This window comes from Kitasatospora sp. NPDC032757, from assembly GCF_055579305.1.
This window is the reverse complement of sequence record NZ_JBVINN010000003.1, coordinates 128314-185984: the sequence shown is the minus strand read 5'-3', so window position 1 is coordinate 185984 and position 57671 is coordinate 128314. Positions and strand designations below refer to the sequence as shown.

Here is a 57671-nt window from a genome sequence, read left to right as displayed (position 1 = left end):
CGGCGGCGGCGATGTGCTTGGCCGCGTCGATCCGGTAGCCGTCGACGCCGAGCGAGGCCAGGTCGTTGAGGTAGCCGGCGATGGTCTGCTGGACGTAGGCGCTGCCGGTGTTGAGGTCGGAGAGGTTGACCAGCTCGCAGTTCTGCACGTTGGAGCGGTCGCCGTAGTTGCTGATCGCGGCGCGGCAGGAGTGGAAGTCCTGGTCCTGGTAGTACCCGGGGTAGTTGTACTTGGTGTAGTTCGTCCCGCCGGTGCCGGTGCCGGAGCCGGCCGACATGTGGTTGATCACCGAGTCGGCGACCACCTTGACGCCGGCCGCGTGGCAGGTGTCGACCATGCTCTTGAAGGACGCGCGGTCGCCGAGGCGCCCGGCTATCTTGTAGCTGACCGGCTGGTAGGAGGTCCACCACTGGCTGCCCTGGATGTGCTCCTGGGGTGGCGAGACCTCGACGAAGCCGTAGCCCTTCGGGCCGAGTGTGTCGGTGCAGGCCTTGGCAACGGAGTCGAAGCGCCACTCGAAGAGGGTCGCCGTGACGTCCTTGCCGTTGCCGGGCGGGGAGGCCTGGGCGGGGGCGGCGCCGAACGCCGCGGTGAGCGAGAGGGCGAGCGCCGCCGAGGCGGTGAGCGCGCCGGCCGTCCGGGCAGGCCGGCGGGTGGGGGCGGTGGTGACCACGATGTCTCCTGGGGGCTGGGGTGGGGGCAGCCTGGGGTACCGCTCGTGAAAGATTGCTGAAACTTTCTGGAAACTTGCAGCGCTGAACCTAGAGTCGTGGCCAGGGCCCGTCAAGGCCTTGGAAGCAACGTTTCTGCAGCTCCGGAAAGCTCGTATGCGACGCTCCCGCCTCCACCGCATGGACGGCCGCGGGTCGACGGCATGGACGGCCGGGGATCCCGCTGGACGATCGTGGACGAACAGTCACGTCGGACGAGCGGCCACGCCGGATGAGCGGCGCACGGGGGCCGGGCGGGGGCGGAACGAGCGGGGCGGGGAGTCCGAGCAGTGCGCGGCCGACGGGGCCCGGGGCTCACCCTGGTCGCCGCGCCGCGCACGCTGCCGCCTGCGGGCCTCTGGACGCGCTACGACGGCGGGCAGGGCGGCCGGCACTGCCCCGGTATGCGCGAGGGCTCTCACGGGCCGTCACGTCGCCCTGCGCCGCCCGCGGCGAGTCCGCCCGGGCGGCCGGGTGCAGCAGCTCCACCGGCGGCACCGGCACCGCCCGCAGGCGGTCGGGCTCCCGGGCGGCGCCCCGGGAGCGGCCCTACACCGCGTCCGGCCCGCGTTCGCCGGTGCGGACCCGGATGATCGACTCCACCGGCACGGCCCAGACCTTGCCGTCACCGATCTTGCCGGTACGGGCGGCGCGGACGATCTCCTCCATCACCCGCTCGGCGTCCTCGTCCTCCACCACCACCTCGATCCGGGCCTTGGGCACCAGGTCGATCCGGTACTCGGCGCCCCGGTAGACCTCGGTGTGGCCGTGCTGCCGGCCGTACCCGCTGGCCTCGGTGACGGTCAGTCCGTGCACACCGACGGCCTGCAGCGCGTTCTTTACCTCGTCCAGCTTGAACGGCTTGACGATCGCGGTGATCAGCTTCATGCGGAGGAGGCCCTGTCGGACGGGTGCGTGAGCACGGTGGTGGTGGCGTGGGCGGTCGTGCCGTGCCCCAGGACGCCGTGATCGTACGCGGTCTCGGCGTGCACGGCGAGGTCCAGGCCGGTGAGTTCGTGCTCCTCGCTGGCGCGGAAGCCCATCACCCGGTCGACGGCCCGCCCGATCCCGTACGTCGCGGCGAAGGCGTACGCCGCGACGGCGAGGATCGCCACCAGCTGCTTGCCGAGCTGCCCGAGGCCGCCGCCGTGCAGCAGGCCGGCCGGGCCGCCGGTCATCGCGGCGGTGGCGAACAGGCCGATCAGACCGGTGCCGATGACGCCGGCCACGAAGTGCACGCCCACCACGTCCAGCGAGTCGTCGAAGCCGAACCGGAACTTCCAGCTGACCGCGTACGAGCAGACCACACCGGCCGCGAGCCCGACGAGCAGCGCGCCGAGCAGGTCGACACTGCCGCACGACGGGGTGATCGCCACCAGGCCGGCCACCGCGCCCGAGGCGGCGCCCAGCGTGGTGGCGTGACCGTCCCGGCGCTTCTCCACCAGCAGCCAGCCGAGCAGCCCGGTGCAGCCCGCCGCCTGGGTGTTGAGCAGAGCGGACGCGGCCAGACCGTTGGCGCCGAGCGCCGAGCCCGCGTTGAAGCCGAACCAGCCGAACCAGAGCAGGCCCGCGCCGAGCAGTACCAGCGGCAGGCTGTGCGGGCGCATCGCCTCCTTCCGGAACCCGATCCGCGGGCCGAGCAGCAGCGCCAGAGCCAGGCCGCTGGCCCCGCAGTTGACCTCGACGACGGTGCCGCCGGCGAAGTCCAGCGCGCCGAGCTTCGACAGGATCCAGCCGTCGGGGGCGAACACCCAGTGCGCCACCGGGACGTAGACCAGCAGCGTCCAGACGGCGGTGAAGGCCACCCAGGAGCCGAACTTCGCCCGGTCCGCGATGGCGCCGCTGATCAGCGCGGCGGTGATGATCGCGAACGTCAGCTGGAAGGTGGCGAACAGCACGGTGGGCACGTGGCCGGTGAGCGAGGTGGGGGTGATCCCGGCCATCCCGAGGTGGTCCGGGGCGCCGATCAGGCCCCAGCCGCCGGCGTCCCGGCCGAACGCGAGCGAGTAGCCGGCCAGCAGCCAGACCACGGTGACCACGGCGATCGAGACGAAGCTCATCATGATCATGTTGAGCACGCTCTTGGTGCGGACCATGCCGCCGTAGAAGAGCGCCAGCCCGGGGGTCATCAGCAGGACGAGCGCGGTGCTGGCGAGCAGCCAGGCGGTGTCACCGGTGTCGAGGCCGGGCGACGAGTCAGCCAGGAACATAGGGGGTGCCTTCCCAAAGGCCTGCGTCAGGGTGGGGTTCGCAGGTCGCGGTTGGGAGAGTGTCGCGAGGACGGATTTCCGGTCGCGGACGGACACGTTTCACCGGTGTTTCGTGTTGCCCGGCGGTTGCTCCGCCGTTGCCGGGCGGTTTCCGAAAACTCACCTGCCCGGCCCACGGCACCGGCCCGGCCCGGCCCACTACACGGGCACCGGCACCGGCCCACGACACGGGGCCCGGCACCGGCCCACGACACGGGGCCCGGCAGCAGTCGCTGCCGGGCCCCGCACCTGTCTTACCTGGTTCCGCCGGCGCTACCGGCCCGGGTTCAGCTGGTCTGGATCGAGGTGTCGTCGATCACGAAGCTGGTCTGCAGCGAGGAGTCCTCGGTGCCGGCGAACTTCAGGGTGACCGTCTGGCCCGCGTAGGACGAGAGGTCGAAGGTCCGCAGCTGGTAGCCGGCGGCCGCGTCCACGTTGGAGTAGGTCTTCAGCGCGGTGCCGTTGACCGTGACGGTCAGCTTGTCGTACACCGTCGAGCCGGTCTCGGCCGTGTCGACGTGCAGGTAGAAGCTGAGCGACGCCTTGCAGCCGGCCGGGATGGTGACCGTCTGCGAGAGGTTGTCCGAGTGGGTCGAGCCGTAGCCGTTCAGCCAGGACTTCCAGGAGCCGGCGTGCGCGGCCTGCGAGGCGCTGTTGTCCACGACACCGCTGGTGGCGGTCCACGGGGCGGCGCTGCCGGTCTCGAAGCCGGCGTTGCCGAGCAGCTGGGCCGGGGTGCAGGTGCCGCCACCGCCGCCGGAGACGGTCCAGGTGAAGCTGGCGGAGCCGGTCTTGTTGGCGGAGTCCTTCGCGGTGACGGTCACGTTGTACGTGCCCGCGGCCGTCGCGGTGCCGGTGATCTTGCCGCTGGAGCTGATCGACAGGCCGGTCGGCAGACCGGTGGCCGAGAAGGTCAGCGGGGCGGTGCCGCCGGTGGCGGCGATCTGCAGGTTGACCGCGCCGTTCAGCGCGGTGCTCTGGTTGCCCGGGCTGGTGACGGTGACGCCACCCGGGTTCGGCGCGGTGCCCACGTTGACGCCCGCCCAGGCGGTGCTGACCGCGTTGAGCTCGGCGCTGCCCGCGCCGTACAGGTCGGTGGCCGCCTTCTCCGTCGCGATGCGCGCCGCGGCGTAGTTGGTGGTGGAGGTCATGTAGGTGGTCAGCGCGCGGTACCAGACCGCGGCCGCCTTGTCCCGGCCGATGCCGGTGACGGTGATGTTGCCCTGGGTCGGCGAGTTGTAGCTGACGCCGTTGATGACCTTCGCGCCGCTGCCCTCGGACAGCAGGTAGAAGAAGTGGTTGGCGACACCGGACGAGTAGTGGACGTCCTTGTTGCCGACGGTGGAGGACCAGTAGTCGGCCGAGCCGCCGTCCTTGGACGGCTTGTCCATGTAGCGCAGCGGGGTGCCGTCCCCGTTGATGTTGATCAGCTCCCCGATGAGGTAGTCGGGGTTGTCGGTCGGGATGTTGGCGTAGAACTCGACCATGGTGCCGAAGATGTCCGAGGTCGCCTCGTTGAGGCCGCCGGACTCACCCGAGTAGTTCAGGTTGGCGGTGGCCGCGGTCACGCCGTGGCTCATCTCGTGGCCCGCGACGTCGAGCTCGGTCAGCGGGTGGGTGTTGCTGTCACCGTCGCCGTACGTCATGCAGAAGCACGAGTCGTCCCAGAAGGCGTTCACGTAGTTGTTGCCGTAGTGGACGCGGCTGTAGGCGCCGACCCCGTCGTTGCGGATGCCGTTGCGGCCGAAGGTGTTCTTGTAGTAGTCCCACGTGGCCGCGACACCGAAGTGGGCGTCGACCGCGGCGGACTCGCTGTTGGCGACGGTGCCGTCACCCCAGCTGTCGCTGGACTTGCTGTACATGGTGCCGGTGCCCGAGGTCCCGTGGTTCAGGTTGGTGGTGTACATCCCACCGCGGGCGCCGTCCTTCATCTGGTACGACGAACCCGACTGGGTGGTACCGATGGTGACGTTGCCGACGAAGACGCCCTTGCCGGTGCCGGTCTGGATGCCCTCGAACTTCTGGATGACCTGACCGGAGGTGGCGTCGGTGACCACGTGCAGCTTGCTCGGGGTGCCGTCGGCCTCGGTGGAGGTGACGACCGTCTCCCAGGCGAGGCGCGGGTTGTTGTCGGCGGCCCAGACCACCAGGCGCGGCGCGGCGTCCAGCGAGGAGCCCGAGGCGGCGGCCAGCGCGGCGGACTGCGCGGCCGGCGCGGCCAGCTTCGGCGTGGTGCTCACACCGGTCAGCGCGGCGGTGCTGGCGCGGTCCACGCCCTTGGTCGCACCCGTGGCGGACTGGTGGACCACCAGGTCGCCGCCGAGGACGGGAAGGCCGTTGAGGGTGCGCTCGTACCGCAGGTGGCGGGTACCGTCCGCGTCCTGGGACACGTCCTTGGTGACCAGCTTCTCCTCGCTGCCCAGGCCCAGGGTCTGGGCGAGGGAGGTGGACTGCTGGCTCGCGGAGGCGATCAGCTGGGCGCGGCTCGCCTGCTGGGCGGCAACGGCTGCCGGAGCGTCCGGGGTGGCCGCCTGCGCAATGACCGGAATGCCGGTCACCAGCAGCGCGGTGGAGGCGGCCATGACAACCGCTGCCTTCCGGGCCTGGGTGTAACGGGACATGCGGACTCCTTTTCCGACCGGCGCGGGTTCGCGAACGGTGGAGAGAACCTGGCCGCAGGGTTGCGGCGCAGTGGGGGCCCCCGCCGCCGGGTTCGCGGCGCGGGTGCGGTTGCGGAGCAGTTGCCGAGCGAGTTCTTGGCAGGGGGACGCGCTGTTCGTGACCTGGGACAGCTGCACCGGGGGGTGGGGCCCCCTCGTCTGCAGCCGGAGGAATCGTGGCAGCAAACGAGTCGTTAATGACAGATGCATGCCACGGATTGGCCGATTAGCTACCGGGCCCGTTCATCCGCCAGGCGGGCATTCGTGTTACAGGCACACAAATTCTCGAAGACGGTTTTCATTACGATGGGAAGGTTCGATCACCCTCGGCGGCCACTGACCAGCACTCAGGGCACCTCGGACGTCCGGATGGTGGACGGCAGCGCCGCACGGGTGCGGCACGTCACCATTCAGGCCGTGCCAGGGTCGGATTTCGGCCATACCCGTCGGCGTCCGGTCCGGAACGCACCGGGCCCCGCTCCGCCGGCGGCGGAGCGGGGCCCTGCCGGGCGGCCCGTCAGTGCTGGACGAACACCGCCACGGTGCGGCCGGGCACGGTGAAGGTGCCGGTCGCGGCGTCGAATCCGGCCTGTCGGACCACCTGGTCCGCGCCGCCCGCCTGGACGGGGTGCAGCGCCTGCGCCGTCCCCTTCAGCGCGGCCACGGTCTGCCCCTGCGCGGCGGGCGTGGCGTTGAACACCACGGTGACGCCCTTCTCCGCGCCCGCCAGCCCGGTGCCGTCCAGGTGCAGCGTGATCACCCCGGGCGTCTCGCCGGCCGTGCCGGAGAGCGGGTAGGAGAGCCGCTGCTGCACGGCGGCGAGGGTGGGCAGCGAGAACAGCGGCGAGCCCTGCTTGATCTGCAGGAACTGCTGGTACTGCGCACTGGCCGCCCGGATGTCGGCGGCGCCCACCGTCAGCTTCGGGTCGGCCAGCAGGGACTTGGCGGCCGGCCACATCTCCTTGTTGTCCGCGGCCGGCGGCAGACCCCGGCCCCAGCCGTTGCCCTGCGCCGGGTCCCAGTGGATGGCGTTGAACCAGTCCCCGGAGTCGTAGGAGTTGGCATCCAGCGACTTGGAGCGCAGCAGGTCGCTGCCGGCCTGGGCGAAGCCCGGACCCTGGGTCAGCGCGGTCAGCGAGAGCGCCAGTGCCTGCATCCGGGCCCGGTCGGCGGGCGCGGTGCCGGCCGGCAGCTTGTACGCCAGCGCGTCGAACAGGTCGGCGTTGTCGTGCGCGTCCACGTACTCGACGGCCTCGCCGGGCTTGGCCGCGTAGCCGGTCGGGGCGCCGTTGTAGTCGACGCCCGCGCCGGTGACCGACTTACCGGAGCTGTCGGTGAAGCGGTAGCCGGCCAGGTTGCCGGTGAGCGCCACCTTCAGCTGGTCCATCTGCTTGAGCAGCCGGGCCTTCTGCTCCTCCGGGCTGCCGTTGGCGGGCGAGCCGTTCGGGTCGGTGAACAGCCCCGAGGCGAAGCCCTGCTGCGGGGCCGAGGAGAGCTGGAAGTTGCCGCCGCGCGCCGCGTCCCGGATCCGGTCGTCGAAGGTGGCGATGCCGGTGCCGGCCATGTTGAGCTGGGTGGCCTGCTCGAACCGGGCGTTGTCCGCGACGACACCGAAGTTCCAGCCCTCGCCGTAGAGGAAGACGTTCTTCCCGTCGACGCCGTCCGAGTCCGGGGTCATCTTCCGCAGCGCGGCCTGCACGTCCAGCATGGTGGACTTCGGGTCGAGGCCCATCAGGTCGAAGCGGAAGCCGTCCACCTTGTACTCGCGGGCCCAGGTGGTGACCGAGTCGACCACCAGGCGGTTCATCATGGCGTGCTCGGGCGCGGTGTCCGAGCAGCAACTGTCGGTCGTCACCTTGCCGTTGGCGTCGAGGCGCTGGTAGTAGCCGGGGACGACCCGGTCCAGCACCGAGTGCTCGGCCTGGCCGCTGGCCGCGGTGTGGTTGTAGACCACGTCCAGGACCACCCGCAGCCCGGCCGCGTGGATCGCCTGCACCATCTGCCGGAACTGCACGGTCCGCGCGGTGCCCCCGGGGTCGGTGGCGTACGAGCCCTCCGGCACGTTGTAGTGCAGCGGGTCGTAGCCCCAGTTGTAGGCGTCCTCGGCTGCCACGGCCGCCACGCACTCCTGCTGCTTCTCGCTGTCCGCCGCAAGGGACTTGAGGTCGCAGGCGGGCAGCTTCTGCTCGGCCCGGTTCTCCCGGATGGTGGCGATGTCGAAGGTCGGCAGCAGGTGGACGGTGGTCACGCCCGCCTTGGCCAGCTCGCGCAGGTGCTGCATGCCCGCCGACTGGGACTCGGTGAAGGCCAGGTAGGTACCGCGCTCGGCGGCCGGCACGGTGGTGTCCTCGACCGAGAAGTCCCGGACGTGCAGCTCCTGGATCTGCTGCTGCGCGGGCGGCACGGCCTTCGGGACGGTGTGGTTCTCCCAGCCCTGCGGCTTGAGCCCCTCGGCGGCGAGGTCGGCGACCAGGCTGCGCCTCGAGTCGGCGGAGAGGGCGACCGAGTACGGGTCGGTGACGGTGTTGACCACCAGCTTCTGGACGCTCGGCGCCCAGACCTTCACCTGGTACAGGTAGTACTTGCCGTCCAACTCGGCCTTGTCCCGGACGAGTTCCCAGACGCCGGTCTCGTCGTCCAGCTTCAGCGGCACCGTCTTCGGAGTTCCGCCGGCCGGGCCGTCGAAGAGCTGGACGGAGACCTCCTGCGCGGTCGGCGCCCAGACCGAGAGCGCCACCTTGCCGTTGTAGTACGCCGGGCCGAAGTCCACCCGGCCGGTGCGGCGCGCGTACAGGTCGTCGAGCACGCCGGGGGTCTGCACCCCGGTGGCGGCCAGGGCGGCGCCGCTGGGCATGTGCTCGGTGAAGAGCAGCTGGCTGCGGAGGGCCTGGGCGACCCGGCCGGTGTCCCGCGGGTCCACCGTGAAGGCGCGGTAGCCGGCCAGGTGCGGGAACTTGGCCTTCTGCGCGTCGGTGAGGCCGCCGGGGGCGGGCGTCAGCCGGATCCACTGGCCGGGCCTGCTCAGTACGCCCTTGTCGGCCGTGATGGCACCCTCGGGGTCGTACACCAGCTGGGCGCTGGTCCCCCCGGCCAGGGCGGCGTCGGCCGCACCGTAGGCGGCCGGGACGACCACCGTCCGGGCGTCGATCCACTGGGCCTTGGCCGAGCCGAGGTCCAGCTGCGAGGAGGCCGCGGCGTTCTGCGGCAGCAGGTAGCCCTCGCGGCCGCCGAGGATCCAGACCTCGCGGCCGTTGACGGCGAGGTCCAGCGACTGGTCGCCCGGCAGGTCCTTGTCGTTGCCCTTGTGCAGGATGTAGCTGAGGCTGGTCGCGCCGGGGGCCAGCGGCACCTCGAAGACGGCGCCGAAGGCGTCGCGGCGCACCGGCTGCAGCGGGTTGCCCCAGTCGGTGGGGTTGGCGGCGCCGGTCCAGTCGTGCAGGCCCCAGCCGTCGTAGTCGCCGTCGGCCCGGTTGTAGTGGATCACCGCGGTGTCGGCGGGCTGGGTGTTCACCGGTCCGGGGTTGGCCGTCCGGACGGCCTGGTCCCCCTCCTTGAGCCAGATCTCACCGCCCGCGCCGACATCGAGATGGCGGTCGGCGTCCACGTCCTTGACGCCGTCCTTCTCCACGATGAAGCCCACGTCGGAGGCGCCCGGCTTCAGCTTCACGTAGGCGAAGGCGCCGTACGCGTCCCGGCCGGTGAAGCCGTGCCCGGCCGGCCAGGGGGTCGCCTCGCCGTCCGCGAGGTCGCCCCAGGCGTAGAGGTTCCAGCCGTCGTAGTCGCCGTTCTTGCGCTGGTAGTGCACGACGGCGTACGGGCGGGCGGTGGCGCTGGGCACCGGCTTGGGTGCGGGGGCGCCGGTGGTGAAGCTGCCGGTGGCGGAGCGCAGGTGGCCGGACGAGTCCTGCACCACGGCCTTGTACCGGACCACCGTGCCGGGGGCGACGGTGCTCAGGTCCTGGGTGACCTGGAAGAGCCTGTGGCCGTCCGGGCCGGACCTGCCCGTGTCGGAGGTGCCGAGCACCTGCCAGGGCGCGTCGCCGACCTGTGCGGCGAAGGAGACCCGGTTGAAGCCGCCGCCGTCGACATCGGCGCCGATGGTGACGGAGCCGGACGAACCGTCGGCCGGGACCTTCACCCCGATCGCCGGCGCGGCCGCGACGGGGGCCGGCCGGCCGGCCGCCTTGAGGACGACGGACGACAGCGCCGGCACGGTGACGGTGACCCTGCGGTCCGCGCCGCTGGTCAGCCGCTCCCCCGCCGCCGGGTAGATCCGGTCGAAGCCCTGGCCCGCGGAGAAGGTGTCGAGGGTGACGGTCTTCGCCTCGGTCGCGTTGTTGACCGCGACCAGGTACTCGATCTGCTGCCCGGCGTCGATCCGGGAGAAGGCGTACACGCCCGCGCCGTCCGCGGCGTACCGCTCGATCTGGGCGCCGTCGGCGAGCGCCGGGTGGTCGCGCCGCAGCTTGGCCAGCCCGGCGATGCCCTGGTAGAGCTCGCCGCCCTGTCCGTAGCGGTCGGCGGAGCCGGCGGTGCCGCCGAGCACCCGGTCGCTGTTGTAGGAGGGGGTCTGCGAGGCGAAGAGGTCCTGCCGGGCGTCCTTGTCGCCGCCCGCGCCGGTGAAGCCCTGCTCGTCGCCGTAGTAGACGACGGGCTGGCCGCGGGTGAGGAACTGCAGCTCGTTGCCGAGGCGGTCCTTCTTCAGCAGGGTAGCCTCGTCGGCGCCCTGGTTGTCGCTGAGCAGGAAGGAGCCGAAGCGGCCCATGTCGTGGTTGCCGAGGAAGGTGGGCAGCTCGTAGGCGTCGGTGTCGGCGGTGGTGTAGCGGTAGTCCTGCCCGTACACGTCGGCGAGGCCGGAGGCCGGGCCGCCCTGCGAGACGTAGGAGCGGGCGGCGTTCTGGAACGGGAAGTCCAGCGTGGCCTGGAGCCTGCCCTTGGTGACGTACGGCGAGGTGACCGCCGGGTCGCCGGAGTAGACCTCGCCGAACATGAAGAACTTCTTGTTGCCCTGCTTGGCCGCGAAGTCCTTGAGCGCGGGCGCCCACTGCTGCCAGAAGGCCATGTTGACGTGCTTGACGGTGTCGATCCGGAAGCCGTCCACACCGGCGTCCTTGACCCACTGCTGGTAGACCTTCTCGAAGCCCTGCACCACCTTGGGGTTCTGGGTGTCGAGGTCGTCCAGGCCGGAGAAGTCGCCCTCGGTGGCGGACTCGCCGACGAAGGTCGAGTCGCCCCGGTTGTGGTAGAGCGCGGGGTCGTTGAGCCAGGCCGGGGTCTTGGCGGTGGCGTCGGCCGGCTTGCGGAAGACCGGGCTGTACGGGAACGAGTCCTTGGTCAGCTTCGGCCAGGCGGCGCCGGCGTCGGCCACCGCGGTCTCGTCGACCGGCCGGCCGTCGGCGTCCAGCACCGGGTAGGCGCCGGCGGACCGGTAGCCGTACTGCTGCTGCTGGTAGTCGATGACGTCGGCGGTGTGGTTGGTGATGACGTCGAAGAAGACCTTGATGCCCCGCTGGTGCGCCTTGGCTATCAGCTCCCTGAGCTGCTCGTTGGTGCCGAAGTGCGGGTCGACCTGGGTGAAGTCGGTGATCCAGTAGCCGTGGTAGCCGGCCGAGGCGTTCTCGCCCGTGCCCTGCACCGGCTTGTTCTTGAAGATCGGCGCCATCCAGATGGCGGTGGTGCCGAGGTTCTGGATGTAGTCGAGCCGCTGGATCAGGCCGGCGAGGTCGCCGCCGTGGTAGAAGCCCTTGTCGGCGGCGTCGAGGCCGTGGTCCAGCCGGCTGCCGACGATCCCACCGGTGTCGTTGGCGTGGTCCCCGTTGGCGAACCGGTCCGGCAGGACGAAGTAGAACTGCTCACGGGTGAGGTCGTGGCGGCCGGCGGTGGCGGCGAGCGCGGCGTCCGACGGCGGGGCGGGCGGGGCGGCGGCGAACACGGCCGGGGCGGTGCCGAGGGTGGCGGCGGTCAGCGAGGCGGCGAGCAGCACGGCCGTCCGGCCGGGTCTGCGGGTGGTGCCGCGGCGGCGCCGGGGCGGGACATCGGCCACTGAGGGCTCCCTGCGGGGGAAAGGGGTGATCGAGTTGCCAGGACGCTAGCGGGCTGCAATATGTTTCAGCAAGATGCAGAAACCGTTTCGTTCGGGGAAAATCCGCTCGCCGTACCGCACCCCGACCCCCCGATTGCGCCGGTCGATCCACCCGGCGTGACAATGGGACGTATGCCCGTCCCGCCGGTTAGCACCAGACCCAGCCTCACCCCCTACCCCGGTGGGAGAAACCCCCTAACCCTCAAGGGGGACAGCCGGTGAAGAATCCACTTCCAGAGGATGAGCAGACGGCTACGGGACGTCTGGCAGACTTCTCGGTCATGGGGGAACCAACCGAGATCCAGCAGCCCGGCGCCGAGCACGCCGACGCGGCCCACGGCGGCGGTTCCGAACCGGCCCCGGCCGGGCTCGGCCGGATGCCCGACGGAGCCACCCGCGCGGCCCAGACCCGCTCGGCGGCGCTTCGCAACCGCGTCCGCGAGCAGCGCCGCTCGCCGGCCCGGCCACGGATCTGGTTCGAGCTGGCGCTGATCGGGATCAGCTACTGGGTCTACTCCCTCGTGCGCAACGCGGTACCCGAGCAGGAGGCCACGGCCCAGAAGCACGCGAGCCTCATCTGGGACTTCGAGCAGAGCCTCGCAGTCGCGATCGAGCGCTCGGTGAACCACGCGGTCGACAAGGTCTCGTGGCTGATCGTCGGGATGAACTACTACTACGCGACGCTGCACTTCATCGTGACCATCGGCGTCCTGGTCTGGCTCTACCGCCGGCACCCGGGGCGCTACGTCGCGGCCCGCACGGTGCTCTTCGTCACCACCGGCATCGCGCTGGTGGGCTTCTACTTCTTCCCGCTGGCGCCGCCCCGGCTGATGACCGACGGCGGGTTCATCGACACCCTGAAGGTCCACAACACCTGGGGTTCGATGGCCTCCGGGCCGGCCACGCACGTCTCCAACCAGTACGCGGCGATGCCCTCGATGCACATCGGCTGGTCGATGTGGTGCGGTCTGGCGATCTTCTTCCTGGCCCGCCGGACATGGGTCCGGGTGCTCGGCCTGCTCTACCCGGCGGCCACCCTGCTGGTGATCATCTCCACCGCCAACCACTTCTGGATGGACGCGGTCGGCGGTGAGCTCTGCCTGCTGGTGGGCTTCCTCGCGGCCCGCTGGCTCTACTACGTCTGGCCGTACAAGCTGCCGAGGGTCCCGGCCCGGGAGACGGCGCAGGAGCCGATCACCGTCCCCGAGCAGTGGAGCTCCCCCGAGGTGAGCGCCGGGCGGCGCTGACCCCGCACCCCGCGTACGCGTCCCGTACGCCCCTCGTACGCCCGTCATACCGACGGAAGGGCCCGGTGAGCGATCACCGGGCCCTTCCGCACCCCCCGAGCGGCGGTCACCCGTACTGCGTGGCGAGCCGCCTCACCCGTAGAACAGCCGCTCCACCACCGCCCGGGCCCGCCGGGTGGTGCGCCGGTAGTCGTCCACCAGCTCGCCGCTGTGCCCGGCTCCGTAGCCCAGGTAGCGGGCCACCCCGGCCAGCTCCCGGGCGTCCGCGGGGAAGCTGTCCCCCGGCCGCCCGCGCACCAGCATCACCGCGGACCGCACCCGCGACGCCAGCACCCAGGCGGCGTCCAGCACCGCCGCGTCCTCCCCGCCGACCAGCCCGGCCTCGGCGGCGGCCGCCAGCGCGGCCCTGGTCCGCGTCGTCCGCAGGGCCGGCAGCTCGTGCCCGTGCTGGAGCTGGAGCAGCTGGACGGTCCACTCGACGTCGGCCAGCCCGCCCCGCCCGATCTTGGTGTGGGTGGTCGGGTCGGCCCCGCGCGGCAGCCGCTCGGCCTCGATCCGGGCCTTGATCCGGCGGATCTCCACCACGTCCCGCTCCGGCACGCCGGCCCCCGGGTACCGCAGAGGGTCGATCAGCTGCCGGAACCGCGTGCCCAGCTCCTCGTCCCCGGCCACCGGCTCGGCCCGCAGCAGCGCCTGGCTCTCCCAGGCGTGCGACCAGCGCCGGTAGTACGCCGCGTACGAGGCCAGGGTGCGCACCAGCGGGCCGTTGCGGCCCTCCGGGCGCAGGTCGGCGTCGACCTCCAGCGGCGGCTCGGTGGACGGCGCCGCCAGCAGCGCGCGCAGCTCGTGGCAGACCGCCTGGGCGGCCTTCGCGGCGTCGTGCTCCAGCGAGCCGAGCAGCGGCTCGTGGACGAAGAGCACGTCCGCGTCGGAGCCGTAGCCGAGCTCGTGCCCGCCGAACCGGCCCATGGCGATCACCGCGATCCGGGTCGGCAGGCCGCCGTTCCGGGCCTCCCAGCCGGCGATACAGGCCCGCAGCGCGCCCTGCATGGTGGCCGCGTTGAGCGCGGTGAGCGCCTCCCCGGCGGCCTCCAGGCCCTCGGCGGGATCGTCGCCGAGCCGGCCGAGCACGTCGGCGGCGGCCGTGCGGAACAGCTCGCGGCGCCGCACCGAGCGGGCCGCGGCGACCGCCGCGCCGGTGGTGTCGGCCCGGCCGACGGCGGCCAGTATCTCCTGCTCCAGCCCGGCCCGGCCGCGCGGCACCAGGCCCTGCGGGTCGCCCAGCATGGCCACCGCCTCGGGGGCGCGCAGCAGCAGGTCGGGGGCGAGCCGCCCGGCCGAGAGGACGCGGGCGAGCTGTTCGGCGGCGGCGCTCTCGTCGCGCAGCAGCCGCAGGTACCAGGGGGTGCGGCCGAGCGCGTCGGAGACCTGGCGGAAGTTGAGCAGCCCGGCGTCCGGGTCGGCGGAGTCGGCGAACCAGCCGAGCAGCACCGGCAGCAGCGTCCGCTGGATGGCGGCCTTGCGGCTGACGCCGGAGGCCAGCGCGGAGAGGTGGCGCAGCGCGGCGGCCGGGTCGGCGTAGCCGAGCGCCTCCAGCCGGGCCCGGGCTGCGTCCGGGGTGAGGCCGGCCGCACCGGCCGGCAGCTCGGCGACGGCGTCCAGCAGCGGCCGGTAGAACAGCTTCTCGTGCAGCCGGCGCACCTCGACGGCGTGCCGCTTCCACTCCCTCTGGAGGGCGGCGACCGGGTCGGCCCGGGTGTCGTCGTTGATCAGCGGGGCGAGCGAGCGGGCCAGCCGGCGCAGGTCCTCCGCGCCCTTGGGCATCAGGTGGGTGCGGCGGAGCCGGTGCAGCTGGATGCGGTGCTCCAGCGAGCGCAGGAAGCGGTAGGCGGTGTCGAGGGAGGCGGCGTCGGCCCGGCCGACGTAGCCGCCCCGGGAGAGCGCGGCGAGCGCCTCCAGGGTGTTACCGCTGCGCAGCGCCGGGTCGGTGCGGCCGTGCACCAGCTGGAGCAGCTGGACGGAGAACTCGACGTCGCGCAGCCCGCCGGGGCCCAGCTTGAGCTGGCGGTCCAGCTCGGTGGCCGGGATGGAGTCGATCACCCGGCGGCGCATCTGCTGGACGTCGGCGACGAAGTTCTCGCGGGCGGCGGCCTGCCAGACCATCGGTTCCAGCGCGGCCAGGTAGTCGGCGCCCAGCTCGGCGTCGCCGGCCACCGGGCGGGCCTTGAGCAGGGCCTGGAACTCCCAGGTCTTGGCCCACCGCTGGTAGTACGCCTGGTGGCTGGCCAGGGTTCGGACCAGCGGGCCGTTGCGGCCTTCCGGGCGCAGGTTGGCGTCCACCGGCCAGATGGTGCCCTCGCCGGTGGTGTCGCCGCAGAGCCGGGTGATCGCGGCGGCGAGCCGGGTGGCGGCCTTGAGCGCCTCGTGCTCGTCGACGCCCTCCTGCGGCTCGGCGACGAAGATCACGTCCACGTCGGAGACGTAGTTGAGCTCGCGCCCGCCGCACTTGCCCATGCCGATGACGGCGAGGCGGCAGGCCCGGGCGGCGTCCGGATCCTGCTGGGCGGCGACGTCCAGGGCGGTCTGCAGGGTGGCGCCGGCCAGGTCGGCGAGTTCGGCGGCGGTCTGCGCGAGGTCGGTGGTGCCGGTGAGGTCGCGCGCGGCGATGGCCAGCAGGCAGCGGCGGTAGGCGACCCGCAGCGCGTCCGCCCGGGCGGCGCCGTCGTCCCGGACGGCGCCGTCCCGGACGCCCTGCTGGAGGGCGCGCCGGAAGTCGTCCGGGCCGGGGTGCATGTCGCGCAGCTCGAACGTCACCAGGGCGTGCCAGTCGTGCGGGTGGCGGGCCAGGTGGTCGGCGAGCGCGGTGGACGCCCCGAGAACGCCCAGCAGCCGGTCGCGCAGCGGCTTCGAGGTGGTCAGGGTGTCGCGCAGGGTGTGCCGGTCCGGCGCGTCGGCGGCCTCCAGCAGGCGGGCCAGGCCGAGCAGGGCGAGGTCCGGGTCAGCGGTGGCGCCGAGCGCGTCCAGCAGCACCGGATCGTCGGCCAGCCCCTCCAGGCCGGGCCCGGCGAGCAGCCGGACGGCCTGCGCCGGATCGGTGAACCCGCGCCGGACCAGCCTGATCTCCGGCCGGCTGATCCGGCTCCCGGCCCGCTGCTCCTCCACCGCCATGGCCCCTCCATCCGCCCGCTCAGCAGGTTACGCGCCCCCGCGGCTCCGCGCCGGACGTGACCGCGGACCGGACCCACCCGGCCGCCGGTGGACCGACCGGAGGGGCCCGGCCGCCGGCGGGGACGTGTCGGCTTGCCCGCCCGTTCGCAGCCGTCCCGGCCAAACGACCGGGACGGCTGCCCGCCGGACAGTCACGCGGTGCGACTCGTGCACGCTACCCGGCACCCCGAGGGACGGGCTCGGTCATGCCCGCCGTCGGCCGAGCCGCATCGCTGCCGCACCCGCCGCGACGAACGCGGCCGCCAGGCCGAGCAGGATCGGCGTGTTCTGGGTGCCCGTCTCGGCGAGCTCGCCGTGGTGGTGCCCGGCCGAGTACTGCTCGTCCGCCGCACCCTGGTGCCCGGCCGAGCTCTGCTCGTCCGCCGCACCCTGGTGACCGGCCGCGTGCTCCCCACCCCCACCGTGCTGCCCGGCCTTCCCCCCATGCTCGCCACCGCCGTGGTGGGCCGTCTTGCTCGGCGTCCGCTCCTTCGCGACCAGGTTGACCTTGTTCACGTTCAGGTTGTGCGAGGCCTGGTGGTTGGCCTTGCCCTGCTTGTTGGACAGGTCGTTGTCCTGACTCTGGTGGTTGGACAGGTTGTTGGCCTGCGAGGCCGACTGGTTGTTCTGCGCCGAGTTCTGCGCGCTGTTCTGCGCGGAGTTGTTCGAGTTGCTGGCGGCGCTGTTGTTCGCGCTGTTGTTGAGGTTGTTCGTGACCACGTTCTGCACGTTGACGGTCACGTTGACGTCCTGGCCCTGGCCCTGGCCCTGAGCCTGACCCTGCTGGCCGCTCTGACCCTGCCCCTGGTCTTGACCGCCAGGACCACCCTGGCCCTCGTGGCCGCCGTGGTCGCCGTGACCCTCGTGACCGCCGTGGTCACCGTGCCCCTCGTGACCGCCGTGGTCACCGTGGTCATCGGGGGGGCAGACACAGTCGGAGGCACCGTGATCGCCGGGGTGGCCGTGCCCACCCTCGTCGCAGTGCTCGCGGGTACCGGCCGACAAACCCTTGGGGAGCACGAGCTTCGGCGGCTGAGCCATCGGCCGGCCGCGCTCGGGACTGCCCTCGCCCGGCTGAACCGAGTCCTCCTGCTCGGCGACGGCGTCAACGGAGTCCGCGTCGGCCGGCTCCGCGAGGTCCGGCGCCGGGCTGTCGGCCGCGGCGTCGCCGGTCTCGTTGTCGCTGTCGGCCCGGTGGGCCGGGCGGACCACCGGCGCGGAGTACACGGTGCTGCGACCGGTGAAGGTCCAGGCGCCGGCGGCCGAGCCGGTGTCCTCCTCCGCCAGGCGCAGGAGGCTGTTGACCCATTCGCCCCGGGCCCCTGCCGTTTCAGAGGCGGCGCCGTGGTCGACGAGGGGCGAAGCGTAGGCCGTGCCGCCGGTGCCCCACGCGAGGGCGGCCGAGGCGATTCCGGACAGAACCAGGGTGGTGATTCGAGTACGCATGACACTCCAGGATGATCCGCAAGACGGATCTTCTGAATACGCTCCCCCGTCACCCCGTCGCGGTTCGCACCGCTGCAGAGTAAGCACAATGGCCCAAGGAATTAGCGTGAGCGGGGGACGCCGTCCGGGCAGCCCGCCCCTCCTCGCGGCCCGCACCTGCCGACAGCGGCCCCCGGCTGCTCCGGGACGGCGCCGGCGCGGGAACCGGGCCCCGCCAAAGCAGAGTGGGCCTGCTCCGATCGGAGCAGGCCCACTCGACAGTTGATGAAGCGTCACAGCACCTGGAGGTTCTTCCGCAGCTCGAAGGGGGTGACCTCGGAGCGGTACTCCTCCCACTCCTGGCGCTTGTTGCGGAGGAAGAAGTCGAACACGTGCTCGCCGAGGGTCTCGGCGACCAGCTCGCTGCGCTGCATCAGGTCGATGGCCTCGCCGAGGTTCTGCGGCATCGGCTGGATGCCGAGGGCGCGGCGCTCGGAGTCGGTGAGCGCCCAGACGTCGTCGTCGGCGCCGGGCGGGAGTTCGAGGCCCTCCTCGATGCCCTTGAGGCCGGCGGCGAGGGTGACGGCGTAGGCGAGGTAGGGGTTGCAGCCGGTGTCGAGGGAGCGGACCTCGATCCGGGTGGAGCCCTGCTTGCCCGGCTTGTACATCGGGACGCGGATCAGCGCGGAGCGGTTGTTGTGGCCCCAGCAGATGTAGGACGGGGCCTCGCCGCCGGCGCCGGCGGTGCGCTGGGAGCCGCCCCAGATCCGCTTGTAGGAGTTCACCCACTGGTTGGTGACGGCGGCGGTCTCCGCGGCGTACTTCAGCAGGCCGGCGATGAAGGAGCGGCCCACCTTGGAGAGCTGGTACTCGGCGCCGGACTCGTGGAAGGCGTTGCGGTCGCCCTCGAAGAGCGACAGGTGGGTGTGCATCCCGGAGCCGGGGTGGTCGGAGAACGGCTTCGGCATGAAGGTCGCGTGCACGCCCTGCTCCAGCGCGACCTCCTTCATGACCAGGCGGAAGGTCATGATGTTGTCGGCGGTCGAGAGCGCGTCGGCGTAGCGCAGGTCGATCTCCTGCTGGCCGGGGGCGCCCTCGTGGTGGGAGAACTCCACCGAGATGCCCATCGACTCCAGCATGGTGATCGCCTGGCGGCGGAAGTCGTGGCCGACCCCGCGCGGGGTGTGGTCGAAGTAGCCGGACTGGTCGGCGGGGATCGGCGGGGTGCCGTCACCGGGCAGGTTCTTCAGCAGGAAGAACTCGATCTCGGGGTGGGTGTAGAAGGTGAAGCCCAGGTCGGACGCCTTCTCCAGGGTGCGCTTCAGCACGAACCGCGGGTCGGCGAAGGAGGGCGAGCCGTCGGGCATCAGGATGTCGCAGAACATCCGGGCCGTGCCGGGCGTCTCCGAGCGCCACGGCAGGATCTGGAAGGTGGTCGGGTCCGGCTTGGCGATCATGTCGGACTCGTAGACCCGGGCGAAGCCCTCGATCGCCGAGCCGTCGAAGCCGATGCCCTCTTCGAAGGCCTGCTCCAGCTCCGCCGGCGCCACCGCCACCGACTTCAGGAACCCGAGCACGTCGGTGAACCACAGCCGGACGAAACGGATGTCACGCTCTTCGAGCGTCCGAAGCACGAACTCCTGCTGCTTGCCCATGGGGACAGTCTCACCTCTGCTCTTTACGTTCGTGTTACGCCCGGAAACCACCCGAAAGCGACTGACCCCATCATGGCGGATCACCGGCTCCGAGGGCAGTGGCGACCCCCGCCCGAGACATTGCGTCAGATAGACGATTACACTCCGAAGCATGCCCAATCTGCGTCTCGCCCTGAGCCAGACCGACCCGTGGGTCGGTGACATCGCACGCAACGGCGATGAGGTGGTGCACTGGACCAAGCGGGCCGCCGAGGCCGGCGCCCAGCTGGTCGCGTTCCCCGAGATGGCCCTGACCGGGTACCCGGTCGAGGACCTCGCCCTGCGCCGTTCGTTCGTCGAGGCATCCCGGTCCGCGCTGGTCGAGCTCGCCGCCCGGCTGGCCGCCGAGGGGCTGGGTGAGCTGCCGGTGGTGGTCGGCTACCTCGGCCGCTCCGAGCACGCCTCGCCGCGGTTCGGCCGCCCGGCCGGGTCGCCGCAGAACTGCGCGGCCGTGCTCCACCGGGGCGAGGTGGTCACCCGGTTCGCCAAGCACCACCTGCCCAACTACGGCGTGTTCGACGAGTTCCGCTGGTTCGTCCCCGGCGACCAGCTGCCGGTGCTGCGGCTGCACGGGGTGGACGTCGCGCTGGCGATCTGCGAGGACATCTGGCAGGACGGCGGCCGGGTGACCGCCGCCCGCGAGGCCGAGGCCGGCCTGCTGCTGGTGATCAACGGCTCGCCGTACGAGCGCAACAAGGACGACGTCCGGCTGGAGCTGGTGCGGCGCCGCGCCGCCGAGGCGGGCTGCCCGCTGGCGTACGTCAACATGGTCGGCGCCCAGGACGAGCTGGTCTTCGACGGCGACTCGATCGTGGTCGGCGCCGACGGCGAGGTGCTGGGCCGCTCCCCGCAGTTCGAGGAGCACCTGCTCGTCCTCGACCTGGAGCTTCCGGCCGCGAGCAGCGACCACACCGACGGACTGCTGCTCAGCGACGGCCTGCACCTGGTCCGCACCGAGCTGGACGGCGAGCCGCTGCCGGCGCCCGCCGTCGGGGCATCCGCGGCCGAAGGCCGGGGGACGGTACGGGCCGAGGTCGCCCCCCGCCTCTCGGACGAGGCCGAGATCTGGGCCGCGCTCGTCTCCGGCACCCAGGCGTACGTGCGCAAGAACGGCTTCCGCTCGGTGCTGATCGGCCTCTCCGGCGGCATCGACTCGGCACTCGTGGCGGCCGTCGCGGTGGACGCGATCGGCGCCGAGAACGTGTACTGCGTCTCGATGCCGAGCCGGTACTCCTCGGAGCACTCGAAGGACGACGCGGCCGAGCTGGCCCGCCGTACCGGGCTGCACTTCCGGACGGTTTCGATCGCGCCGATGTTCGATGCCTACCTGGCGGCCACCGAGCTGACCGGCCTGGCCGAGGAGAACCTGCAGTCCCGGCTGCGCGGCACGCTGCTGATGGCGATCTCCAACCAGGAGGGGCACATCGTGCTCGCGCCCGGCAACAAGAGCGAGCTGGCGGTCGGCTACTCCACCCTGTACGGCGACTCGGTCGGCGCGTTCGGGCCGATCAAGGACGTCTACAAGTCGCTGATCTTCCGCCTCGCCCGCTGGCGCAACGAAGAGGCCGAGCGGCGCGGCGAGGTCCCGCCGATCCCCGAGAACACGATCAGCAAGCCGCCGTCCGCCGAGCTGCGGCCGGACCAGAAGGACACCGACTCGCTGCCCGACTACGACCTGCTGGACACCGTGCTCGACCTCTACGTCGAGGGTGACCAGGGCCGGGACGCGATCGTGGCGGCCGGCTTCGACCCGGCCGTGGTGGACCGGGTGGTCCGGCTGGTCGACACCGCCGAGTACAAGCGGCGGCAGTACCCGCCGGGCCCGAAGATCTCGGCCAAGGGCTTCGGCCGGGACCGCCGCCTCCCGATCACCAACCGCTGGCGCCGGGGCTGAGCGACCCCTAGTACCTGTAGGTGGCGGCCACCGCGAGGTGGTCGCTGCCGTCCCGGCCCAGGGTGCGGGAGTCGGTGGGCTGCAGGCCGCCCTTGCTCATGATCTGGTCGATCCGGGCCATCGGGAGGGACGCCGGCCAGCTGAAGCCGAAGCCGTCGCCGGCCGCGCCCTGGGCCGAGCGCATCTGCGAGGTGACCGGCGCCAGGCTTCGGTCGTTCATGGTGCCGTTGAGGTCGCCGAGCAGCAGCACCTTCTTCAGCTGCTCGGCCTGGATGGCGTCGCCGAGGGCCTGCGCGCTGGCGTCCCGCTGGTTGACGGTGAAGCCGCCCTCGGCCTTCAGCCGGACGGAGGGCAGGTGCGCGACGTACACCGCGACCGGGCCCTGCGGGGTGGCGACCTGGGCGCGGAAGGCCCGCGTCCAGCCCATCTTGATGTCCACCACCGAGACCCCGCTGATCGGGTACTTGGACCAGAGGCCGACGGTGCCCTCCACCGCGTGGTACGGGTAGGCGTCGGCCAGCCCGGTCTCGTAGCTGCGCAGCGCCCTGCCGGCCAGTTCCTGCAGGGCGACGACCTGCGCGCCGGACTCCTTCAGCAGCTTCACCGTGGCCTGCGGGTCGGCGTTGGCGGCGGCCACGTTGTGGCTGACCACCGTCCAGTCGCCGGTGCCGCCGCTCTTGTCACTGAGCAGACCGCCGAACATGTTGAACCAGATCACCACCGGCAGCAGCAGCGCGACCAGGGCGGTCGCGGAACGGCGCAGCAGGGCGGGCACCAGCAGCGCCGGGACGGCGAGGCCGAGCCAGGGCAGGAAGGTCTCCAGCAGGCTGCCGAGGTTGCCGGCTCCGTTGGGCACCTCGGAGTGGAAGGCCAGCAGGGCCGCGGTGAACAGGGCGAGGGCGGCGACGACCAGGCCGCGCCGCCAGGTGGTGCTGCCCCGGCCGTCCCGGCCCCAGCCGCGCAGGCCCAGGAAGCCCGCGCCGGTGGGGCCCGAGCCGCCGGAGCTCCCGGAGCCGGGGCCGACCGGGCCGCTGGGGCCGTCAGGGCGGTCGCCGGCACCGACCGGGCCGTCAGGGCGGTCGCCGGCACCGACCGGGCCGTCAGGGCGGTCGCCGGCACCGACCGGGCCGTCAGGGCGGTCGCCGACGCCGTCGGCGGTGGCCGGGCCGCTGCCCTCCGCCGCCGGTGCCCCCGTCCGGTCAGCCCTGTCCGCCTGCACCATGCCGTGGCTCCCGTCGTTCGTCCCGCCTGCCGGTCCGGCACCCGACGCCGCCGGTGGGCGGGCACGGTGCCGGACTGGTGCCGGTTTGATCGGATTCCCGGCTCAGCCTATGCCGGGACAGACGCGGGGCCGGTGGAGCGGGGTTCCGGCGTGGCCCGGTTTGGTGAGCCAGGCCACGCCGGGGGCCGTAAAGGGGGCCGCGAGCATCCGGACCGGACAGTTCCGGAACGAAGGGCTCCGGATTTGCCCGCTCCGGGACGAGGAGCTCCGGCACGAGGAGCTCCGGGACGAAGGGCTCCGGGAGCTGCCGGTCAGCCCCGGTCAGCCCCGGGCCGCCGGGCCGGCCAGGCCCTGGAGCAGGGCGTCGACCATCCGGGGGGCCAGTTCGGGGTCCTCCAGGTCGGAGTCGTCCCAGAGGATGCTGCGGTAGAGGATCGGGCCCAGCAGCAGGTCACCGAGCAGTTCCTCGTCGAGGTCGGAGCGGAGCTCGCCCTCGTCGATGCCGCGTTGGATCACCTCCCGCGCCAGCTGGCGCCGAGGCATGATCACCCGCTCGCGGTACGCGCTGTGCAGCTCCGGGAGGCCCTGCATCTGGCTGAGCGCGGCTTTGAGCACCCAGCGCGTGCGCTTGGCCAGGCCGCGCAACCGCATGTACTCGATCATCGAGACCAGGTCGTCCCGCGCGCTGCCGCCGGTGGGCTCGGGCACCGGGGTCTCCAGCCGGCTGACCATGTCGACCAGCAGGGCCTCCTTGTTGGGCCAGCGGCGGTAGATGGTGGCCTTGCCGACGCCGGCGGCGGTGGCGATGCCCTCGATGGTCAGCTCGGACAGGCTGGTGCCGGCCGCCATCAGCTCCTCCACCCCGGCGAAGATGGCCTGCTCGGCCGCCTCACTGCGCGGGCGGCCCCGTCGCGGGTTGGTGCAGTCCGGCTCGGCCGTGGTGTCCGTCTTCATCCCCGCTCTTCTCCCTGGGTCTTGCGGGCGCGAGGCGCCGTTCCCACTCCCGATTGTCGTCCGCCGGCCGGGCCGGTGGGGCCTGGGTGCGGACGACGGCCCTGCCCGTCCGGACGCGGCCGGCCGGGCAGGGCCCCTATTGTCGCGCAGCCCGGTCGCGCCTCGGTCGCGCCCAGCCGCAGGTCAGGCACCGGCGGCCGGGTCGGGCACCGTGGCCGGGTCAGGCGCCCGCGGCCTCGGTCTCGCGCGCCGGGCCGGCCGCCTTCTCCGGGGAGGGCGCGCCGCCCGGCGCACCGCTGGGGCCGCCCGCCGGGATCCGGCCGGGGAGCAGGAACCAGGCGAACAGGGCGCCCACCACGGTGATGCCGGCGGAGAGACCGGCCACCACGTGCATGGCGTTGATGAAGGAGTCGTTGGCCGGGCCGATCAGCGCGGCGCCCTGCGGGCCGAGCCGGTCGGCGACGGCCAGGGTGGCCTCCAGGGACTCCCCCGCCTTCTCGCGCAGCGCCTCGGTCGGCAGCTGGTCCAGCTTGTCGGCCATGCCGTCGCGGTAGACGGTGGAGAGCACCGCGCCGAGCACGGCGACCCCGAGCGAGCCGCCGACCTGCCGGAAGGTGTTGTTGACCGCCGAGCCCGCGCCGGCCTTCTCGCGCGGCAGGGAGCCCATGATCGCGACGGTCACCGGCGGCATGACGTGTGCCATACCGGCGCCCATCAGGAAACCGAGCACCACCAGGATCCAGATCGGGGTGGTCGCGTCCAGCATCAGGTAGCCGAGGAAGCCGACCGCGATCAGTGCCATGCCGCCGGCACAGGTGGCGCTGACACCGAAGCGGTCGACGACCAGCCGGGCGCGGGGCGCGAACATCAGCTGGGCGACGGCCAGCGGCAGCATCAGCAGGCCGGCCTGGAGCGCGCTGTAGCCGCGCACGCTCTGGGTGTAGAAGACGCCGAAGAAGGAGACGCCCATCAGCGCGAAGAAGACCACGCCGACGACGACCACGGAGGCGCTGAACACCTTGTTGCGGAACCAGCTGACGTCCAGCGCGGGGTGCGCGGTACGGCGCTCGAACCAGACGAAGGCGGCCAGTGCGGCCACGCCGACCAGGATCGGCACCCAGGCGCCGGGAGCGGTGAAGTCGGCCAGCTCGCCGCCCTTGATGATGCCGTAGATCAGCGCGACCAGGCCGATGATCGAGAGCAGCACGCCGACGGGGTCGAGCCGGCCCGGGTTCGGGTCCTTGGACTCGGGCACCAGCAGCACCATCGCGATCACCGAGACGATCACGATCGGCACGTTGACCAGGAAGACCGAGCCCCACCAGAAGTGCTCGATCAGCAGGCCGCCGGTGATCGGGCCGATGGCGATGGCCAGACCGACCGCGCCGGCCCAGATGCCGATCGCCTTGGGCTGCTCGGAGCGCTCGAAGACGTTCATGATGATGGCCAGCGTCGCGGGCATCGCCAGCGCGCCGCCGACGCCCATCAGGGCGCGGTAGCCGATGAGTTCACCGGGCGAGGCGGCCATCGCGGAGAGCAGCGAGGCTATGCCGAAGACGACCATGCCGGCCAGCAGGGAGCGCTTGCGGCCGAAGCGGTCGCCGAACAGGCCGGCCGTGAACAGCAGCCCGGCGAAGACCAGGGTGTACGAGTTGATCGACCATTCCAGGTCGCTCTGGCTGGCGCCGAGGCCGGTGGGCGCCGGGGAGGCGATGGTCTTCATCGCGACGTTGAGGATCGAGTTGTCGAGGACGACGACGAGCAGGGCGAGCACGAGGGTGCCCAGGATCGCCCAGCGCCGGCGGTGGATGGCTTCCGGCACGCGAGGTGGCGCGACTGCGGTGGTCATTGCGGTTCCCGTCCGTGGTGGCGTGACACTGGCGGGCAATTCCGAGCCGCAAGCGTCTCGTAACCCCCTGGGTCAGCGTAGCGCTATTTTCGATACGAGACGAGCCCGTTTCGTAAAGTGCGGGCAAAGGCCTCCTCCGGGGGCCGGGCGCCGTACGCCGGGGCCCGGTGTGCCGTACGCCGGGGGCCGGTGTGCCGTACGCCGGGGCCCGGTGTGCCGTACGCCGGGGCCCGGTGTGCCGTAGATCGCACCGCACCCGCGGCACGCCTCTTTGCGGCTGTGCCGGGGCGTGCAAGCATGGAGGTGATCCGGGGACGCCACACGGCGCCACGAGACGACAACCCTTCAGGAGCCTGTTCGATGAACGCTTCTTCGCCTTCGCCTGCCCAGAACCAGGCGTCGACCGCCACGCTCTACGGCGGGGTCACCAACCGCCGCGTCACCGTCCGCGACCTCGCCGCCGCCAAGCAGCGCGGGGAGAAGTGGTCGATGCTGACCGCCTACGACGCCCTCACCGCGGGCGTCTTCGACGAGGCCGGCACCCCCGTCCTGCTGGTCGGCGACTCGGCGGGCAACTGCCACCTCGGCTACGAGACCACCGTCCCGGTGACCATGGATCAGATGGTGATGCTCTCCGCCGCCGTCGTCCGCGGCACCAAGCGGGCCATGATCGTGGCCGACCTGCCGTTCGGCTCCTACCAGGAGTCCCCCGCGCAGGCCATGCACAACGCCGCCCGGCTGATGAAGGAGGCCGGGGTCGGCGCGGTCAAGCTGGAGGGCGGCGAGCGCAGCGCCCGCTCGATCGAGCTGCTGGTCGAGGCCGGCATCCCGGTGATGGCGCACATCGGCCTCACCCCGCAGTCCGTGCACGCCTTCGGCGGCTACCCCGTCCAGGGCCGCGGCGACGAGGCGGCGCACCAGCTGCTGCGCGACGCCAAGGCCGTCCAGCAGGCCGGCGCGTTCTCCGTCGTCCTGGAGGCCGTGCCCGCCGAGCTGGCCGCGCAGGTCACCGAGCAGCTGTCGATCCCGACCGTCGGCATCGGCGCGGGCGTGGACACCGACGCCCAGGTCCTGGTCTGGACGGACATGGCCGGCATGACGGCCGGCCGGGTGCCGAAGTTCGTCAAGCAGTACGCCAACCTGCGGGCCGTCCTCGGCGAGGCCGCCCGCGCGTTCGCCGACGACGTGCAGTCCGGCGCCTTCCCGGCCCCCGAGCACACCTTCCACTGACGGAGGGACAGGGCCCCGCTCTCCCCAGGTCCCCGGGGCCGGAGCGGGGCCCTTGGCCTGCCCCGCCCACCGCCGGCGGCGGCCGCTGTCGGCGGCGCGACAGCGGGATGACAGCGGGACGACACCGGGACGGCGGCGCCGGCCGGGCGGTGACAGCCCGCTGACAGCGGAGCCGGACAGCCTGGAGGCATGACAAGCATCGCCACCGCCCCGAACGACCGGGGGCCCGCCACGGGCAACGCCGTGGAGGTCCGCGGCATCGTCAAGCACTACGGCGCCACCAAGGCCCTCGACGGAGTCGACCTCACCGTCCGCGAGGGCACCGTGCTCGGCGTCCTCGGCCCCAACGGCGCCGGCAAGACGACCCTGGTCCGCGTCCTCTCCACCCTGATCAAGCCCGACGCCGGCACGGCCGTCGTCGGCGGCTACGACGTCCTGCGCCAGCCCAAGCAGCTGCGCCGCACCATCGGCCTCACCGGCCAGTACGCCTCCGTCGACGAGATGCTCTCCGGGTACGAGAACCTCTACCTGATCGGCCGGCTGCTCGACCTCTCCCGCCAGGACGCCAAGGCCCGCGCCGCCGAGCTGCTGGAGCGCTTCTCGCTCACCGAGGCCGCCAAGCGGGTCGCCAAGACCTACTCCGGCGGCATGCGCCGCCGCCTCGACCTGGCCGCCAGCATGATCGGCCGTCCCCGGGTGCTCTACCTGGACGAGCCCACCACCGGCCTGGACCCGCGCACCCGCAACGAGGTCTGGGACGAGGTGCAGCGGATGGTCGCCGAGGGCTCCACCGTGCTGCTCACCACCCAGTACATGGAGGAGGCCGAGCAGCTCGCCGACGAGCTGACCGTCATCGACAGGGGCCGGGTGATCGCCGCCGGAGGCGTGGCCGAACTCAAGGCCCAGGTCGGGGGGCAGACCCTGCAGGTCCGCGCGGCGCACCCGGCCGAACTGCCCGAGATGGCCCGCTGCCTCCAGGAGACCGGCAGGGCCGAGGCCACCTTCTCCGCCGACACCGGGCTGCTCTCGGTGCCGATCACCGGCGAGGACCAGCTCACCACCGTGATCGGGGTGCTCGGCACCCGGGGCTTCGCCATAGCCGGGATCGACACCAAGGTCCCCAGCCTGGACGAGGTCTTCCTCGCGATCACCGGCAAGCCCGCGACCGCCACGGCGCCCGCGGCGACCACCCCCAGCCTCGCCAAGGAGCCCGTCGCATGACCACCGCAACCGTCTCCCCCGCCCGGGTGGAGGACACCCGGATCGGCCTGGCCGGAAACCTGCGCCACGTCGGTGCGCTGACCCGCCGCAACCTTATGCGGATCAAGGCGGACCCGGAGTCGATGTTCGACGCCGTGCTGATGCCGATCATCTTCACCGTGCTCTTCGTCTACGTCTTCGGCGGCGCGATCGCCGGCGGCCAGGACGCCTACAAGCAGTACATGATCCCCGGCCTGCTCGGGCAGACCGGCCTCACCCTGGCGATGGCCGTCGGCACCGGGCTGAACAGCGACTTCCAGACCGGGGTGATGGACCGCTTCCGCACCCTGCCGATCGGCCGGTCCTCCGTCCTGCTCTCCAAGATCGCCGCGGAGACCTTCCGGGCGTTGGTCTCCTTCACCATCCTGATCGGCTTCGCGCTGATCCTCGGCTTCGAGGTGAAGACCGGACCGCTGGAGCTGCTGGCCGCAATCGGTCTCTCGCTGGTGTTCGGCATGTCGATCGTCTGGATCTCGATGCTGCTCGGCATGGCGATGAAGAGCGCCCAGGCCGTCCAGGGGGTCTCCATGCTCGTCCTGATGCCGATGCAGTTCGGCAGCTCGATCTTCGCCGAGCCCAGCACCATGCCGGGCTGGCTGCAGTCCTTCACCAAGGTGAACCCGCTCTCGGCGCTGGCCGACGCCTGCCGGGCGCTGCTCAACGGTGAGGGTGCGGTGGCCCACCCGGTGCTCATCGTGCTGGGCTGGTCGGTGGGCGTCACCGCGGTCTTCGCGCCGCTCGCGGTGGCCCGGTTCCGCAAGCGGACCTGAGGCCGCGCGCCGTGGACGGGCCGGCCGTCCGGCCCCGGGGGGACGGCCCCCGGGACCGGACGGCCGGCCCTTCGGTTCACCCCGGGGCCGGCCCTCAGCCCTCGGGAGGGCCGGCCGGCCCCGGTCAGCCGATCAGGTCGTCCAGCAGGACCTTGGTCTGCTGCGAGGTCAGGCCCTCGCCCGCGGCCAGGGCGCTCTCGTACGCGGCGTCACCCAACAGGCTCCGCAGGGCGGCGGCCGCGCGAGCGCGTTCCATCCGGTCCAGGTAACCGCCCTTCGGGCCGTTCAACCCGGTGTGTGCGCCGAGCAGCCGGGCGGCCGCCCGGGCCCGCTCCAGGTCCCCGTCGCGCTCGGCGAACGCACGCAGCACCCCGGCCACGGCCGGGACCACCATGACCGTCATCTGCTCCGCGAACCCGGATGCCGCCTCCATCGCGCCGAGCAGCCGCCGGCCTTCGCGGAGCAGGACAAGCCCCTCGTCCGGCTCGCCGGCGCGGGCCAGGACCCAGCCCCGGGCGGTGGTCAGCAGCCCGCTGACCACCCCGGGGGCGAAGCCGCCGACCCTGGTGCTGTCGAGCTTGTCCAGTTCGGCCAGCGCCTGGTCGTACTCGCCCCGCTGGGCGTGGACGCCGCAGAGCGTCAGACGGCCGAACAGCAGCGCGCCGGTGGTGGCCTGGTTCGCCCCGGGAGCGTCGATCCCGGCGATCGCGTCCCGGACGATCCGCTCGCCCTCCGCCATGTCCCGCTCCAGCACGGCACCGCCGAGGCTCACCCGCAGGATCGGCACCTCCTGCGGCGCGCCCAGCTCCTCGGCCAGCTCGATCGCCCGCTCGTACGCGGCGGCGGCCTCGTCGGCCATGCCCCGGTTGGCCAGCGACTCGCCGCGGGCCGCCAGCGCCTGGGAGATCCCCCAGAGGTTGCCGGCCTGGGTGTACAGCTCCAGGGACTTCTCTCCGTCCCGGGCACCCTGCTCCTCGCCACCGGGCCAGTCGTTCATCATCTTGGCCCGGATCTGCAGGATGAACGCCAGGTCGTTCGGCCCGCCGTGCTCCTCGCAGCCGCGGACCGCGTCGTCCACCAGGTCCTTCAGCAGATCCAGGCGGCCGGCCAGGAAGGCCCCGAACACCCGCATCAGCGCCGGGAAGCGGTAGGACTGCGGCAGGTCCGGGCTGTACGCGTCGAGCAGCCGCTGCGCGGTGGCGGTCGCCACCGGGTCGCCGAGGACCTCCAGGCTGCCCTCGAAGAGCCCGGCCAGGCGGTACAGGACGATCAGCCGGCGGGATTCCTCGATGACCCCCTCGGGCATCGGCAGGCCGTACGCGAGCACGTTCCGCTCCACCGGCACCGGTGCCGGTCCGTCCGGATCGAACGGGTCCGGGCCGAGCGCGGCCACCGCCTCGTACCAGTCACGGGCCTCCAGGCTGAAGCCGCGCAGCGACCAGTACCAGCTCATGCCGAGGGAGATCACGAGCGCCTGCTCCTCGTCCCGCAGGTCGACCGCGCGGCGCAGAGCCGCCCGGATGTTGTCCTGCTCGCGCGCCAGCACCCCCAGCCAGTGCAGCTGCTGCGGGCCGTGGACGCTCAGGTCGGCGGTGCTGACCAGCTCGCGGAAGTGCGCCAGGTGACGGCTCTCGGTGGCGCCGCGTTCGGCGGCCGACTCGGCCAGCCGCTCGGTCGCGTACTCGTGAATGGTCTCCAGCATCCGGTAGCGCGGCAGCCCCTCGCCGTCGAGGTCGGCCACCAGCAGGGACTTGTCGACCAGCGACAGCAGCTGGTCGGCGACCTCCTCGCGGGGCACCTCGACGTCGTCCGCGCATATCGCCTCGGCGTCCTCCAGCGTCCAGCCGCCGGCGAAGACCGAGAGCCGGCGCAGCACCGCCCGTTCGCGCTTGCCGAGGAGGTCCCAGCTCCAGTCGACCACCGCGCGCAGGGTCTGCTGGCGCGGCAGCAGGGTACGGCTGCCGCCGGTGAGCAACGCGAACCGGCCGTCCAGGCGGTCCGCGATCTGGCGGGCGGTCATCACCCGCAGCCGGGCGGCGGCCAGTTCGATGGCGAGTGGCAGGCCGTCCAGGCGCCGGCAGATCTCGGCGCACGCCTCCGGGTCGCTCTGCGGGTCGAAGCCGGAGCGGGCGGCGGCGGCCCGCTCGGCGAGCAGGCGCAGCGCCACCGGGTCGGGCAGCGGCTCGACCGGCAGGACGGTCTCTCCGGGCACGCCGAGCGGCTCGCGGCTGGTGGCGAGAACGGTGAGGCCGGGGCACTCGGCGAGCAGCCGGTCGACGAGATCGGCGGCGGCCTGGATCAGGTGCTCGCAGTTGTCCAGGACCAGCAGCATCTGGCGGTGGCCGCAGTGCTCGACCAGTCGGCGCACCGGGTCCTCGGCGCGCTTCTCCAGCACCTCGGCGACCATGCTGCCGCTGTGCAGCACGATCTCGCGCAGGCCGAGCGCGGAGACCACGGCGGCCGGGACGGCGGCCGGGCTCTCCAGCGGGGCGAGTTCGGCCAGCCAGACGCCGTCCGGCCAGCGCCCGGCGCCCTGTTCGGCGCGGCCGGCCTCGACCGAGAGCCTGGTCTTGCCGGAGCCGCCGGGGCCGGTCAGGGTGACCAGCCGGCTGCCGGTCAGGGCTCCGCGCAGGGCGGCCAGATCGTCCTCCCGGCCGACGAAGCTGGTCAGCCGGCCGCGCAGGTTGCCCGTACTGCGGGGCAGTGGGGCCGGCGGCGGCGCCTGCTCGCGCACCGAAGGCCCGACCGGCTCCACGGGTGCCAGCAACTCGGCGTAGAGGGACTGGAGTTGGCGACCAGGGTCGACGCCCAGCTCGTCCGCCAGGACCCGTCTGGTCCGCTCGTAGTGGCGCAGCGCCTCGGCGGTGCGCCCGCTCTCGCGCAGCGCCTGGACCATCAGGTACTGCAACGGCTCGTCCAGCGGCTGCTGTTCGCAGAGCTCGGCGAGTTCGGCGACCAGCTCGGCGGCCCGGCCGAGGCCGAGGTCGGCGGTGATCCGGTGGCGGCGGGCCTCGTCCCGCTGGACCTCCAGCCGGGTGGCGGGGCCGCTGCGGTCGGGCAGGTCGGCGAGGGCCGGGCCGCGCCAGAGCGCCAGGGAGGCCCTCAACTTCTCGGCGGCCAGAGCGTGGTCGGCCTCCTCCAGCGCCCGGCGGCCCTCGCCGGCCAGCCGCTGGAACTCGCCGAGGTCGGTGCGCGGCTCGGTCAGCCAGTAGCCGGCCGGGCCGGAGCCGACCCGGTCGCGGCCGAGGGTGCGGCGCAGCCGGCCGACCAGGGTCTGCAGGGCGGCGGAGGAGTCCTGCGGCGGCTCGGTGTCCCACACCTCGTCCACCAGGAGGTCGGCCGGCACCGGCCGCCCCTGCCGCAGGACCAGCGCGGCGAGCAGCGCCCGCAGCCGGGCCCCGCCGAGCGGGACGGGGGTGCCGTCGTCGTGGTGGGCCGTGGTGGTTCCGAGGATGCCGTAGTGCACCCGCCCATTCTGGTCGATGGCCGCCGCCGGCACGCACAATTGTCCGGGCCGCCGCCGGTGGCCGGTGCGAGTGTCCGGTGCCGGGGGCTCCGCGGTCCGCCGTCGGGGCTCACTGTCCGCTGCCGGGGCTCCCCTGTCCGGCACCGGGGCACGGAACCGGGACCGGGTCGTCGTACGTTCACCCGGGACGGCTTGTCCGCCGACGGACCCGCCCGGCATGATCGGTCCCTGCCCCATCCCGGACACCCACACCCGAGACACCCCCCAGACACCCGGAGCACCCACACCATGACCTTCGCCGCAACGCAGCGCTCGCGCAGCGAGGACCGCCGGATCAGCCCGGTGTTCTGGGTGCTGCTCGCGATACTCGCCACGTCCGGCTGGGCGGTGTACGCGGGGTACGGCAACGCCTCGTTCGGGGTGTTCCTGTTCGTGGTGGCGGGCTGGATGGTCTCGCTCTGCCTGCACGAGTACGCGCACGCGCGCACCGCGCTGCACGGCGGCGACCTCACCGTCGGCGCCAAGGGCTACCTGACGCTCAACCCGCTCAGGTACACCAACATCCTGCTCAGCTTCGTGCTGCCGGTCGTGTTCGTGATCCTCGGCGGCATCGGCCTGCCCGGCGGCTCGGTCTGGATCGAGCGCCACCGGATCGAGGGCAGGCTCAAGCACAGCCTGATCTCGGCGGCCGGCCCGCTGGTCAACCTGGCCTGCGCGGCGCTGCTGCTGATCCCGATCGGCGCGGGCTGGCTGGACGACCCGTCGGTGCACGCCCAGTGGCACGGCTACGAGCTGACCGTCTCGCCGTTCTCCGGCGCGCTGGGCTTCCTCGGGCTGCTCCAGCTGAGCGCGGCCCTGCTGAACCTGCTCCCGGTGCCCGGCCTGGACGGCTACGGGATCATCGAGCCGTGGCTGTCGTACCGGACCAGGCGCGCGGTCGAGCCGTTCGCCCCGTACGGAATGCTGGCGGTCTTCGCACTGCTCTGGCAGCCCGAGGTGAACCGGTTCTTCTTCGACGCCGTGTACGGCCTGATGGGCCTGTTCGGCGCGGACGCGGACTACGCGACGCTCGGCCGGTACCTGTTCTCGTTCTGGAAGAACTAGGGAGCCGGAAGGCCCGGAGGCCCGGAAGGGCTAGGCGTGCTGGCCGGCCCGCTCGGCGGCGGCCTTCGCGAGCTTCTCGCGGCGCAGGTTCAGCCAGAGGACGTTGCTGGCGACGCCCGCCATCGGGATCCAGATCAGGCCCCACCAGAAGCCCTGGGTCAGCGAGACCACACCGGCGGCCAGCGCGAGGACGACGACGATCGAGGCGAAGAGGGACGTGCGGGGCATGGCGGGGGCTCCTAGCGCGGACTGACGGTCGGCCCCCATTGTCGCCGACCTCACCCCCGGACCTGGTCCAGGGGTGAGACCGGCGGCCGGCACGTCCCGCGGCGCCGGTCCGGGTGCCGGCTCCGGTACCGGCCCGGGTGCCGGCTCAGACGTCGGTGATCCGCAGGCCCGCGTGGGCCTTGTACCGCCGGTTGACCGAGATCAGGTTGGCGACCAGCGACTCCACCTGGTGGGCGTTGCGCAGCCGGCCCGCGAAGATGCCGCGCATCCCCGGGATCCGGCCGGCCAGCGCCTGCACGATGTCGGTGGCGGCGCGCTCCTCGCCGAGCACCATCACGTCGGTGTCGATCTGCTCGACGGTCTCGTCCTGGAGCAGCACCGCCGAAAGGTGGTGGAAGGCGGCGGTGACCCGGGAGTCCGGCAGCAGCGCGGCGGCCTGCTGGGCGGCGCTGCCCTCCTCCGGCACCAGCGCGTACGCGCCCTGCTTGTCGAAGCCGAGCGGGTTGACGCAGTCCACCACGATCTTTCCGGCCAGCTCCTCGCGCAGGGCGGAGAGGGTGGCGGCGTGCCCGTCCCAGGGGACGGCGACGATCACGATGTCGCTCTCCCGCGCGGTGGTCGCGTTGTCGGCGCCGCGCACGCCGAGGCCGAGTCCGGCCGCCGAGGCCTCGGCGCGGGAGGCGTCGCGCGAGCCGATGATCACCTGCTGGCCGGCCTTGGCGAGCCGCAGGGCGAGCCCCCGCCCCTGGTCGCCGGTGCCGCCGAGGACACCGACCACCAGCTGCGAGACGTCCGGCAGCTCGTGGGCCGGGTTTGTCGCTGAATCGAGGGAAGTCATGGGCCGATCCTGCCAAATGCCGGGCCCGCCGCGACATTCTGTGCCGCGTGGACGCGATGAGAGTTTCGGCACTCCGGGATCGGCTGGCCGGTACGGGCTGGCTGGAGGCGGTCGGTGGCTTCGCCGGCTCGTTGCGGCATGCGGTGGGCCGGCGCGGTGCGGACGGGCTGCTGCTGGTCGGCACCGAGGCGTACGAGCCCTGGCACCTGGCCGCGCACCTGGAGGACGAGGCCGCCTGGTCGGACGTCCCCCGGCTGGCGCCGACCCTGCTTCGGCACCGGGTGCCCGCCGGGGCCCCGGCCCACCTGGCGCACGGCCTGCGGCGGCTGGCCGGGGCCGGGCGCGGGGCGACCGTGCTGGTGGTGGCCCCGGCGGCGGCCGGCGAGGGACTGCTGGAGCGGGTGCAGGACGCCCGCCGCGGCGGGGCGACGGTGCTCGCCCTGGACGGCACCGCCGGGCCGGGCGGCCTGGCGGGCCTGGCACACGAGCGGCTGACCGTCGGTACGGCCGAGGAGGAGCCGTTCGACCTCGCCCAGCACCTGGTCAGCGCGGCCGCCGGGGAGCCCTCGGCCCGCCGGTCGGTGCTCGGCCACCTGGCCGACCTCGCCGGGCGGCTCACCGCGGGGCCGGCCGTCAACCGCTGGTAAGGGCCCCGCCCGCACCGGCGGAGCGGGCGGCGGCCGAGCAGGCGGAGGCGGAGCGAGCTGAGGCGGCCGCAGCAGTGGGACAAACGGAGGCGATCACTCGAAGTAAGTAGCGCTTAGCTGCTTGGCCTATTACTCTTTCCTTCATCGGATCATCGGTCGGAGGGGTGGCCATGCTGGAGATCACGACGGAGAACGTCGTTCGCTGCTGGGTGGACGGGTGGGTCGTGTCACGGCTCGCGGCGCCGCCCGTCGTCGAGCCGTGGGGGTACACCGTGGACGTCGGCGTCACCGGCCACGTCACCCGGCACGTCCTCGACGCCACCGGGGACGCCGTACGGGAGGCCGACGTCCGCAAGGTCGCCGGCGACGCCCGCGCCGAGGGGACGTGGCTCAAGATCTTCGCGGCGCCGGCCCTCGTCGCCCCCTGGCTCGGCCCCGACTGGTGGATCGACGACGAACCCGGCTACCTGATGACCGTCCCGCTGGCCCCGGCCCCCGCCCACCGGCTGACCGCCCCGGACGGCTACCGCCTGCGCACCTGGACCCGGGGCGGCGTGGTCCGCACCCTCGTCACCGACGCCGGCGGCGCGCTGGCGGCCCGCGGGCAGACCGTCCCGCTCGGCGCGACCGCCGTCGTCGACCAGGTCGAGACCTCCGTCGAACACCGCCGCCGGGGCCTCGGCAGCCTGGTGATGCGGACGCTCGCCACCGCGGCGTTCGACCAGGGCGCCCAGACCGGCATCCTCGCCGGCACCCCGGACGGCCACGCCCTCTACACCTCGCTCGGCTGGGAGGTCCTCGCCCCGCTCACCAGCGCGAAGTACCTCGGCCCCCAGGGCGGCTGACGACGAAGCACCTCCGCCCCGAGGGCCGCTGACGCCTACTCGGCCCGGCCGTCCGTCGGCCTGTCGCTCCAGCGCGGGTCGTTCTTCCACTCGCGGTTGCGCTCGTCGGCGAGCTGGAGCGCGTGCGCCGCCTCCTCGCGGCTGGCGTAGGGGCCGAGGCGGTCCTTGGCGGGGCACTCGGGGCCCTCCTCCACCTTGGCGTGCTTGATGCAGTAGAACCACTCGCCGGGCTTGCCGGTCGGCTTGCGGTGGAATCCCAGGGGCATGGCGGTCACTCCCGTTCGGCGGGGCAGGTCGCTACGGATCATTCCCAGGAGGGGGCCCCTCCGCACGCCCCCGGGCGGGTCAGGGGCGGCGGATAGACTCGCAGCCATGGCTCTCGTACCCGGCATCCAGTCCCCCACCCGCAAGGTCCCGGCGCACATCGCGCGCCCCGAGTACGTCGGGCGGCCGGCGCCGGCGCCGTACACCGGGCCCGAGGTGCAGAGCGCCGAGACGATCGAGAAGATGCGGATCGCGAGCCGGATCGCCGCGCAGGCGATGGAGGAGGCCGCGAAGCTGATCGCGCCCGGGGTCACCACGGACGCGCTGGACGCCGTCGCCCACGCGTACATGTGCGACCACGGCGCCTACCCGTCCGACCTCGGCTACCGGGGCTTCCCGAAGTCGATCTGCACCTCGATCAACGAGGTGATCTGCCACGGCATCCCGGACTCGACCGTGCTGCAGGACGGCGACATCGTCAACATCGACGCCACCGCCTACATCCACGGGGTGCACGGCGACCTCAACGCCACCTACCTCTGCGGCGACGTGGACGAGGAGTCGCGGCTGCTGGTCGAGCGGACGCGCGAGTCGCTCAACCGGGCCATCAAGGCGGTCAAGCCCGGCCGCCAGATCAACGTGATCGGCCGGGTCATCGAGTCCTACGCGAAGCGCTTCGACTACGGCGTGGTGCGGGACTTCACCGGGCACGGCATCAACACGTCGTTCCACTCCGGCCTGATCATCCCGCACTACGACAGCGAGCGGGCCACCGAGGTGATCAAGCCGGGGATGACCTTCACCATCGAGCCGATGCTGACCCTGGGCACCTACGACTACGAGGTCTGGGCGGACGGCTGGACCGTCGTCACCAAGGACCGCAAGCGCACCGCGCAGTTCGAGCACACCCTGGTCGTCACGGCGGACGGCGCCGAGATCCTCACCCTGCCGTAACCACCCGGGGTGGGCGCGTCAGCCGATCAGCCACTGCTCCTCGGCGACCGCGCCCACCTCGGTGCAGGCGTCGGTCAGCACGTCCAGGACGCGCAGCGGGTCCGGCAGGGGCTGCTCGGGCCCGCGCAGCCAGCGCACCTCGGAGCCGTCCGGCAGCGCGGCCGGCGGCAGCAGGGTGTACGAGCCGCGGCAGTGCCAGCGCAGGCCGGGGTGCTCGGACATGGTGTCCGGGGTGGAGTCGAGGGCGCTCGGCCACCACTCGTCCTCGTCCACCGGGGTGCCCCGGGTGGCGGTGAAGAACAGGTAGCGGTCCTCGCCGACGGCGGCCACCGGGCCCTCGACGCCCAGCGCGGTGAGCCGCTCCAGGGCCAGCCGGCCGGCCTCGGCGGGCACGTCCAGCACGTCGTGGGCGCGGCCGGTGGCGGTGATGAAGTTGGCCTGGGGATCCCGGGAGAGCCAGCGGCCCACCTGCTCCGGGTCGGTGGTCGCCTGGGTCTGCCAGGCGAAGGAGACCGGGTGCTGTGCGGGGGCCGGGCAGGCGACCCGGTCACAGGAACACCGGTAGCCGGCCGGATGTGCGGCGGGCGCGAGCGGGAATCCGGCGCGCACGGCGCCCAGCAGCTGGTCCAGTCTGGCGGCGGGGCCGTCCACGTCGGCCGGCCGCACCCGCTGACGGTCACGCTTCTGCCACCAGGTCGTCCACCTGCTGCCGGCTTCCATCGGGCCCCTCTCCGCGCACTGCCGTGCCTGGTGTGACACAGCATTCGACGTACCACTCCGACGCAACGCACAGCGCCCCCCGCTTGCTTCCCGGGGTGGTGCTCGGCCCTGCCGTCCGCGCCCTGCCGGCCGGAGCCGGGGTTGCCGGACGGCCGACGCCCGGGTCACGGTACGGAGTCACGGCAGCACGGACGCTGCGGCTCGGTGGCCCGGCGGGCACACCGACGTGCGCCTTGCCCGGCCCGTACGGGGCCCGCTGACCCGGGTGAACCCCGAGGGCGTAACAGGAAGGATAAGGGTGCGCGGGGCCTCCGGATGACCGGGGGCGGTGCCTCTCCGGTCACACTCCCGGCACCTGCGCGTCACAAGCCCTCCCCCGGACCACCCCGGGCGGCCGTTCACCTGCGGGCCCCCGCGAAGCCGCCCGCCGGCCACCTGCGCCGGGGTGAGACCCTGGTGTGGTGAAGAGCGCGGACACCGAATTCGTCGGCGGCCCCCTGGACGGCCGGATCCTGCCGATCCCGCTGGGGCCCATGTACGGCGTGCCCAAGACCTACAAGGTGCCGGTCCCCGCGCACGGCGAGACGCCCGCGCGCACACTGGTGTACATCCGGGCCAAGCAGCAGCGGGGCGCCCGCTGGTACTGGCGCTACGAGTACGACGAGGCGGCCAGCGCCCGCGCCTCCGGGTGACGGCCGCTCCCCTCGGGAGCCCGACCCAGGGAGGACGGCGATGGCGAGGACCGTACGGCACCACCCCAGGACGAAGTCCCGCGCGGTGATGCACCACAACCGGCAGGTGGCCGCCGTCACCGCCGGACTGCTGGTGGTGGTCAGCGTCTACAGCGCGGCGATCGGACCGAACGGCTGGCTCTGGTTCGGCTGGGCGGTGCTGCTGCTCGCGTGCGTGGCACTGTTCGCCGTCCGCCCCTGAGCAGCAGCACCGTCAGCCCCCGGCCCCCCTGAGCCGTCACGCGTCCTCGGCGAGGATCAGGTACAGCTTCTTGCGGGCCTCGTTCAGCACCGCCAGGCCCTTGGCGCGCTGCGCCTCCGTGCCCGTCGTCATGACCTGCCGGATCGCGTGGTCGACCGCGCCGAGCGCCTGGCCGACCTCCTGGACGGCCTCCCAGTCGACCTCCCGGCCGGCCTCCGCCCACGGTTCGGCGGCCCCCGCCTCGGCCTCGGCCCGGCCCGCCTCGGTGAGCGACACCAGCCGCTTGCCGCCGACCTCCTCCGCGGTGATCAGGCCCTCCTCCTCCAGCAGCTGGAGGTTGGGGTAGATCGAGCCCGGGCTCGGCCGCCAGGCCCCGCCCGTCCGCTCGGCGATCTCCGCGATCATCTCGTAGCCGTGCATCGGCCGCTCCTTGAGCAGCGCCAGCAGCGACGCCCGCACGTCCCCGCGCCGGGCCCGCCCGCCGCGCCGGCCGCGCGGACCGTGCCCGCGGCCCCCGTGCCCGCCGAAGCCGCCGAACGGGCCGCCCATCGGGCGTCCGGGCCCGAACGGCGGCGGGCCGAAGGGGCCGAACGCACTCCGGCCCTCGAAGCCCTCCCCGGGCATCCCCCCGAACTCCGGGCCCGGCCCCCGGCGCCTGCCGCCGAGCGGGCCCTCCTCACGAAATCGTCGTCCTGAGCGCATGGCGCCCACCTCCACATGATCGGCCTGTCGGTCGTTCGGACAGTCGAGTAACTGTCTCGATAACTCGACGATATATCGGTGACTGTCGCTCGTCAACGGTTTCCGACACGTCGGCCGACGACCCGTGCGGCGCAGGCCCAGCCGCTACGGTGGCGGGCATGGCCGGTGAACGAGACCTTGCGACCCTGCTGCGCGGGATGCGCCCGCAGCTCAACCCGGGGCGGTACGTCTACTGCACGCTGCCCGCGAAGGTGCCCGCCGGGATGCGGCCGGTGGTGACCGTCGCCGAGCCCGAGGGGGTCACGGTGGTGGTGTCGCAGGAGGAGGCGGACGCGCTCGGCCTGCGCTACGACTACGTGGTGGCCTGGATCACGCTGCAGATCCACTCGGCACTGGAGGCCGTCGGCCTGACCGCCGCCGTGGCGGGGCGGCTGGCCGAGGAGGGGATCAGCTGCAACGTGGTGGCCGGCTTCCACCACGACCACCTGTTCGTCGGCGTCGAGGACGCCGACCGGGCGGTCCGGGCGCTGGAGGAGCTGTCGGCCCGGCCCGCCTGAGCTCACCTGGGCCCGCCGGGTGGCCCGGCCCCGGCGACCCGGCCCCGGTACGTCCGGACCTGCCGGGCCTCCCGGGCCTCCCGGGCCTCCCGGGCCTCCCGGGCCTCCCGGGCGGGTGCGGCCGAGTGGCCGCCCCCGGGGGCCGCTCCGACACTGGGAAGGGCTGAGCGCCCGACCGGCCGTTCAGCCCCCACCGGAAGGGAGACGGCCACCATGGCCATCTGCGGCACCTGCGGCAACGACTACTGGCTCGCCTTCGAGATCAAGACCATCACCGGCGACGTGTACACCTTCGACAGCTTCGAGTGCGCGATGGAGAAGCTCGCGCCGCGCTGCGAGCAGTGCCAGGTCCGGATCGTGGGCCACGGCGTGGAGGTGGCGGGCCGGTTCTTCTGCTGCGCCAACTGCGCCCGCGTCAACGGCGGCCTAGGCGAGCAGATCCGCGACGCGGTCGGCGCCCACCCGGCCTGAACCGCGGGCGGACGGAGAAAGGCCCGCCGGCCCGCTGAACGGACCGGCGGGCCTTCACACGCCTGAGGACGGACGAGCAGGCCTGTACGCCGGGTTCTGTCTCCCGGGTTGCTTGCGCGGCCCGGGGAGGCGGCCATCCATCTAGGGCTGCCGTTGCCGACAGCCTCGTGCGGTCTACCCGCGGACTCGGGCGAGCAGCCCTCAAGCATCCGCGCACGGCGCCCGAGGGCGCCGATCTTGACCTTGCTCCAGGTGGGGTTTACCGAGCCGTCCGGGTCACCCCGGTCGCTGGTGGTCTCTTACACCACCGTTTCACCCTTACCCGCTGCCTTGCCACCCCTCGCGGGGCGCAGAGCGGCGGGCGGTCTGTTTTCTGTGGCACTGTCCCGCGGGTCACCCCGGGTGGGCGTTACCCACCACCCTGCTCTGTGGAGCCCGGACGTTCCTCGGCGGGCCCTGAGGACCCGTCGCGACCGCCCGGCCGGCTCGTCCGCCGTAGTGGTCATGGTAGCCGCTCGGGCGGGGCCTCCCGTACGCCGGGCCTGACGGCGGGCGGTTCGCCGCCGAGGCGGGCTGCCACCCGGGCGGCGGTGCCGGTGGCCCAGGTGGTGGTGGTGACCAGGCCGAGGACGAGGATGGCGACGCCGAGGCCGGTCACGATCCACCAGCCGGCGTGGCTGGCCGGGGCGAAGCCGGTGGCGAGCGGGCCGATCACGGCCGAGGTGACCACGGTGCCGATCACCGCGACGCCGAGCGACTGGCCGACCTGCCGGCTGGTCGAGGCCACCGCCGCCGCCACGCCCGCCTGGGCGCGCGGCATGCCGGAGACGGCGGCGTTGGTGATCGGAGCGTTCACCATGCCGAAGCCGAAGCCGAACAGCGCGTAGGCGACCAGCAGCAGGGACGCCGGGGAGTCCGCGGTCAGCCGGGTGAGCAGCACGCCGCTGGCGGCGAGCCCGAGGCCGGCCGCGACCAGCGGGCCGCGCGGTCCCCGGCCTCCGACGATGCGGCCGGAGAGCGGCGCGCAGACCAGCATCATCCCGGCCATCGGCAGCGTCCACAGGCCCGCCTCGACCGGGCTGTAGTGGCGGACGTCCTGGAGGTAGAGGGTGTTGAGGAAGAGGAAGCCCCCGAGCGCGGCGAAGGCGCAGACGGCGGTGACGGTGGCGCCGGTGAAGGGCGCGCTGCGGAAGAACCGCGGGTCGACGAGCGATTCGGGGACCCTCCGCTCCCAGAGCGGGAAGGCCACCAGCGCGGCGAGCGCGGTCGCAGCGAGCGCCAGGATCAGCGGGGACGTCCAGCCGTGCTCGGGGCCCTCGATGATCGCGGCGGTGCCGCAGCCGAGCAGCATCACCATCAGCAGCTGGCCGACCGGGTCCAGCCGGCGGGCCCGCGGCGCGCGCGACTCGGGGACGTACCGGGCGGTCAGCAGGCAGGCGAGCAGGCCGACCGGGACGTTGATCAGGAAGATCGACTGCCAGCCGGCGCCGTCCACCAGGAAGCCGCCGAGCAGGGGGCCGAGCGCCATCGAGATCCCGACCACGCCGCCCCAGATGCCGATCGCCCGGGCCCGTTCCCTCGGTTCGGTGAAGGTGTTGGCGATGATCGACATCGCCACCGGGTTGAGCATCGAGCCGCCGACGGCCTGCACCGCGCGGAACACCACCAGCCAGGCCAGGCTCGGCGCCAGGCTGCAGAGCAGCGAACCGAGCACGAAGAGCAGCAGGCCGGTCTGGAACACCCGGCGCCGGCCGAAGCGGTCGGCCACCGAGCCGCACAGCATCAGCAGGGAGGCCAGCACCAGGGTGTAGGCGTCGATGATCCACTGCAGCCCGGAGGCAGGGGCGTCGAGGTCCTTCTGGATCGCCGGGAGGGCGATGTTCACCACGGTGTTGTCGAGCCCGACGATGAACAGGCTCAGACAGCAGATCGCCAGCACCAGCAGCCGACGGCGCCGGCCGGGAACGGCGGACGGCTGCTCGGCGGACCGCGGACGGGGGGAGGTCTGTTCGGTCACGGGACGATCCTCCCACCGGGCCGGGATCAGACGGCGGCGAAGCGGACCGTCCGGGTGGCCGGGTCGGCCACCGTCAGCCGGACCACGACCTGCTCGCCGAGCGGCAGGCCGCGGCCGGCACCAGGCGCGCCGCCCGCGCCGTCGGGGCGGTCGCAGCGGGCCCGGACGGCGGGCTCGCGCAGCTGGACGGTGCCGCGGGTCGGCCGCTGCTCGTCCACGTCGATGACCAGCGCCGGGAAGTCCTCCCCCTCCCGGCCCGCCAGCAGTTCCGCCTCCACCAGGTCCACGCAGGCCCGCTCCACCTCGGCCGAGCGGCGGTCCCCGCCCGCCATCAGGGGCGGGACGGCGGGCAGTGCCTCCCGGGCCCAGTCCGGCACCGTCTCACCGGCGGCGACGGCCGCGCAGATCTCCTGGGCGAACCGGTCGCCCAGCCGGCGCAGCGGCGCCGTGCAGTGCGCGTACGGCGCGGCCAGCGCGGCGTGCACCGGGTCGGCCGGGGCCGGCAGGCCCTGCGTGGCGTCGAAGGCCCGGTAGCCGGCTCCGCGCAGCAGACCGGTGCACTCGTTGAGGAAGGCCGCGTCCAACGGGGCGTCCGGGTCGAGCGAGCGGATCAGTTCCGGGTACGGCAGGCCGTCCGGCCAGTCCACGTCCAGCGCGCGGGCGGTGCGGCGCAGCCGCGCGTACGCCTCGGGCGGGGCGGCGGGCAGGGTGCGCAGCAGGCCGACGCCGGCATCCAGCATCAGTTCGGCCGCGGCCATGCCGGTGAGCAACGAGATCTGGGCGTTCCAGCCGTCGGCGGGGGTCGGTGCGCGGTAGCCGAGGACGTAGCCGTGCAGGGTCTCCTCGATCTCCTGCTCGGGGACGGGCAGGCTGATCCCGCCGCGGGTGCGCTCCTGCTCCTCGCGCAGCCGGCCGACGGTGGCGAGCAGGGCGAGCTGTTCGTCGGCGCCGCCGCCGTCGACGGCGCGCTGGACGGCGGCGTAGTCCAGCCTGCGGTGCGAGCGGACGAGGGCGCGGCGCAGGTCGGCGAGGACGACGGCGCCCTCGGCGTCCAGGTCGAGCTGCCAGAGCAGGGCCGGGCGGGTCTCCCCCGGCAGCAGGCTGGCCGCGTCCTCGGAGAGCCGGGCCGGGTGCAGCGGGACGCGGTGGTCCGGGAAGTAGAGGGTCTGGACGCGGCGGCGGGCCTCGGAGTCGATCAGCCCGCCTGGCCGGACGAAGGCCGCCACGTCGGCGATCGCGTAGTGCACCCGGTAGCCGCCGCCCGGGCGGTGGGCCAGGTGCATGGCCTGGTCGAGGTCCCGGGATCCGGGCGGGTCGACGGTGAACAGCGGCAGCTCGGTCGCGTCGCACTCCGGCAGCCGTGGCGTGCGGGCCGCCTCCTCCGCCTCGGCGAGGACGGGGTCGGGCCACTCGGTGTGGATCTCCAGACGGGCACGCAACTCGGCCAGTTCGGCGTTGATCCGGGCGGAGTCGGCGGCCTTGACGCGCAGTTTTCGGCGTGGCATGGAGGCAGCGTAGGGCGAATCGGGTGATTCCGGGCGGATCCGGGGGCGGGCGCGCCGGTACCCGGGCCTGCTTCCCAGGAGTGGGGTCAGCGGCCGGGCGGGGACGGCCCGGAGCAGCCGCCGGGCGGGCGGGCGCCCCCTGCGGCGGCCGCCGGGCGTTCGCAGGACGGACCGGGCACCCGGTCCGGGGGCGGTTTTGCGTAGGGTGGCGGGGATCGTCCGCCACAAACTGTTGAGGAGTCCGCTGTGCTGGTGCTGTTGCCGCCCTCGGAGGGCAAGGCCGCGTCCGCCGACGGGGTGCCGGTGGCGCTCGACGGCCTGTCGCTGCCCGGGCTGACGGCGGCGCGGGCGCAGGTCCTGGAGACCCTGGTCGGGCTCTGCCGGGGCGACGAGGACGCGGCCGCCGAGGTGCTCGGGCTGAGCCCGGGCCTGCGCGGCGAGATCGCGCGCAATGCCGCGCTGCCGACGGCGGGCGCGCTGCCGGCCGGCGAGGTGTACACCGGGGTGCTGTTCGACAACCTCGGGCTGGCCCGGCTGGACGAGGCCGCCTACGACCGGGCCGCGCGTTCGCTGCTGGTGTTCTCGGGGCTCTGGGGCGCGGTGCGGATCGGCGACCGGATCCCGCCCTACCGCTGCTCGATGGGCGTGAAACTCCCCGGCCTGGGGGCGCTCGGGGCGTACTGGCGGGGCACCATGGCGTCCGTGCTGCCGGAGGTGGCGGACGGCCTGGTGCTGGACCTGCGCAGCTCGGCGTACGCGGCGGCGTGGAAGCCGGCGGGCGAAGTGGCATCCCGGACGGCGACCGTGCGGGTGCTCCAGGAGCGCAACGGCAAGCGCACCGTGGTGAGCCACTTCAACAAGGCGACCAAGGGCCGGCTGGTGCGCGACCTGCTGGTGGCTAGTGCGGAGCCGAAGACGCCCGGCGAGCTGGTGGACGCCCTGCTGGGGCTGGACCACAAGGTGGAGGTCGCGGCCGAGGGCACCGCCCGCAAGCCGTGGCAGCTGGACGTGGTGGTCACTGAGATCCACTGATCCGCGGCGCGGTGGGGACTCCCCGGGGTATCAACGGGCATCCAAGGCGTTCAACGACGTCAACGACGTAACGTCATCGCCAGATGATCGATTCCAAGAGGTTCAGCGGTCATTGGCGGTCGGCGCGGATACGGCGCGGCATGCGGTGGAGCGATGACCTCGGGCTACTGGCAGGTCTGAGCAGGGTGAATTCGCCGAGACCCACCGCCGACGCGGACGGTCACGTGTTCCGGGTGGACCGCACCTCGCTGCGCTTCCCCCACGTCGAACCGCTCAAGGCCTTCCTCGCCGAGGCCGGCTTCGAGGTGCAGGCCCAGTACGGCGACCCCGGCCACGGGCCGATCGACGCGAACAGCCGCCAGATCGTCACCACCGCCCGCCGCCGCACCTGAGCCACACGTTGCCGGGTGCGTCCGGACCGTTCCGGACGCACCCGGATCCACAAGCCGCAGTCGGCTGATCGCAGCTGCGATCAACTGCGATCAGCCGCGATCAGCGCTCGGCCGCCAGCACCAGCGTGTCCTGGCGTACCTGCCGGGCGACCGGGTGCGGGGCTTCCACCAGGCGGCCGGGGCCGGCCGGAGCAGCCCCGGCAACGGTGAACTCGAAGTCCTGGTGCACCTTGCCGTCCACGGGCACCGGCAACTGCACGCGCCCGGCCGCGACCCGGCGGCGTATCCCGCTGCGGCTGAGCCCGAGGCCGAGCATCAGCAGCCGCTCCAGCCGGACCGGCGCGGGCAGTTCGAAGGCCACCCGGACCATGAGCGGACCCGGCCCGTCGAGCGCCGGGCTGGGCGTGTCGGTCTCCAGCGCCCAGGTACCGGCCCAGTCCAGGTGGTAGCCGTTCTTCATGGCGAGCGACGCGCTCATCGCCAACTCACGGACCATCGCCGGTGAGTTGGCCTCGTACGCCTCCCGCCGGGCGGGCTTGAGCGCCGAGACGTGCACGCGCTCGTGGACCGGCGCCTTCGAGGTCCGGTCACAGCCGTCGCAGCTCAGCAGCAGCCAGACGTCGAGCAGCTTGCCGTTCGCGTTGACCCGGATCTTGCCGGAGGGGTGGTGCCGCGTGCTGGAGCAGTCCGGGCAGCGGCGGACGATGGTGGGCAGGCCGGACTGGCGCACGGCCCACTGGGCCTTGCGGTCGATATGCATGATTATGAGTTGCTTTCATGGCTGAGCGGGAGCTCTCGCGGCCCAGGGCCGCGGCTCCCAGCATCTGGAAAATGCACACGCGGGCGCGATCGACCGCGACGGCAGCCGGGTACTCAGGCTCCGAGGTCGTGCGCGCGACTCGTTCAGTTGTCGGTACGTGGCATCTCACAGGTCCATGCGGGCAATAGTGATCCAGCCCGCTGCCTGCGGCAACCGGTTTTCCCACCGGGCTAGATGATCTGGCGATTGTCGGCTTTGGCCGGAAACCGGACGGCGCAGGACTGGATCATCAGCGGCGCGGGAGTCCCGGCCGCCCGACTCAATGCCCGCCGTCATGGGGGCACGACCGACCCGGACGGCATGCCCGTCCGGATGGCGACCATGGCGTGGGGCGAGGTCCGCAGGCAGGCGAGACGGCTACTGCCCGGGAGTCACTTTCGCCGCCTTCCGCTGTGGCGCTGTTCGCTTGTCTGGGACAAGCCCGCCGAAGAGATGAATCGGGTCGTGACTGGCGAATAGGGCCAGTTTTCAGGGATCGCCTGCACTCGGAGAGGAGGGAGTCCGACGTCAGTGTGTGAGGACAGAGTTGGACTCCCTCGCGACCACCCTCTACGTCAAGACCGACGATCTTCTGAAGCATTCCCCGCAACTCGCCCCGTGGCGGCCGGCTGTGGGTATCGCGCCGCGGCTCAGTGACGCGGAGCTGGTGACCTTGGCGATGACGCAGGTGGTGCTCGGCTTCACCTCCGGGGCGCGGTGGCTGCGGCATGCCCGCGCCCATCTGCGGCACCCGTTCCCGTACCTGCCCCAGCAACCCGGCGACAACAGGCGGCCGCGCAAGGCCGGCGAGCTCATCCGGCGCGTCACCCGCGTGCTGGCGGTCGACACCACGTCGTGGACCGACGACGTATGGGTCGTCGACTCCACGCCGGTCGCATGCGGACGCTCCCGTGAAACCGTCAAACCCTCCGACCTGGCCGGGTGGGTGCAGTACGGGTACTGCGCCAGCCACTCGCGCTTCCTCTGGGGACTACGGCTGCACCTGGTGTGCACCGGCAAGAACCAGGGTGAGTGGGTGGGCAACCTCCACGACCGCTTCCTGTTCGCCCTGCTCGCCGAAACCGGAAGGCGGATCGGTGAAGCCCTGGGCATGCGCATCCACGAGTTCGACATGGGCCGAGGGGGAACCCGATCATCTCGGTCGTCCCCCGTGACGACAACCCCAACGGAGCTCGCGTCAAGATGCTTAGGCCGCGCCGGATTTATGCGAGCTCCGCCCTCGAACGGCTCTACGCCGACCACCTCACCGATCTCGCGCTCCGGGCAGCCGGCCTCGGGCTCCCCATCGACCCGAGCGACTACCTGTTCGTCAACCTCTGGGTCACCGAGGACGCCGAACTCCGCGCGGCGGCGAACCGGCAGCACTACACGGAAGGTTGAAAGGTCGTCACCGATGCGCTCTGATGCGGCCTGCGGGTCATTCCTGCGTGCGGAGGTCGTGAGTTCGAGCTCTGACCAGGTAGACGGTCGGCGCGGCCGACCGCCCCCGCTACGTCCTACTTCTCCTCCGGCTCCCAGGCGCGGAGCAGGTCGAGCAGCCCTGCGTCTCCGTCAACGTGCAAGGAATCGGCCTGGATACGGTCGTACAAGTAGAGGACCAGCTCACTGGCCGTGCCATGGATGGAGGCGCCGGCTGCGTCCGAGTCCACGCCGGTCGCGGCAGTGGGCGCGGGGATGCGGGTGGAGCGTGCGCCGTCGCCGTCGACCGTGAGGCGCCAGGAGCGGCCCTCGGCGGCGTGGAAGTCGAAGGCCGTGGGCTTGTGCGGCCAAGCACTCGGCGTTCCGCAGACGGTGAACAGGAACTCCTCCACACCGTCGAGTACCACCTCGACCGGCAGCGGCTGCGGGGCGCCCCAGGCGAGCTGGGCGTCGTACGTGTGCACCGCGGTCTCCTGGACCCGGTGCCGGGCGACACCGCCGGAGGTTGGCGGTGACTGCGACGCAGGCCACCACGTCCAGCAACCGCTCTCTGGTCCGGCCTCGCGCAGGGCGCTCAGCAGAAGCTGCGTCGACGCGGCCAGCCAGGCCAGCAGGGCCTCACGCTCCTGCGGCACTACCAGAGCGGCGCGCGCAGCGGCGGCCTCGGCCGGGGGAGCGTCGGCAGGCCCCGCGCCGACGATGGCGGCCCAGAAACGGTCTCCCCCACCCAGGTGCTTCACCAGATCGAACAGCGTCCACCCGGGGCAGGTCGGCACCTGTGCGTCGAGACTGGGCGCGGCGGCGACCGCGGCGCGGAATGCGGTCGACCGTTCGTCGATCAGTCGCAGCAGGTCAGGGAACTCAAGATTCTTTTCCACGCCGGATGTCTATCACCGTGCCCCGGTGATCGGACAGCGATTTTTCCACCGGTCGCCGCCGGTTGGCCATTGCGGACGTCGTCCTCGCCTCCCACCGCTCGGGTGACAAGCTGCGCACTACTGCGAAGACGCTGGTGGTGGCGTTACGCCCGGCGTCGTGCCTGTGGGTGCCCTGGCCTCGCCGCGCGGCCGGGCACCTCGGCGACGTGACGTCCACCCGGTGCGCGCGGTCATGCTTCCGCTCGATGTGACGGACGCGGAGGTCACGACGGCGGGGATTACCGGTCGGGCCGGGAGTTCATGTCGCGCCAGGAGAACCGGCCGGGCCGGGTCCGGCGGGTCCAGCGCCGCCTGGGCGCCGGCGGGGGCCGGGGACACCGGCGACCCGGCCACCCGGCGCCCCGAGCTACCACCGCAAGGCATCGCTGTTGCCATGGGACAAACGTCACGAACCGGGAAGACAGTCATTTCAGCCATGCGAACCGTTGATGGCCAGGGGAGCCCCCGCCGGCGGTCAGCGCAGGTGCCCGGTGTCGTTGAGCAGCCGCAGCGAGGCGTTGCCGTCCGCGTAGTACTGGACGGCGCAGAGCGCGGCGGCGGACAGCTCCATCCGGTAGAGCGAGTCCGGCGGGGCGCCGAGCGCGAGCCGGACCAGCGTCTTGATCGGGCTGACGTGCGAGACGACCAGCACGGTCTTGCCCGGGTGGCGGGCCAGGATCTTGTCGCGGGCGACCCCGGCCCGGTGGGTGAGGGTGGTGAAGCTCTCGCTGCTGCCGGTCGGCTTGGCCTTGGGCGAGCCGAGCCAGGCGTTGAGGTCGTCCGGGTAGCGCTGCTGGACCTCGGCGAAGGTGAGTCCCTCCCACTCGCCGAAGTCGACCTCGCGCAGCCCGTCCTCGTACCGGACGTCCAGGCCCAGGCGGCCGGCGACGATCTCCGCGGTCTCCCGGGTGCGGCGCATCGGGGAGCTGACCACGGCCTGGACGGAGCCGCGGGCGGCCAGCGCCTCCGCTGCCCGCTCGGCCTGCCAGCGGCCCTTCTCGGAGAGCTCCGGGTCGCTGCCGCCACTGCCGGAGAAACGCTTCTCCGGAGTGAGGTGGGTCTCGCCGTGGCGGAGCAGGACGAAGGTGGTCGGCGTGCCGAGGTCGGCGGCGGCCGCCCAGCCGGCCTTCGGCGCGGCCTTCTCCAGCGGCGGCTCGGCGGCCGGCTCCACGACGACGGGCGACGCGGACTTCAGCGGCCTGGGCTCCCACTGGCGGCCGGCCTTGCCCGCGTCCATCGCCTCGTTGGCGAGCCGGTCGGCGTCCTTGTTCCTCTCGCGCGGGATCCAGGTGTACTTGACCTGGCCGCGCGGGAGCACGCCGCGTGCCTCGGCGGCGAGCGGCTGCATGTCGGGGTGCTTGATCTTCCAGCGCCCGGACATCTGCTCGACCACCAGCTTGGAGTCCATCCGGACGTCCACCGAGGCGTCCGGGTCGATCTCCCGGGCCGCCTTCAGGCCGGCGATCAGGCCCTTGTACTCGGCCACGTTGTTGGTGGCGTGGCCGATGAACTCGGCGGCCTCGGCGATGATCCGGCCGGTGTCACCGTCCCGGACCACCGCGCCGTAGCCGGCCGGCCCCGGGTTGCCCCGGGAGCCGCCGTCCGCCTCGACGATGAACCTGCGCCCCGCCACCGGATCAGATGCCCGAGTCGGCGGTGCGCACCAGGATGCGGCCGCAGTTGTCGCAGCGGACGACCGCGTCCTTGGGCTCGGCCTTGATGGCGTTCAGGTCGGAGACGGCGAACTCGACCCGGCAGCCCTCACAGCGGCGCTGGAAGAGGCGGGCCGCGCCGACGCCGCCCTGCTGCTCGCGCAGGCGGGTGTAGAGCTTCAGCAGGTCGGCCGGGACGACGGCGGCGACGGTCTCGCGCTCGCGCCGGACCTTGTCGGCCTCGCCGTCGATCTCGGCGAAGGAGGCGTCCCGGCGGCCCTCGGCCTCCTTGAGCACGACCGAGGAGTGCTCCAGGCGCGCGGTCAGCTCGATGACGCGGGTCTGGGCCGACTCCAGGCGCTCCATGATCTCCAGCACGACCTCTTCGAGGTCGCCCTGGCGCTTGGCCAGCGAGCCGATCTCGTGCTGGAGGTTCTCCAGGTCCTTCGGCGAGGTGATCGCGCCGGAGTCCAGGCGCTGCTGGTTGCGGGCGGCCCGGGCGCGGACCTGCTCGACGTCCTGCTCGGCCTTGGTCAGCTCGCGGGTGGTGTCGCCCTGCTGGGCCTGGGCGGCGACGACCAGGTCCTTCAGCGCGGTGTGGTCGGCGGTGGCCTTCTCGATCTCGGCGTGCTCGGGCAGGCTGCGACGCCGGTGGGCCAGCTGGTCGAGCTTCGAGTCGATGGCCTGGAGGTCGAGCAGGCGGATCTGGTCGGCGGGCGCGGCGTTCAAGCGGAGAGCTCCTGTGAATCGGGTCAGGCGGTGAAGGACATGGGGGCGTGCGCGGTCCACGGGTCGGTGACCTTGTGGGAGACCTTGGTCTCCACGGCCCAGCCCCGCTGCTCGGCGGCGCCGTGCAGCGCCCGCTCGGCAAGGGCGAGCCAGGGCCACTCGGTGGCCCAGTGTGCGGCGTCGAGCAGCGCGACCGGCGCCGCCTCGGCGGCCTCGGAGGCCGGGTGGTGGCGCAGGTCGGCGGTGAGGTAGGCGTCGACACCGGCCGCGCGCACCTCGGCGAGGAGGCTGTCGCCGGAGCCGCCGCACACCGCGACCCGGCTGACCAGCCGGTTCGGGTCCCCGGAGACCCGGACGCCGGCGGCGGTGGCCGGCAGGCCCTTGGCGACCTGGGCGGCGAAGGCGGAGAGCGTGAGCGGGGGCTCCAGCAGGCCGATCCGGCCGGTGCCACGCCGGCCCAGCGGGTCGGTCGGGTCCGCCACCAGCGGGCTGGTGACGCGGAGGCCGACCGCCTCGGCCAGCGCGTCCGAGACGCCCGGGTCGGCGTGGTCGGCGTTGGTGTGCGCCACGTGCAGGGCGATGCCGCCCCGGATCAGCGTGTGCACGACCCGGCCCTTGAAGGTGGTGGCGGCGACGCTGGTGGTGCCGCGCAGATAGAGGGGGTGGTGGGTGACCACCAGGTCGGCACCCCACTCGACGGCCTCGTCGACCACCGCCTGCACGGGGTCGACGGCGAAGAGCACGCGGCGGACCTCGGCCTGAGGGTCCCCGCAGACCAGGCCGACGGCGTCCCAGGACTCCGCCCACTGGGGCGGGTAGACCTCTTCGAGCGCGGTGATGACGTCGGACAGTTTCGGCACCTGTCGAGACTACCGTGCGCGCGGGGGCGCCCGGGCCGCCCGGGCCCGGTGCGTTCCGGGCCGGCGCGGGCCCGGCCGGCCGGCCCACACTGCGCCCGGTGTGGGGGACGGGGCGTACAGATGCGCGTCAATCCGCCGTCCGGCGCGTACGGGCGGCGCGTTCGGGCGGCGCCGGGAGACGACGCACTGGCCGTTCGGGCGGCGCGCCCGCCGGGGCGCGCGGGGGGTCACCGCTCACAGAGGGCGGCTCGCACACATTCGAAACAGTGCCCAGATCACCCTTACGAGTGAAGTGACTCGCTACGCGTTGAGCCCGCCCCGAAACCGAAAGTAACTTCACTTCTGCGAACGGGAGTTGCCCCGGCCAGGGGGTCGGGAGGGCGCTCCGCCGGAGCTCGGGCCCAGGTCAGACGGGCCCGCTCCGGGCCCCGGAAGGGGTCCGGGCCCGGTCCCGGCCGAGGTCCGCGGCGGACGCGGCCGGGGCAGCGCTCCCGTGTTTCCGAGAAACCGATCAGGCCGTGGCCGTGTGCCCGGGTGCCGGAGCAGTGGGCACCCACGGGCGCCGGCCGAGACGAAGGGATGTGAAGGCGGATGGGGGCGGGCACATCGCTTCGTACGGCCGGGGGAAAGGGATCGGCGGGCCGCGGGCCGGAAGCGGCCGGCTCGTGGCCGGAGATCACGCGGGCGGCGCTGGCCGGCGCCGGGGGCCGGGGAGGCGACGGCGACTGGGAGGTCACCGTCGAGGGCTTCTGGTGCACGGCCAGGCCGTCCGCGGGTGAACTGGCCGGGGAGGGCTGGAAGATCCACGTCAGCGCGGCGTCGGCGGTCGGGGGCGCGGTGCTGGCCGCCGCCGCCGAGGTGCTGGCCGACGACCCCTGCGCGTTCAAGTTCGCCGCCGGACCTGCGCAGCTGCACGAGCTCAACTCGCGCAACAGCGAGCGGGGTTCGGCGGGCAAGTTCATCACCGTCTACCCGGACGGCGAGGAGCAGTTCAGGCGGCTGGCCGCCGCACTGCACCGGGCCACCGACGGCCTGCCCGGGCCGGTCGTGCTCTCCGACCGGCCGTACCGGCCCGGCAGTCGCGTCCACTACCGGTACGGCGCCTTCGCGGCCCGCGCCGAGCTGGGCAACGACGGCGGGTACCGGTCGATGCTGCGCGGGCCGGGCGGCGAGCGGGTCGAGGACGTGCGCGGGGCTTCGTACCGGTGTCCGCCGTGGGCGCGCGACCCGCTGGCGCAGGGTCCGGGGGTCGAGGGGTGGGGCGTCGAGGAGCAGGGAGCGGACGGGCGGGGGGCCGAGGGGCGCGGGGCCGTGCCCGGCCGCCGTGGGCCCGGGGCGGCCAAGCCGGCCGCGGCGCGGCGCGGGGCCGGCGGGGTGCTGCTCGCCGGGCGGTACGTGATCACCGGCGCGATCCGGCACGGCGCCAAGGGCGGGGTCTTCCTCGGCCGGGACACCGAGGGGGGCGCGGAGGTCGTGGTCAAGCAGGCCCGCGCACACATCGAGGTCGACCGCTCCGGGACGGACGCCCGGGCCGCGCTGCGGCACGAGGCCGCGCTGCTGACCCGGCTGGAGGGGCAGGGGCTGGCGCCGAGGCCGGTCGAGCTGATCGAGCAGGACGACTCGCTCTTCCTCGTGCAGGAACGAATCGCCGGGCAACCGCTGGGCAGCTGGGTCGCCGCCCGGCTGCGCCGCGACGGCAGCCCGGACGTCGACTGGGCCGAGGCCGGCCCCCTGGTGCACGCCCTGCTCGACCTCGTCGAGCGGGTGCACGAGCTGGGCCTGGTGCTCCGCGACCTCTCCCCCGGCAACGTCCTGGTGCAGCCCGACGGCACGCTGCGGCTGGTCGACCTGGAGCTGGCCGCCGAGGCCGGCCGCCGCGCCGGCTCGGCCGGCACCCCGGGCTACCGCGCCCCCGAGCAGGGGCCCGGGCGGCTCGCCCTGGTCGAGGACGGACCGGCGGGCGACGGCAGCTGTGCGGCCGAGCCGACGGCAGACCTGTACGCGCTCGGCGGGCTGTTCTTCCTGCTCGCCACCGGCCACGATCCGCTGCTGCCCGAGGACCTGCCGCACACCCGCCCCGTCGCCGACCGCCTCGGCCGCTGGCTCGCGCTCGCCGCCCGCTCGGGCGACACCGCGCGGCGGCTCGCGCCGGTGGTGCTGGGGCTGCGCGCGGAGGAAGCCGAGCAGCGGTGGCCCCTTCACCGTGTCCGGGAGGCCCTGGCGGGCGGGCCCGGGGATCCGGCGCCGGGTGGCGGCCGCACGGAGGCAGCCGGGCCGGCGCCCGCGGGCGCCACGGCCGGCCGCCCCGCCGAGGACGGCGACACCGTCGTCGACCGGGTCCTGCGCGACGGCCTGCGCCACCTCGCGGCCACCGCCACCCCGCTGCGGCGGGACCGGCTCTGGCCCACCGTGCCGGCCGGGCAGCGGTCCGACCCCTGCAACGTGCAGCACGGCGCCGCCGGGGTGCTGGCCCTGCTCGCCCGGGCCGCGGTGGCCCGCGGCCTGCCGGCCGGGGTGCGGGAGGAGGCCCGCCGGACGACGGAGACGGCCGTGGAGTGGATCGAGCGCCGGTGCGCCGCCGAGCCCGTCGTCCTGCCCGGTCTGCACTTCGGCCGCTCGGGCACCGCCTGGGCGCTGCTGGACGCCGCCGGTTCGCTGGGCGACCGGGCGCTCGCCGAACGCGCCACCGGGCTGGCCCGCGGGATAGCCGTCGAATGGCCCAACCCGGACGTCTGCCACGGCGCCGCCGGTGCCGGCTTCCTCCAGCTTCGCCTCGCAGCCGATGCCCCGGGCACCGACGCCGCCCAGGAGTTCCTGGCCCGGGCCGCCCGCTGCGGCCACGGTCTGCTGGCCGCCGGAAGGGCCACCCCGTACGGCACGGTCTGGCCGGTCCCGAAGGACTTCGACTCCGCGCTCGCCGGGATCACCCACCTCGGGTTCGCCCACGGGGTGGCGGGCGTCGGCGCGTTCCTGCTCGCCGCCGCCGAGGCCACCGGCGACCGGGCGCTGCTCGAGGGCGCCGCCGAGGCCGGGCGGACGCTCGCGGCCACCGTGCGGTGGGAGTCCCGCGGCGGGGCGCAGGAGAGCGCCTGGTGGCCGCAGGACGCCGGCGATCCCGACCACGTCAGGCTCGCCCACTGGTGCAGCGGCGCCTCGGGCGCGGGCACCTTCCTGCTCCGGCTCTGGCAGGTGACCGGCGACGCCACCGCCCGTGAACTCGCCCTCGCCGCCGGGCGCGCCGTCCTGGCCGGGCGCTGGCACTGCGGCGTCAGCGCCTGCCACGGGCTGGCCGGCAACGGCGACTACCTGCTCGACCTCGCCGAGTTCACCGGCGACGCCGAATTCCGCTCCGGAGCCGATGAGCTGGCGCAGCTGATCACCGCCCGGCCGGCGCTGCGCGACGGACTGCTGGTGCTGCCCGACGAGACCGGCACCGGCTGCGCCGCCGCGTACGGCACCGGGACGGCCGGCGCGCTCGCCTTCCTGCTGCGGCTGCGGCACGGCGGCCCACGGCTCTGGGTGGACCCGGTGCCGCCGGCGCCGCCGGGCGAACTCCCGCCCCCCGCAGGCGAGACGAGGGCGACATGACCGTGGCCACCAGGAGCGCGACGCAGGCCCTGCGCCGCCTCAGCTTCACCTTCGCCGCCGACGGCAGCCACGCCGCCTGCCTCGCCTCCGCCGCCGACGGCGGCTGGTACGCGGAGAGCTGGCACCTGCCGGCGACGGGACCGGCCGTGCCGACCTCACTGGCACTGCCCGGCAACCGGTCCGAGAACCTGCGCTCGCAGCTGATCGCACTGCCCGACGGCTCGGTCCTGGTCTGCCGGCACGACGGCGAGCGGCACGACCTGGTGGCGCTCAGCGCGGCCGAACCGGGCCGCGAACCGGCCACCACCGAACGTCAGTTGGCCACCCTGAGGCGGCCCGGCCTGCGGCTGCTGCCGCTTCCGGCGGCTTCTGCGGACGGCGCCCGCGCGCCGGAGGGCGCACCTACCCCGGAGGGCACCCGTGCACCGGAGGGCGCACCTACGCCGGAGGGCCCACCTGCGCCGGACGGCCGGCGAACGCCGGACGACGCCCGTGCGCCGGACGGCCCCAGCGCCCCGGTCGCCGTGGCGCTGGGAACCGACACCCGCCCGGCCACCACCGTCTGGCTGGTGCACGCCGACGGCAGCGAGCCCCGGCAGGTCGCCGAGATCCCCGGACTGCACGGCGGCGGCGTCTGGCTCGACCGCGCCGGCGCGCTGCTGGCGCTCGACCGGGTCGACTCGGGCATCGTCCGCACCGTCGTCCTGGACCTGCGCAGCGGCGCCGTCACCCCGCTGCTGGAGATCGGCGAGCGCAGCAACGACCGGCTGGTGCTGTTCGATCCGGACAGCAGCTTCGCGATGGTGCGCAGCGACGCGCCCGGCACCGACCGGCTGGGCTGGGGCCTGCTGGGCGGCGGGGAGCCGCTGCGGTTCCCGGAGTGCCTGCACGTCTCGGGCATGTTCCTGCGCCCCGTGGCGCTGCGGCCCGCGCCGGAGGGGGCCCGGGTGGTGGTCCAGATCGACCACGGCGCCGGCTCGGCGCTGGCCCTGTGGCGGCCCTCCGCCGGGCGGTTGGACCCGCTGCCGGTGCCACCCGGTCGGCTCGGCGCGGTAGGTCACTGGTCGGACGCGGGGCTGCGGATGCCGTACTCCTCGCCCGACCACCCGACCGCGCTGGCCACCCTGGACGTGGACGCGCTGCTGGCACACGGTCCGGCACCCGTCGGGTCCGGACCGGTGCCGCTGCCCCTGCAGTTGGCGCCGCTCGGCTCCGGCCTGCCCGGGCCGTGGCGCGACACCGTCCTGCCCTGGCAGCCCGGCGGACCGCGCACCTCCCCTACCGCCTCCGCCGGTTGGCAACTGGACGGCTCCACCCCGCCCGGCGACGGCGGTCGCTGGCACCCGGCCCAGAGTCTCGAACTCGCCGGTCCGGCCGGGCCGTTGGAGGCCGTGGTGTACGGCGGCGACGCCTGGCTGAGCAGCCCGCACCTGGTGCTGGCCCTGCACGGCGGCCCGGCGGACGCCTGGCGGCTGGAGTTCGACCCCGCCCTGCAGCGCATGGCGGCCGAGGGGATCGCCGTGGTCGCGCCCAACCAACGCGGCTCCACCGGCTACGGGTTGGCGCACGCGATGGCCATCCGGGGCGCCTGGGGCGGGCCCGACCTCGACGACATCCTGTACCTGCTGGACGGCGTCGCGGGCCGGCGCGCCGCACTCGGCCTGGAGCCGCCCGCCCTGTTCGGCGTCAGCTACGGCGCGTTCCTGGCCCTGCTGGCGGCCGCGCACGCGCCGGCCGAGCAGGTCGCGCGCTGCGCGGTGGTCGCGCCGTTCCTGTCCGGCGCCCGGCTTCTGGCCGAAGCAGCGGCCCCCGTCAGGGCGTTGACCACCCGGCTCGGCGGCGGCGACACGATCGCGGACGCCCGCGGCCCGCGCGATGTGCTCCAGCTGGCGCACCGGCTCAGCGCACCGCTGCTGGTCGTACACGGGGACCGGGACGAGGTCGTCCCGGTGAGCCAGTCCCGCTCGCTGCGGCACGAGTTGCTGCGGATCGGCCGCACCGAGGGCGCCGACTTCCGGTACGTGGAAGCGGCCGGCGCCGGGCACGAGGTGCTGGCCGAGGACGGCGCCGCCGTGCTGCACGAACTGCTGGCCGCCTTCCTGCGGACCGGCCGACCGGGGTAGCCCCCGGCCGACCGGACGGGGCGACCCGGTCCGCTCACAGACTCCCGGGCCCCGATGGCCCGGGGTGGTACCCGCGGTGGCGGATGGAGGCCGCCGCGGGAGCAACACCCGACGCCCGTACCGCAGATCGCGGCGGGCGGAACACAGGGGAGGAACCCGATCATGGAGAACATGATGGACTTCGAGACCGACCTCGCGGCCCTGCAGGAGCTGCCCGAGACCGAGTCCGTCGAGCTGACCGGCCATGGCGGCGGCTGCCAGTACACCTGTCTCATCCTGACCTGCCTGATCTTCACGATCAGCTAGTCGTACGGCGGTCGGCCACCCGCTGATGCGGTGACCCACGGGCGCGGGGGGGGGGGGGGGGGGGGGGGGGGGGGGGGGGGGGGGGGGGGGGGGGCGGGGGGGGGAGGGGGGGGGGGGGAGCGGGCCGGC

Annotated in this window: 43 protein-coding genes, 1 other RNA gene and 1 pseudogene (1 of these 45 running past the window's edge); 20 read left to right on the top strand and 25 right to left on the bottom strand. The window is 73.4% G+C overall.

Annotation, left to right across the window (positions count from 1 at the left end):
• From ACZ5WK_RS06355 to pulA, 5 genes are all read right to left on the bottom strand, one after another.
• Positions 1–673, bottom strand: partial view of a carbohydrate-binding module family 20 domain-containing protein gene (locus tag ACZ5WK_RS06355; RefSeq protein ID WP_465545527.1) — the start only. 1073 nt of this gene lie to the left of the window's left edge; the window shows 673 of its 1746 coding nt (coding positions 1–673); the start codon lies at positions 671–673; the stop codon falls past the left edge of the window.
• 586 nt (positions 674–1259) lie between these two features.
• Complete coding sequence (locus ACZ5WK_RS06350) at positions 1260–1598, bottom strand: P-II family nitrogen regulator (protein WP_396319482.1); 339 nt, start codon at positions 1596–1598, stop codon at positions 1260–1262.
• Complete coding sequence (locus tag ACZ5WK_RS06345) at positions 1595–2920, bottom strand: ammonium transporter (protein WP_465545525.1); 1326 nt, start codon at positions 2918–2920, stop codon at positions 1595–1597. The genes ACZ5WK_RS06350 and ACZ5WK_RS06345 overlap by 4 nt, the downstream gene beginning before the upstream one ends.
• 326 nt (positions 2921–3246) lie before the next feature.
• The gene (locus ACZ5WK_RS06340; RefSeq protein WP_465545523.1) at positions 3247–5580 is read right to left on the bottom strand and encodes a M4 family metallopeptidase; all 2334 of its coding nucleotides are present in this window, start codon (positions 5578–5580) and stop codon (positions 3247–3249) included.
• A 556-nt stretch (positions 5581–6136) separates the two neighbouring features.
• Positions 6137–11662 carry a pullulanase-type alpha-1,6-glucosidase gene (gene pulA, locus ACZ5WK_RS06335; RefSeq protein WP_465545521.1) on the bottom strand — a complete coding sequence of 1842 codons (5526 nt, stop codon included), beginning with the start codon at positions 11660–11662 and terminating at the stop codon, positions 6137–6139.
• A 320-nt stretch (positions 11663–11982) separates the two neighbouring features.
• On the opposite strand from pulA, the gene ACZ5WK_RS06330 reads away from it, so the two are divergent.
• Positions 11983–12948 (top strand): phosphatase PAP2 family protein, encoded by a 966-nt coding sequence (locus tag ACZ5WK_RS06330; protein WP_465545519.1) that lies wholly within the window; start codon positions 11983–11985, stop codon positions 12946–12948.
• Between the two features lie 132 nt (positions 12949–13080).
• Here the strand turns inward: ACZ5WK_RS06330 and ACZ5WK_RS06325 are convergent, their stop codons facing one another.
• From ACZ5WK_RS06325 to ACZ5WK_RS06315, 3 genes are all read right to left on the bottom strand, one after another.
• On the bottom strand, positions 13081–16116 hold the full coding sequence (locus ACZ5WK_RS06325; RefSeq protein ID WP_465545517.1) for a bifunctional [glutamine synthetase] adenylyltransferase/[glutamine synthetase]-adenylyl-L-tyrosine phosphorylase: 3036 nt from the start codon (positions 16114–16116) through the stop codon (positions 13081–13083).
• Between the two features lie 243 nt (positions 16117–16359).
• Positions 16360–17601 (bottom strand): hypothetical protein, encoded by a 1242-nt coding sequence (locus ACZ5WK_RS06320; protein ID WP_465545515.1) that lies wholly within the window; start codon positions 17599–17601, stop codon positions 16360–16362.
• Between the two features lie 272 nt (positions 17602–17873).
• Entirely contained in the window at positions 17874–19235 is a 1362-nt protein-coding gene (locus tag ACZ5WK_RS06315; RefSeq protein ID WP_396319490.1) for a glutamine synthetase family protein, read from the bottom strand.
• 151 nt (positions 19236–19386) lie between these two features.
• On the opposite strand from ACZ5WK_RS06315, the gene ACZ5WK_RS06310 reads away from it, so the two are divergent.
• Positions 19387–21168 (top strand): NAD+ synthase, encoded by a 1782-nt coding sequence (locus tag ACZ5WK_RS06310; RefSeq protein ID WP_465545512.1) that lies wholly within the window; start codon positions 19387–19389, stop codon positions 21166–21168.
• Between the two features lie 7 nt (positions 21169–21175).
• On the opposite strand, the gene ACZ5WK_RS06305 is transcribed toward ACZ5WK_RS06310, so the two are convergent.
• From ACZ5WK_RS06305 to ACZ5WK_RS06295, 3 genes are all read right to left on the bottom strand, one after another.
• The gene (locus ACZ5WK_RS06305; protein WP_465545934.1) at positions 21176–22132 is read right to left on the bottom strand and encodes an endonuclease/exonuclease/phosphatase family protein; all 957 of its coding nucleotides are present in this window, start codon (positions 22130–22132) and stop codon (positions 21176–21178) included.
• Positions 22133–22711: 579 nt separating this feature from the next.
• Entirely contained in the window at positions 22712–23344 is a 633-nt protein-coding gene (locus tag ACZ5WK_RS06300; protein ID WP_396319493.1) for a TetR/AcrR family transcriptional regulator, read from the bottom strand.
• 220 nt (positions 23345–23564) lie between these two features.
• Complete coding sequence (locus ACZ5WK_RS06295; protein ID WP_465545510.1) at positions 23565–25193, bottom strand: DHA2 family efflux MFS transporter permease subunit; 1629 nt, start codon at positions 25191–25193, stop codon at positions 23565–23567.
• A 360-nt stretch (positions 25194–25553) separates the two neighbouring features.
• Between ACZ5WK_RS06295 and panB the strand changes: the two genes are divergently transcribed.
• The 3 genes from panB (at position 25554) to ACZ5WK_RS06280 (ending at position 28453) form a co-directional block, all read left to right on the top strand.
• Positions 25554–26423 (top strand): 3-methyl-2-oxobutanoate hydroxymethyltransferase, encoded by an 870-nt coding sequence (gene panB / locus ACZ5WK_RS06290; protein WP_396319495.1) that lies wholly within the window; start codon positions 25554–25556, stop codon positions 26421–26423.
• Between the two features lie 189 nt (positions 26424–26612).
• Positions 26613–27644, top strand: coding sequence for an ATP-binding cassette domain-containing protein (locus ACZ5WK_RS06285; protein ID WP_465545507.1), 1032 nt, complete (start codon positions 26613–26615; stop codon positions 27642–27644).
• The gene (locus tag ACZ5WK_RS06280; protein WP_396319497.1) at positions 27641–28453 is read left to right on the top strand and encodes an ABC transporter permease; all 813 of its coding nucleotides are present in this window, start codon (positions 27641–27643) and stop codon (positions 28451–28453) included. Before ACZ5WK_RS06285 ends, ACZ5WK_RS06280 begins: the two co-directional genes overlap by 4 nt.
• A 124-nt stretch (positions 28454–28577) precedes the next feature.
• Here the strand turns inward: ACZ5WK_RS06280 and ACZ5WK_RS06275 are convergent, their stop codons facing one another.
• Positions 28578–31919 carry an ATP-binding protein gene (locus ACZ5WK_RS06275; protein ID WP_465545505.1) on the bottom strand — a complete coding sequence of 1114 codons (3342 nt, stop codon included), beginning with the start codon at positions 31917–31919 and terminating at the stop codon, positions 28578–28580.
• 288 nt (positions 31920–32207) lie between these two features.
• Between ACZ5WK_RS06275 and ACZ5WK_RS06270 the strand changes: the two genes are divergently transcribed.
• Entirely contained in the window at positions 32208–33023 is an 816-nt protein-coding gene (locus ACZ5WK_RS06270; protein WP_465545503.1) for a site-2 protease family protein, read from the top strand.
• A gap of 30 nt (positions 33024–33053) precedes the next feature.
• Here ACZ5WK_RS06270 and ACZ5WK_RS06265 read toward each other — a convergent pair whose 3' ends face one another.
• Both ACZ5WK_RS06265 and npdG read right to left on the bottom strand, forming a co-directional pair.
• Positions 33054–33251 (bottom strand): hypothetical protein, encoded by a 198-nt coding sequence (locus tag ACZ5WK_RS06265; protein WP_465545501.1) that lies wholly within the window; start codon positions 33249–33251, stop codon positions 33054–33056.
• A 145-nt stretch (positions 33252–33396) separates the two neighbouring features.
• Positions 33397–34089 carry an NADPH-dependent F420 reductase gene (gene npdG, locus ACZ5WK_RS06260; protein WP_465545499.1) on the bottom strand — a complete coding sequence of 231 codons (693 nt, stop codon included), beginning with the start codon at positions 34087–34089 and terminating at the stop codon, positions 33397–33399.
• 47 nt (positions 34090–34136) lie between these two features.
• Here npdG and ACZ5WK_RS06255 point away from each other — a divergent pair, with 47 nt between their 5' ends.
• Together ACZ5WK_RS06255 and ACZ5WK_RS06250 are read left to right on the top strand one after the other, a co-directional pair.
• The gene (locus tag ACZ5WK_RS06255; RefSeq protein ID WP_465545497.1) at positions 34137–34736 is read left to right on the top strand and encodes a hypothetical protein; all 600 of its coding nucleotides are present in this window, start codon (positions 34137–34139) and stop codon (positions 34734–34736) included.
• A 170-nt stretch (positions 34737–34906) separates the two neighbouring features.
• Positions 34907–35581 carry a GNAT family N-acetyltransferase gene (locus ACZ5WK_RS06250; RefSeq protein ID WP_465545495.1) on the top strand — a complete coding sequence of 225 codons (675 nt, stop codon included), beginning with the start codon at positions 34907–34909 and terminating at the stop codon, positions 35579–35581.
• A gap of 35 nt (positions 35582–35616) precedes the next feature.
• Here ACZ5WK_RS06250 and ACZ5WK_RS06245 read toward each other — a convergent pair whose 3' ends face one another.
• Positions 35617–35847 (bottom strand): hypothetical protein, encoded by a 231-nt coding sequence (locus tag ACZ5WK_RS06245; RefSeq protein ID WP_465545493.1) that lies wholly within the window; start codon positions 35845–35847, stop codon positions 35617–35619.
• 106 nt (positions 35848–35953) lie between these two features.
• Between ACZ5WK_RS06245 and map the strand changes: the two genes are divergently transcribed.
• Complete coding sequence (map, locus tag ACZ5WK_RS06240; protein WP_465545491.1) at positions 35954–36799, top strand: type I methionyl aminopeptidase; 846 nt, start codon at positions 35954–35956, stop codon at positions 36797–36799.
• 18 nt (positions 36800–36817) lie between these two features.
• On the opposite strand, the gene ACZ5WK_RS06235 is transcribed toward map, so the two are convergent.
• Positions 36818–37519 carry a bifunctional DNA primase/polymerase gene (locus ACZ5WK_RS06235; RefSeq protein ID WP_465545489.1) on the bottom strand — a complete coding sequence of 234 codons (702 nt, stop codon included), beginning with the start codon at positions 37517–37519 and terminating at the stop codon, positions 36818–36820.
• A gap of 461 nt (positions 37520–37980) precedes the next feature.
• Here ACZ5WK_RS06235 and ACZ5WK_RS06230 point away from each other — a divergent pair, with 461 nt between their 5' ends.
• Positions 37981–38211 (top strand): hypothetical protein, encoded by a 231-nt coding sequence (locus tag ACZ5WK_RS06230; protein ID WP_405365853.1) that lies wholly within the window; start codon positions 37981–37983, stop codon positions 38209–38211.
• 40 nt (positions 38212–38251) lie between these two features.
• Positions 38252–38452, top strand: coding sequence for a hypothetical protein (locus tag ACZ5WK_RS06225; RefSeq protein ID WP_465545487.1), 201 nt, complete (start codon positions 38252–38254; stop codon positions 38450–38452).
• 36 nt (positions 38453–38488) lie between these two features.
• Here the strand turns inward: ACZ5WK_RS06225 and ACZ5WK_RS06220 are convergent, their stop codons facing one another.
• Positions 38489–39154, bottom strand: a complete 666-nt coding sequence (locus tag ACZ5WK_RS06220; protein WP_405365851.1) for a PadR family transcriptional regulator — start codon at positions 39152–39154, stop codon at positions 38489–38491.
• Positions 39155–39312: 158 nt separating this feature from the next.
• Between ACZ5WK_RS06220 and ACZ5WK_RS06215 the strand changes: the two genes are divergently transcribed.
• Together ACZ5WK_RS06215 and ACZ5WK_RS06210 are read left to right on the top strand one after the other, a co-directional pair.
• Positions 39313–39711: an ACT domain-containing protein gene (locus tag ACZ5WK_RS06215; protein ID WP_465545484.1), complete on the top strand. Its 399-nt coding sequence runs from the start codon at positions 39313–39315 to the stop codon at positions 39709–39711.
• A gap of 213 nt (positions 39712–39924) precedes the next feature.
• Positions 39925–40182, top strand: a complete 258-nt coding sequence (locus ACZ5WK_RS06210) for a Prokaryotic metallothionein (RefSeq protein ID WP_465545482.1) — start codon at positions 39925–39927, stop codon at positions 40180–40182.
• 69 nt (positions 40183–40251) lie between these two features.
• Here ACZ5WK_RS06210 and rnpB read toward each other — a convergent pair.
• From rnpB to ACZ5WK_RS06195, 3 genes are all read right to left on the bottom strand, one after another.
• An RNA gene (gene rnpB / locus ACZ5WK_RS06205) (RNase P RNA component class A) lies at positions 40252–40671 on the bottom strand.
• A 13-nt stretch (positions 40672–40684) separates the two neighbouring features.
• Complete coding sequence (locus ACZ5WK_RS06200) at positions 40685–42121, bottom strand: MFS transporter (protein WP_465545932.1); 1437 nt, start codon at positions 42119–42121, stop codon at positions 40685–40687.
• 104 nt (positions 42122–42225) lie between these two features.
• Positions 42226–43704: an RNB domain-containing ribonuclease gene (locus ACZ5WK_RS06195; protein ID WP_465545480.1), complete on the bottom strand. Its 1479-nt coding sequence runs from the start codon at positions 43702–43704 to the stop codon at positions 42226–42228.
• A 246-nt stretch (positions 43705–43950) separates the two neighbouring features.
• Here ACZ5WK_RS06195 and yaaA point away from each other — a divergent pair, with 246 nt between their 5' ends.
• Both yaaA and ACZ5WK_RS06185 read left to right on the top strand, forming a co-directional pair.
• Complete coding sequence (gene yaaA / locus ACZ5WK_RS06190; protein WP_465545478.1) at positions 43951–44736, top strand: peroxide stress protein YaaA; 786 nt, start codon at positions 43951–43953, stop codon at positions 44734–44736.
• 185 nt (positions 44737–44921) lie between these two features.
• Positions 44922–45128, top strand: a complete 207-nt coding sequence (locus ACZ5WK_RS06185; protein WP_465545476.1) for a hypothetical protein — start codon at positions 44922–44924, stop codon at positions 45126–45128.
• Positions 45129–45228: 100 nt separating this feature from the next.
• Here the strand turns inward: ACZ5WK_RS06185 and ACZ5WK_RS06180 are convergent, their stop codons facing one another.
• The gene (locus ACZ5WK_RS06180; protein WP_465545474.1) at positions 45229–45888 is read right to left on the bottom strand and encodes a DUF1062 domain-containing protein; all 660 of its coding nucleotides are present in this window, start codon (positions 45886–45888) and stop codon (positions 45229–45231) included.
• 574 nt (positions 45889–46462) lie between these two features.
• Here ACZ5WK_RS06180 and ACZ5WK_RS06175 point away from each other — a divergent pair.
• Positions 46463–46942 (top strand): annotated as a pseudogene (locus ACZ5WK_RS06175) (transposase family protein); the annotation flags it as partial.
• Positions 46943–47130: 188 nt separating this feature from the next.
• Positions 47131–47328, top strand: a complete 198-nt coding sequence (locus tag ACZ5WK_RS06170; protein ID WP_465545472.1) for a hypothetical protein — start codon at positions 47131–47133, stop codon at positions 47326–47328.
• A 116-nt stretch (positions 47329–47444) separates the two neighbouring features.
• Here the strand turns inward: ACZ5WK_RS06170 and ACZ5WK_RS06165 are convergent, their stop codons facing one another.
• From ACZ5WK_RS06165 to ACZ5WK_RS06150, 4 genes are all read right to left on the bottom strand, one after another.
• On the bottom strand, positions 47445–48245 hold the full coding sequence (locus ACZ5WK_RS06165; RefSeq protein WP_465545470.1) for a maleylpyruvate isomerase family mycothiol-dependent enzyme: 801 nt from the start codon (positions 48243–48245) through the stop codon (positions 47445–47447).
• Between the two features lie 514 nt (positions 48246–48759).
• A complete protein-coding gene (locus ACZ5WK_RS06160) occupies positions 48760–49917 on the bottom strand; it encodes a bifunctional RNase H/acid phosphatase (protein WP_465545468.1) in 1158 nt (385 codons plus the stop codon).
• Positions 49918–49921: 4 nt separating this feature from the next.
• The gene (locus ACZ5WK_RS06155) at positions 49922–50665 is read right to left on the bottom strand and encodes a zinc ribbon domain-containing protein (protein ID WP_465545466.1); all 744 of its coding nucleotides are present in this window, start codon (positions 50663–50665) and stop codon (positions 49922–49924) included.
• A gap of 23 nt (positions 50666–50688) precedes the next feature.
• On the bottom strand, positions 50689–51525 hold the full coding sequence (locus ACZ5WK_RS06150; RefSeq protein ID WP_465545465.1) for a Nif3-like dinuclear metal center hexameric protein: 837 nt from the start codon (positions 51523–51525) through the stop codon (positions 50689–50691).
• A gap of 591 nt (positions 51526–52116) precedes the next feature.
• Between ACZ5WK_RS06150 and lanL the strand changes: the two genes are divergently transcribed.
• The 3 genes from lanL to ACZ5WK_RS06135 all read left to right on the top strand — a co-directional run bounded on the left by lanL (position 52117) and on the right by ACZ5WK_RS06135 (position 57542).
• A complete protein-coding gene (gene lanL / locus ACZ5WK_RS06145) occupies positions 52117–55113 on the top strand; it encodes a class IV lanthionine synthetase LanL (protein ID WP_465545463.1) in 2997 nt (998 codons plus the stop codon).
• Entirely contained in the window at positions 55110–57236 is a 2127-nt protein-coding gene (locus ACZ5WK_RS06140) for an alpha/beta hydrolase family protein (RefSeq protein ID WP_465545461.1), read from the top strand. Before lanL ends, ACZ5WK_RS06140 begins: the two co-directional genes overlap by 4 nt.
• A 162-nt stretch (positions 57237–57398) precedes the next feature.
• Positions 57399–57542: a VenA family class IV lanthipeptide gene (locus ACZ5WK_RS06135; RefSeq protein ID WP_465545460.1), complete on the top strand. Its 144-nt coding sequence runs from the start codon at positions 57399–57401 to the stop codon at positions 57540–57542.
• Positions 57543–57671: the final 129 nt, after the last annotated feature.

Bases quoted from the DNA above. Each gene is read 5' to 3' on its own strand.
- ACZ5WK_RS06280 (WP_396319497.1), top strand. From the start codon at position 27,641: ATGACCACCGCAACCGTCTCCCCCGCCCGGGTGGAGGACACCCGGATC.
- ACZ5WK_RS06345 (WP_465545525.1), bottom strand. From the start codon at position 2,920: ATGTTCCTGGCTGACTCGTCGCCCGGCCTCGACACCGGTGACACCGCC.
- ACZ5WK_RS06215 (WP_465545484.1), top strand. From the start codon at position 39,313: ATGGCCGGTGAACGAGACCTTGCGACCCTGCTGCGCGGGATGCGCCCG.
- ACZ5WK_RS06340 (WP_465545523.1), bottom strand. From the start codon at position 5,580: ATGTCCCGTTACACCCAGGCCCGGAAGGCAGCGGTTGTCATGGCCGCC.
- ACZ5WK_RS06315 (WP_396319490.1), bottom strand. From the start codon at position 19,235: ATGGGCAAGCAGCAGGAGTTCGTGCTTCGGACGCTCGAAGAGCGTGAC.
- ACZ5WK_RS06220 (WP_405365851.1), bottom strand. From the start codon at position 39,154: ATGCGCTCAGGACGACGATTTCGTGAGGAGGGCCCGCTCGGCGGCAGG.
- panB (WP_396319495.1), top strand. From the start codon at position 25,554: ATGAACGCTTCTTCGCCTTCGCCTGCCCAGAACCAGGCGTCGACCGCC.
- ACZ5WK_RS06170 (WP_465545472.1), top strand. From the start codon at position 47,131: ATGCTTAGGCCGCGCCGGATTTATGCGAGCTCCGCCCTCGAACGGCTC.
- ACZ5WK_RS06295 (WP_465545510.1), bottom strand. From the start codon at position 25,193: ATGACCACCGCAGTCGCGCCACCTCGCGTGCCGGAAGCCATCCACCGC.
- ACZ5WK_RS06250 (WP_465545495.1), top strand. From the start codon at position 34,907: ATGCTGGAGATCACGACGGAGAACGTCGTTCGCTGCTGGGTGGACGGG.
- ACZ5WK_RS06270 (WP_465545503.1), top strand. From the start codon at position 32,208: ATGACCTTCGCCGCAACGCAGCGCTCGCGCAGCGAGGACCGCCGGATC.
- ACZ5WK_RS06180 (WP_465545474.1), bottom strand. From the start codon at position 45,888: ATGCATATCGACCGCAAGGCCCAGTGGGCCGTGCGCCAGTCCGGCCTG.
- ACZ5WK_RS06300 (WP_396319493.1), bottom strand. From the start codon at position 23,344: ATGAAGACGGACACCACGGCCGAGCCGGACTGCACCAACCCGCGACGG.
- npdG (WP_465545499.1), bottom strand. From the start codon at position 34,089: ATGACTTCCCTCGATTCAGCGACAAACCCGGCCCACGAGCTGCCGGAC.
- ACZ5WK_RS06195 (WP_465545480.1), bottom strand. From the start codon at position 43,704: ATGCCACGCCGAAAACTGCGCGTCAAGGCCGCCGACTCCGCCCGGATC.
- ACZ5WK_RS06320 (WP_465545515.1), bottom strand. From the start codon at position 17,601: ATGCGTACTCGAATCACCACCCTGGTTCTGTCCGGAATCGCCTCGGCC.
- map (WP_465545491.1), top strand. From the start codon at position 35,954: ATGGCTCTCGTACCCGGCATCCAGTCCCCCACCCGCAAGGTCCCGGCG.
- ACZ5WK_RS06140 (WP_465545461.1), top strand. From the start codon at position 55,110: ATGACCGTGGCCACCAGGAGCGCGACGCAGGCCCTGCGCCGCCTCAGC.
- ACZ5WK_RS06235 (WP_465545489.1), bottom strand. From the start codon at position 37,519: ATGGAAGCCGGCAGCAGGTGGACGACCTGGTGGCAGAAGCGTGACCGT.
- ACZ5WK_RS06225 (WP_465545487.1), top strand. From the start codon at position 38,252: ATGGCGAGGACCGTACGGCACCACCCCAGGACGAAGTCCCGCGCGGTG.
- ACZ5WK_RS06325 (WP_465545517.1), bottom strand. From the start codon at position 16,116: ATGGCGGTGGAGGAGCAGCGGGCCGGGAGCCGGATCAGCCGGCCGGAG.
- ACZ5WK_RS06245 (WP_465545493.1), bottom strand. From the start codon at position 35,847: ATGCCCCTGGGATTCCACCGCAAGCCGACCGGCAAGCCCGGCGAGTGG.
- ACZ5WK_RS06135 (WP_465545460.1), top strand. From the start codon at position 57,399: ATGGAGAACATGATGGACTTCGAGACCGACCTCGCGGCCCTGCAGGAG.
- ACZ5WK_RS06265 (WP_465545501.1), bottom strand. From the start codon at position 33,251: ATGCCCCGCACGTCCCTCTTCGCCTCGATCGTCGTCGTCCTCGCGCTG.
- lanL (WP_465545463.1), top strand. From the start codon at position 52,117: ATGGGGGCGGGCACATCGCTTCGTACGGCCGGGGGAAAGGGATCGGCG.
- ACZ5WK_RS06210 (WP_465545482.1), top strand. From the start codon at position 39,925: ATGGCCATCTGCGGCACCTGCGGCAACGACTACTGGCTCGCCTTCGAG.
- ACZ5WK_RS06350 (WP_396319482.1), bottom strand. From the start codon at position 1,598: ATGAAGCTGATCACCGCGATCGTCAAGCCGTTCAAGCTGGACGAGGTA.
- ACZ5WK_RS06310 (WP_465545512.1), top strand. From the start codon at position 19,387: ATGCCCAATCTGCGTCTCGCCCTGAGCCAGACCGACCCGTGGGTCGGT.
- ACZ5WK_RS06330 (WP_465545519.1), top strand. From the start codon at position 11,983: ATGGGGGAACCAACCGAGATCCAGCAGCCCGGCGCCGAGCACGCCGAC.
- ACZ5WK_RS06285 (WP_465545507.1), top strand. From the start codon at position 26,613: ATGACAAGCATCGCCACCGCCCCGAACGACCGGGGGCCCGCCACGGGC.